The organism is Mycobacterium ahvazicum (assembly GCF_900176255.2).
GTDB lineage: Bacteria > Actinomycetota > Actinomycetes > Mycobacteriales > Mycobacteriaceae > Mycobacterium > Mycobacterium ahvazicum.
On record NZ_FXEG02000006.1, the window covers coordinates 171,037 to 227,232 of the forward strand.

Genomic DNA, 56,196 nt, shown 5'->3' on the forward strand with positions numbered 1-56,196 from the left:
GCCGGCACGTCGTTGGCGTCCGACCAGAAAGCTTGGCGGTGATGCGAATGCTAAGTCGGGCAGTCGTTTGCGAGTCGCCAGCATTTCGCGTGCCTGCGTGTCGTCGCCGCAGATCGCGATCGACCACAGCATATCGTCGGGGACGTGGTCGGCCATCGTCTCCGGATGGCCGCTGCGGAAGGCCGATCGGATCCGGGCGACCTCGTCCGTCCAGCCGTGCAGTTCGACGAGTGAGTCGTAGGTCTTCACGGTGACGTAGAAGGCGATCTGCAGCCGCGCGTCCCGGATGGCCCGGGCCGGGTCGTCGTTGTCGATCGCGGTGATCAGCCAGCCCCAGCGGCGTAGCTCGGCCGCGTCACGCCCACTTGATTCGGCGCCGCGGGCCAGTTCGGGCTCGACGAGTTCGGTCCACCAGCGATCGGTGAACAGGCCGTGCCCCAGCACACCGTCGGCGCTGCGACCTACTGTCTGCAACATGATCTTGTTGAAGGCGCCGATCAAAATGGGCACGTCCAACCGGCCGAGCACGGGTGCCCGGATGTCGGCGTCGATCGTGTAGAACCGGCCCTCGTATCGAACGCGTTCGCCGTTCTCGGCGTTCAGGAACGCCCTGATCGCCTCGATCAATTCGGCCATCCTAGGTGCGGGGTGGGTGGCGTCGACACCGAACCAGTCTTTGTTCATTCGCGAGGTGCCCGATCCAAGTCCCAAGAAGATCCTGCCCGGCGCGAGTGTCCAGAGCTGCCGCACGGCCGCGGCATGCACGAAGGGGGACCGGGCGAATGCATATGCGATTCCCGGGCCAATGTAGGCCTGCGAAGTGCCGAGGGCCATCTCGGTCGCTGTGATGTACGCGTTGAGGTCGGCGAACTCACCGGCACAAAACGCCTGCGCGCCGGCGGTCTCCGCTTGTGTTGCCAGCGCAGGCCCCGGCCAAGGCAGACCCCAGTCCATGCATCCTCACATCCATCCACAGCACATCATTAACCTAGTAAGACTAGTAATTGTACGTCCTGATTGGTCGCCGCGGGAAAATTCGCCGACCGGCACGCTCGTTTAGACAAAAGTGTCAAAAATGAGTAGCCTCGAAATAAATCTGTTCAGGTGTCCCGCGTGGAAAGGGCGTTCGGACAATGCAAACCCTGCCGAGCATGCTGCCCACCGGTTGGTTCCAGGTGGCCTGGAGCGCCGACATCGCCGTCGCCGAGGTCGTCCCACTGCACTACTTCGGCCGAGACCTGGTCGCCTTCCGGCAGCTGGACGGGGTGGTGAAGGTGCTTGACGCGCACTGCCAACATCTTGGCGCGAGCCTGGCCCACGGGGGGTGCGTCGTCGAAGAAGGCATCCAGTGCCCGTTTCACGGCTGGGTGTGGAACGGCGCCGGACGCAATGTCCACATCCCGTACCAGGATCGGCCGAATAAGGCCCGACGAGTACGTTCCTACCCGGTCGCGGAGCTCAACGACTCGATCTTGATCTGGCATGACAGCGCAGGCCGGGAGCCGCTATGGGTTGCGCCGGACGCTTTCGCGGTGCTCGGAGACCATGTCCGCTCGCGGCGGTTCCACCCCTTTGGCGCCGATTGCCGGACGCGGCATGAGCGGGTAAAGGTGCATCCCCAGGTGATCGCCGAGAACGCCGTCGATCCCCACCACTTCCAATTCGTCCATCGCACCCCGATCAGTCCCGTGGTACTGCGTGAAAGCACCGATAGCTCGACCTGGTCGGCCAAGGTCGGCTTTGGCCGGAGGTGGAGCGACGGCCTGGACCGCACCGGCGACACGATGAACACGATCGAAATCTATTGGTCAGGAATCGGGCTCAGCTACAACGGCGAACACGTCCGCGACGGAATCCGAGTCATCTCCATCTGCGCGACACCGGTGGACGACACCAGATCCGACATCTTCGCCGGCTACTGGATCAGCGAGGAACCGTCAGAAGGCCCGGATGATTTTGAGGCGCGTCTGGCCGCAGCGAAACTCGCCCTGCCCGACGACATCCGGATCTGGGAGCACCAGAAGTACCTCGAACCGCCGGGTCTGGCGACCTCGGAGGCCGCAGGCTTTCGCGCGCTGCGTCGGTGGGCGAGCGGGTTTTATCCCGAACCGGAGGCCGCCGCCGAGCCGGTCGCGCATGGTGTCTGAGGGCTCGCCCCCGCGGGTAACACGCAAGTCCGACCGCACCCGAGAGTCAATCCTGGACGCTGCGCGGACCGCGTTTGCGCGCAAGGGTTTTTCGGGCGTCACCATCAAGGACATCACTGACCTCGCGCCGGTCACCCGGGCGAACTTCTACTACTACTTCTCCGACAAGACCGAGCTTTTCATCGAGCTCGGCACCGACACCTACCGCGAAGCGCTGGCGGTTGTCGAGGCTTTCATGGAGCAGGAAAGCCCGCCCAGCCGAAAGGACGTCGAGGCCTGGGTTGCCGGCTACTTCGACTACCTCGACCGCAACGGTGCGTTCGTCATCCGCTCCACCGAGGACATGCCTCCCGATCGCAAATTCCGCGCCGCGGTCGCCCGCTCGCACCGCCGAACCGCCGCCGCGCTCGGTGAGGGCATCGCAAAGATGGCGCCGACACCGCCCGACCTTGACCCCGTGGCTACCGGGCTGGTGATTATGGCGATGCTCGAACGGTCATGGCTGATGGTTCGCCACAACGAGGTCCCGTCGACGACGCGCCAAGCGGTGCTCATGGCGGCCACCGAGATGCTGTGGCGAACGGTCAACGGTCAGACCTGACCGATGTCCATTCGTCGATGAGCTTATCGATTGTGGTCAGCCGACCGAGCACGGCAATAGTGTTGTCCAGCACCTGTTCTGCATAGTCCTTGGGGGTGCCGCCGACGGCGTCGCGCGGGACGACGAGTTCGAAACCCGCCTGCGTAACATGCCCGGCAGTGTGGGTGATCGCCAGGTTCAGCGAAACGCCGGCAAGGACGATGGTGCCCACGCCGAAGCCTTTGAGCACGGGCAGTAGTTCGGAATCGAGCGTTGGGAAAAGGCCGTGGTGGCGCGGTAACACCAGATCGGTGGGTGCCAGTAGCTCGGGAAGCACTGTAGTGGAGGCGGTTCCGGGTGCCCAGTGAGCGGTTGCGGGGCCCAGGGCCCGCCAGATGCGCGCTGTTCCGGTCGGCCGGCCGCCGAGGTTGCCCTCATAGGTCGCGTGCACAACCCGCGCGCCGAACTGGCGGGCGGAATCGAGAAGTCGGCGCACACTGGAGACGAGTTCAGAGCTGTCGGCGGCCAAAGCGGGCAAGACGGACTCGGGGCCCAGCACACCGTTCTGGCATTCCACACAGACAACGGCCGTGGTCTCGGGGTCCCATGGTGTCGGAGCCATCCCTGCACCCTAGTGCATTTTTTGACACCTATGACGAAAAATTCGGTAGATCCCTTACAAAGTATCGAGTTTCGCCTTCTTTACCACGGAAGACTCTAAGGTGAAATCGTGGAGATCCGCGATCACATCTCATCCGGTAAACCTGCCCTGGTACTCGCTCGGACCGGCACGGTGATCGACTTTGCCGAGCTGGAGAAGCGTGCCAATCGTCTGGCTCACTTCTGGTATGCAGCCGGACTTCGCGAGGGCGACACGGTTGCGGCATTACTCGAGAACAATGAACACGTCCATGCCGTGATGTGGGCGGCGCGCCGAAGCGGTCTGTACTACACGTTGATCAACACTCACCTGACGGCCGCCGAGGCCGCCTACATCGTCGACAACAGTTCAGCAAAGGCGCTGATCGGGTCACGCGCGACTCGCGACGTCTGCGAAGGCCTTGCCGAGCATTCCCCCAGGGGGTTACCTGAGCTGCTGCTGATCGCCGACGACGATCTGGACGGATGGTACCGCTACCCGGAATGTGTTGCCGACCAACCCGAGACGCCGATCCCCTACGAAAGCGAAGGCGATCTGCTGCAGTACTCGTCGGGAACCACTGGCAGACCCAAGGGGATCCGCCGTGAGCTTCCGCATCTACCACCAAGCGAAGCACCCAACATCCTGATGCCGTTGATGAATGCCGTCCGAATCACCAGCGAGTCGGTGTATCTGAGCCCGGCGCCGCTTTATCACACCGCGCCGTCGTTCTGGTCGATGGTGGTGCCGGGAGGGCACCACCATCGTGATGGAGAAGTTCGACCCGGAACATGCGCTCGAGTGCATCCAGCGCTACGGCATCACTCATGGCCAATTCGTCCCGGCGATGTTCGTGCGGATGCTCAAACTGCCTGAAGCGGTGCGCATGTCCTACGACGTTTCCAACCTGCTGCGGGTGGTGCCTGCGGCCGCGCCATGCCCGGTGGACATCAAGAAACAGATGATCGCGTGGTGGGGGCCGATCATCGACGAGTACTACGCCGCTTCGGAGGCGGTGGGAGCCTCGTTCATCCGCGCCGAGGACTGGCTGACCCACCCCGGCTCGGTCGGCCGACCCTTAGTTGGGGTCCCACACATCCTCGACGAGAGCGGCCATGAGCTACCGCCTGGTGTGCCCGGCGAGATCTATTACGAGGGAGGGCATTCGTTCCAGTACCTCAAAGACGATGCGAAGACGGCGGCGGCCCACGACGCGCACGGCTGGGTGACCGTCGGTGACATCGGCTATCTCGACGTGGACGGCTACCTCTATCTCACTGATCGCCGTCATCACATGATCATTTCGGGTGGGGTGAACATCTACCCGCAAGAAGCCGAAGACCTGCTGATCACCCATCCCAAGGTGCTCGACGCGGCAGTCTTCGGTATTCCGGATGACGAGATGGGTCAGGCTGTCAAAGGCGTGGTGCAGACGGTAGATCCGGCTGATGCCAACGACGGCTTCGCGGCAGAGTTATTGGAGTGGCTGCGAAACCGGTTGGCGCATTACAAGTGTCCGCGGTCTCTCTCGTTCGAGGCGCAGCTGCCCCGGACCGATGCCGGTAAGTTGTACAAGCAGCAGCTCGTCGGCAAGTATTCGGCGAAGGGATAGGCGATCAGCCCAGTTTCAGAGGCACGCGCTCAAGTGAAAAGGTGCTCGCGGGGAACACAATCTGCGGTTCCTCACCGACTTTCACCGAAAACTCGGGAATGCGCCGGAGCCATTCGGCCACGATCAATTTCAGCTCGAGGCGGGCCAGGTGCGACCCCAGGCAGCGGTGTGGCCCGCCACCGAAGCCCCAGTGCCGGTGCACCTTTCCATCCATCACCACGTCGTTGGTCGAGATCTCGTCGCTGTCGTCGCGATTGATGGCAGCGACACACAACCGCACCATGGTGTCGGCGGGCAGCGTGACGTCCCCGATGGTGACCTCGGTGGTGGTCACGCGGGGCAGCATCGGCGCCGGCGGCTCCAGCCGGACGATCTCCTCGACGAACACATCGATCTGGTCGGGATCGTCGCGGAGGGTGGTCCTCAGCTCCGGGTTGCGGGCGAGCTCCAGCAGTGCGGAACTCATCGCCGCGGTGACGGTGTCCAGCCCGGCCAGGACGAAAAGGAAGCTCAGGCCCATGATTTCGGCGTCGTCGAGTGGCTCCTCGCCATTGAGCAACTGAGACAAGATGTCCGGCCCGGGGTCGGCCCGCCGCGCGTTGATCGCCTCGGTGAGGTACTCGACCAATTCGAGTGCCGGCGTCAGGTCGGCATCCTCCAGTGACGGCGCTTCCGAGATCGCGATGACCGCGGTTTTCCATGCGACGAGCTTGTCGCGATCCTCCAGCGGCAGCCCGAACAAGGTCAGGAATACCTGTGAGGGGTACGGGATCGCCACGTCGGCCACGACTTCGCACTCGCCTTGTGCGGCTACCCGCTCGATGATCTCGATCGCCTGCTGCTGAAGCGAGGGCAGCATCTCTTTCAAGGTGTGCGGACTGAAGAAGGGCTGCAGGATCTTACGGAACCGGGTGTGCTCTGGCGGGTCGAACGAGATGGGCACCAACGGCAGCGGGCTGCCGAGCACGTCAAAAGCCTTCTTCGAGGAGAACAATTCAGGATCGCGCAGCGCGGCCAGCACGTCCTCGCGGTGGGTCAGATAGAAGATTCCGTCGACGGACACCACCCGCCCTGCGTCGCGAAGGACCTTCCACCCCGCCCCGCGGTCTGCCGCCATCGGCAGGCTGGCGAAGGAAAGTTCGGGTGCGCCAAGGGTTTCCACGTATGCTCCCAAAGGTTAGAACGCCGACCGGTGCAAGCCACCGTCGACTTCGATCCAACTACCGGTGAGGTAGCCGGCAGGTTCTGAGCACAGGTAGGCGATGAGCGAGGCGATCTCGCTCGGTTTGCCCATTCGCGCTGCCGGCACCCGAGCTTCGCGCAGCATGAACTCGCGTCGCTCCTGATCGGTGCTCGCGCCGAGGTGCTGCTCCAGGTAGGCCAGTGCGTTCTCAGTCTCAATCCAGCCGGGCGCGACGGTGTTGACCGTGATGCCGTACTGGGCGTACTCGTCGGAGACCGTCTTGAGCAGGCCGATCGTCGACGGCCGACTGGTGTTGGCCACTGCGTGGTGGATGTTGCCCGCCGGCTCCTTGGCGGTCGCCGACCCGATGTGCACGAATCGGCCCCAGCCCGCGGCCCGCATCGCCGGCAGAACCGCTCGCAAGAGCAGGATCTGGCTCATCGTGTGCATTTCGAAGGACTCGCGATAGACATTCACATCGGTGATGTCGGCGAAATCGCCGGGCCGCTGGTATTTAGCTTGGCCGACAACGATTAGCGGCGCCCCGTGCTGGGCCGCAATCTCGCGGACGGCGTCGGTCAGCTGCCCGTCGTCGGCCACGTCGGCAGTGACACCGATGGCAGTGCCCCCTTCGGTGCGGATTGCCTCGACCGCGGCGTCGACATCGGTCTTAGTCCGCGCCAGTATCGCAACCCGCGCACCTTCCGCGGCAAGCAGTTTGGCGACCTCGAAGCCGATTCCCTTGCTGCCGCCTACGACCAGCGCCGATCGGCCGTCGATACGGTAATGCATCCGGTGCGCCGACTAGCCTCGCCGCACGTCCATGCCGGCGTCCACCTTGAGCATGCTTCCGGTGAACGAACGGCCCGCGTCGCTGAGCAAGAAGAGGATCGTGTTGCTGACGTCGCGTGGCTCGATCAGCGGCAAGCCCGGCAGCGCGGTCTGGACCGCATTGACCATGCGAGGGTTGTCCTCAATCACCTTGAACAGAGCCGGGTTGTCAGTGATCATCGGGGTCGCGCAGTTGGTCGGCGCCACGGCATTGACGCGAATGCGGTCGGGGGCAAGCATGGCCGCATACGCGCGGACCAGGCCGACGACGGCGACCTTCGACATCAAGTAGGCATCGCTGCCGCCGCGGCCGTCGGTGAGGTCCAGCAGGGCGATCATCGAACTCGTCGCGATCAGATTGCCACCCTCACCGCGTTCCTTCATGTGGGGGATCGCCACCTGGAAAGCGTTCCACACCCCGATGAGCATGATGTCGAGCCCTAACCTCAGCGCCTCCGACGCGTCGCGCTCATCGGCGTTGGTCAGGACGACCCCGGCATTGGCGAGCACCGTGTCGACGTGGCCGAACTCGGTGACGCCCGCGTCGAATGCCTCCTGTAGCGCAGCCTTGTCGCGGACGTCGGCCTTGCGGGTCAGCATCTTCCTACCGGTCTTCTCCACCAGGCGGGCCGTCTCCTCGAGATCATCTTCGGTGCCAAGTGCATAGGGCACGATGTCGAGGTTCTCGCAGATGTCGACGCCGACGATGTCGGCACCTTGCTCGGCACACATCACCGCGTGCGAACGGCCTTGCCCGCGAGCGGCTCCGGTGATGAAGACAACCCTGCCGTCCAGTGAACCCATATCTGTAAGCCTCCAGTAGCTCGCGCTATCGGCCGCGCCCTGTGGTGGCGAGAGCGCGACGCAGTGACGTGCGCCACGTTACGCCGCGGAATTGGAATCATACAACTATTTGGCTAATTTGGTGGGCGACGGAACACTCCGAGCCTTGGAAGGGATATCACATGTCCGACAGCCCCAATGGCGGTCCACGCCCACCCGACGGTGACTGGTTGGGGAGCCCCTACCTGAGGTTCGAACGTGAAGGTGCGTTTGCTATCTGCACCCTGGACCGCCCCGAGGCGCGGAATGCGATGACGCCCGCAATGTACTTCGGGATCCGCTACGCGGTGAGTCGGGTCAATGCCGACCCCGACCTCGCGGGCCTGCTCATCACGGGCACCGGCGACGTCTTCGCGCCGGGAGGTGACCTGGGTCAGAAAGCAGCAGACAACTGGATGGACTTCGCGTCCACCCTGGGAACCGACGTCACCCCGTTCGACACGCTGCGGCAGTCGGCCAAGCCGGTCGTGTCCGCGGTCAACGGCATCTGTCAGGGTGGTGGCCTGCAGATCGCGATGTGCAGTGACCTCGCCGTGGTAAGTGATCGGGCCGTCTTCCGGGTGCCCGAATTGTTCCGTGGCATCGCCGACACGTACTACAGCCAGGTACTGGCCCGGCTCATCGGACCGGTCCGGACCAAGGACCTGATGTTCACCGGACGGACGCTGAACGCGCAGGAGGCGCTCGACTGGGGCATGGTGAGCAGGGTGGTCCCGCACGACGACCTGATGAGCGTCGCCAAGGAGTTGCTCGCGCAGTGTTGCCGGACCGCTCCGGGAGCGCGCGGGTTGGTCAAGGCGAGCCTGGACAACTACCTCGGGCTCTACGACCGGATCGGCATGACGACCAGTCTTTTCGGTCCCGAGGCAGCCGAAGGTTTCCGGGCGTTCAAGCAGAAGAACTCGCCGGACTGGGTGCACCCGAAACTTCGGGTGGAGGGCCGGTTGTAGCGCGTCGCTACAGCTGGCGCGAGGCCGGCCCGTCCGCCCATTCCGGTTACTTCGGAGTGAAGCGTTGCGCGCCGTCGAGGCGCATCACCTCGCCGTTGACGTAGCCGTTTGTCAGCAGGAACGTCGCCGCGTCGGCGAACTCGTCGGGGGAGCCGAGTCGTTTCGGGAACGGTACGTTGGCGGCGAACTTGGCGATCGCCTCTTCGCCGACCGACTCCATGATCGGCGTCTTCATCGTTCCAGGTGCAATGGTGTTGACTCGGATACCCGCCGAACTCAGGTCACGGGCGGCAGCGATGGTCAGCCCGATGACACCGGCTTTTGCGGCGGCATAGGCAGTCTGCCCGATCTGCCCTTCGTAGCCCGCAATCGAGGCGGTGAGCACCAGCGCGCCCCGCTCGCCGCCATCGCGGGGTTCTGCGGTGGCCACGGCTGCGGCCACGAGTCGGGCCATGTTGTAGGTGCCATTGAGATAGAGATCGATCGTCTTGGTGAAGCCGCCGAAGTCCGCGGGGCTGCCGTCGCGCTGGACGATCCGTTGCGCCACACCGAAACCGCCGTGCGCGACGACCGCGTAGCGCAGCTGGCCGAGCTGGTTGGCCTGCTCGATCGCGCCGAGAACGCTGTCCTCACTCGTCACGTCGGTGCTCACGAACAGCGCCCCACTGCCCAGCTCGTCGGCCAGCGCCTTACCCTTGTCGGCAGCGAGATCGGCGATCACCACGCCGAGTCCGTCGGCATGGAGCCGACGGACCGTCGCCTCGCCCAGGCCGCCCGCACCGCCGCTGACAATCGCCGACGCGCCTTCGAATTTCGCTACAGTCACCAATTCTCCTTAATTACCGTTGTTTTCCAGTTGAGCCGGATCGCCCGTCACCAAACTCCACGGATCGTCCGTCGCCAAGACCAGCCGACCGAGTCGCCGCGCGTAGTTCGCGGTCGTGCCGTAATCCCCGGTCCAGCTCTGAGCGCGCAGGGTGAACAGCCACAGCGGGTGCTCCCTGGTGACACCAATCGCACCGTGCAGCTGATGGGCGACGCTGGTGACCGGGTCGACGGCGCGGCCGACCGCGACCTTCGCGACGGTGACGGCGTAGTCGGTGTGGGGGGAAGCGAAGCCGTGCTCGGCAGCGGCGGCGACAGCCAACTCCGCAGCAGCACGGGCTCTTTCGATTTCCCCGGCCATCCCGGCCAGTGACTGTTGCACGGACTGGAAGGCGCTGAGCGGACGACCGAACTGGACGCGCTGGCGGGTGTGCTGCACCGACAGCGCTGCGGCCGCGTCCAGCACCCCGATGGTCTGCACACAGCGTGACCATGCGCCGCGCCGAGCCAGCTCGGCGCCGAGCGCCGGGTCCACGTCATGCAACTGGTCGGCCGGCACGTCGAACACGAGCGAATCGCGGGGTTCGCCCGCTAGGTTGTGACCTTCCCGCAGTTGGCCGGGGATCACGTCGATGACACCGATCCGCAGGCCGGCGGGTGTGGTGACGGCCAGCAGGGCGGCGGCGCACGCTCGCGCCCACGGCACCGCGTCCGCGGTGCCGGTGATCCGGTCGCCGTCGACTTCGCCATCGGCGACCGCAACGGTCAGCGGGCCGCTGGGTAGCTCGATTCCGACCTGCTGGCCGAGCCAGCCGGCAAGCGCGTCGGTTTCTGCCAACGGCACCGCACCAGCGTGGCGGGCCAGGCCGTAGAGCGCAATGGCCAGCTCGTGCGGGCCGGCTCCCATGTCCGGCGTGCTGGTCAGCCTGGCCAGCCCGGTTTCCTCGAGGTTGCGCCAGAGCTCGGTGTCGAACTGGTCGGGGATGCCGCGATGGCCCAGACCGGCGTCGTAGGAGCGCCGCCCAAGGTCGTCGACCAGCTGACGCAGCTGCGTGTCGTCGTCCTTAGACCCTGTCACGGCGAAAACCCCGCCAGCGAGCGCGCTCATCGCAGCCCCATTCCGCGGGCGATCACGCCGCGCAACACCTCGTTGGTACCGCCGCGCAGGGTGAACATGGGCTTGTGCAGCCACGCGGTGCTCAGCATCGTCTCCAGCTCGGAATTCGGTGGCACTGCCTCGAGCAGATCGGCGATCAATCCCACGGATTCGGCTTCGAAGCGGGTGCCGAGGTCCTTCACCAGCGCGGCCTGATTCGCCGCATCGCCGCCGTCGGTGAGCGTGCGGGCCACCGACAACGAGAGCTGCCGCAGCGAGATCAACCGCGCCATCAGGTCGCCGATGTCGGCCGCGGTGCGGTCATCGGGCACCGGCCCACGACCGAGTGCGCGAATGGCGGCGAACAGTAGAGGGCCGGTGGAGAGGATCCGCTCGGGCCCGCTGCGTTCGAACGACAGCTCGGAGGTGACCTGGTGCCAGCCGTTGCCGACCTCGCCGAGCACATCGGCATCGGCTACGAAGACCTGATCGAACAGCACCTCGTTGAAGTGATGTGCGCCCGACATCAAGATGATGGGTTCGATTCGGACGCCCTCGGCATCGCACGGCACCAGGAACTGGCTGAAACCGGCGTGGCGATGTTCGGGATCCGGCGGGCTGGTGCGGGCCAGCACGACGACCTGGTGCGCATGGTGGGCGCCGCTGGTCCACACCTTGCTGCCAGAGAGTAACCAGCCGCCGTCGGCGCGGATGGCTTTGGTTTGCACGGCGGCAAGGTCGGACCCGGCACCGTGCTCGCTCATGCCGATCGACGAATAGAGCTTGCCGGCAACAATTTTGGGCAACAACCGTTCGCGCTGCTCCTCATTGCCGTAGGTCAACAGACCCGGTGCGACCTGGCGATCGGCGGTCCAGTGCGCCGCCACGGGCGCACCCGCCGCGATCAGCTCCTCGGTCACCACATAGCGGTGCAAATACCCGAGACCGTGGCCGCCGTATTGCTTCGGGATGGTCAGGCCGACGAATCCGGCGGCGCCCAGCCGCGCTGAGAACTCCTGGTCCCACCCGGCCAGCCACGAGTCGACGCCGGGCTGCCACCCGAATTCAGCGCGGTCGGACTCCAAGAAGTCGCGCACGGCATGCCGCAGCTTGACCAACTCGGGCACACGGGCGCTCAACGCGTCGAACGAATTCACCACAGCCGCTTCCTAAACCGTAGGGGCCGGGGCCGACAGCAGGTAGAAGTTGGGCTTCAGGTCATCCTCGCTCGCGGCCAGTAGGTACTCCGAGAGGTCGGCGCGGCCCTCTTCGCGAAGGATGTCCTCGTCGGTGTAGAAGTGGCCGCTGCACGCCGCGGCGGGACGGGTGACCAGCGCGTGCACCGCCTCGGCCATGATCTGCGGGCTGCGGGCCTGCGCCCGCACCGCCTCCTCTCCCAACGCGACCATCATCCCCGTACTGGCGATCGTGGTGGCCGGCCACACCGAATTCACCGCGATCGGCACCGAGGCGAACTCTGCGGCCCACCCCAAGGTCAGCAGGCTCTGGGCGTACTTGCCCACCGTGTGCCCGACATGGGCGCCAACCCACCTGGGGTCCAGGTTCAGCGGGGGAGCGACGTTGACCACGTGCGCGTTGTCGGACCGGCGCAAGTGCGGAAGTGCGGCCTGCACAATCGCGAACGGCCCTTCGACATTGACCTCCAGCAGCCGGCGCAGGCTCTTGGGCGGTAGCTGCGCGGTCGGCCGCAGATCCAGGGCTCCGGCATTGTTGATGACGACGTCGATGCCGCCGAACGCGTCAGCTACCGCGTTGACGGCTGACGCGACCGCAACCGGGTCGCGCACATCGCAGGTCAGCGGGAGCGCCCGGCCGCCCGCGCGGTGCACGGCGTCCGCGGTCTCGCCAAGGGTGCCCGCGATCTTGGGATTCGGCGTGTCAGTCTTGGCCAGCAAAGCCACGGCGGCACCGTCTTCGGCGATCCGCTCGGCGATGGCGGCGCCGATGCCGCGGCTGGCACCTGTTACCAGCACGACGCGACCCTTCAGACTGCGAGGATGGTGATTGCCCACGTTTGGTTGACCTTCCGTCCGTCGCTAGGCCGTGCCGTCGAATGGTATAACTATATAGCTAGTTAGTTGCGCGATGTAACGGGCGCTCATCCACAAAAGCGGGGATCTATGACTCGGGTCTTTTCGGTCGGCACCTATTCGCCACCCTGGACTGTGCGCGACCGCCGGGTCAAGGGACCCGACGAGGACGCGCTGACCATGGCCGTCGCCGCCGGTCGCGCCGCCGATCCCGGCGCCACGGCGCAACGCGTGGTGCTGGTGTCACGTGACTTTCCGCTGCTGGAAGGCGGCAACGGCGCGGTGCTATTGGCCGCGTTGTCCCTACCGGCCGACACCCCCGTCGCCGAGGTCCTCGGCGGTGCGCCCGCGGTGCTGGACCAAATCAGCGGCGCCGGCGACAGCACCCTGGTGATCGCCGCCGACGACAACGACCTCGCGGCGGGGGCCGGCGCTGTCCTCACGGGCGACGGCGGCACCACGCTGACCCCGGCGGCGCGCCAGACGCGAAGTCTGCCGCTGACGGCCCGAGGGGAGGACGGCGCGCGCCATGCCTACGTCGACCCCCGGCTGCAACGCGAGGTGGGGGTGCGTGCCACCCTGACCCGACTGGGCCTGACCGGAACCCCGGCGCTCGCCGCCGTGGCAGGCGTGCCGCTGGCGCAAATCGCGAGCGACTTCGACACATCGCGGGCAGTTGCCGAGCCCACCGTCTCCGCCGCGGCGATCATCCGACTGCTGGCCGACGCGATCGAGGCCGGCACCTCGGGCCTGTTGCTCGCCGTCGAGCAGTCCAGCATCAGCGCGGCCGACCTCGCGGTAGCGGGCACCAACACCCGGATCGCCCGCGATGAGTTCCCGGCGCGGGAGCTACCCAAGACGCGGGTTGCCGACGGCATCGGCATCCCAATCTCGATGCCCGCGTACGCGCGGGCCTTCGAGCCGAAAATTCGCTGGGAGGCAGCGGTTTTCGACGAGAGCCCAGGAATCGATGCCGCGCCGCAGTTCCCACCCCGGTTGCGAGTCGACAATGCCGGACGGTTGGCGGCCGAATATCGGCTCGAGTCGCTGCCGCGCACCGGCACCGTCTACACCCACACCACGGTGCGGATTCCGGTACCCGACCTGCCCAGCCCGTACTCCCTGGCCGTCGTTCAGCTCGACGACAGCCCGGTGCGGGTGCTGCTGAAAGTCACCGGCGTGCCCGCGGGCGAGGCGACGATCGGTCAGCCGGGCTCCGTAGTGTTGCGCAGGATCGCCATTCGCGCGGGTATTCCCGATTACGGTTACGCATTCTGGCCCGGACGGACGCTGCAAGGAGCGGTTGCATGAGAAATGTCGCCATCGTCGGCGCGGGGATGACGCCCTTCGCCGAACACTTCGAGCTCGGCGTCAAGGATCTCATTCCGATGGCCTACGCCGAGGCGGTTGCCAAGGTTGACAAGGGTGTTCAGAAGTCGGAGATCCAGGCCGCGTGGTTCGGCGAGCTAGCGACCACCGACGGGTTCCCGTCCGGCATTTTGGCCGACACCTTGGACTTGACGGACATTCCAGTGACGCGCGTCGAAAATGCCTGTGCCACCGGTAATGATGCGATTCGCAACGGAACGTTGGCCATCGCCTCCGGCCTCTACGATGTGGTCCTAGTGGTCGGGGCCGACAAGGTTCGCGAAACCTCCTCGAACACCACGTTCTGGGACTGGGCCGCGATGACCCGCGACAACGCATGGGACTACCCGCTGGGGCTGGTTGCGCCGGCCAACTTCGCGCTGCACGTGATGCGATATCTGCACGAGTCGCCGGCGACCAAAGAGCACATGGCGATGGTGGCGGTGAAGAACCACTTCCACGCCGTCAAGAACCCGAAAGCTCAACTGCGCTACGAGATCACCGTCGAGCAGGCGCTGGCCGCGCCGATCGTGGTCGAACCCTTCGGGCTCTACGACTGCACCCCGCAGAGCGACGGCGCCGCCGCAGTGATCTTGGCCGCCGAGGACGTCGTCGACCACTACACCGACCGTCCCGTCTGGGTTCGCGGCGTCGGGCTGGGTATGGACCGGGTGATGCACCAGCACAAGACGGACATGACCACGTTTCCGCCGACGGTGCGTGCCGCCAAGGCCGCGATGGCGATGGCCGGTGTGACGCCGCGCGACATCGACGTCGCCGAGGTCCACGACTGCTTCACCGGCGTCGAGCTCATCAGCTACGAAGATCTGGGGTTCGCCAACCGCTTCGAGGCCTACAAGCTGGTGGAAGGCCGCGAACACTATGTGGGCGGATCGATTCCGATCAACCCAAGCGGCGGGCTGAAGGCCAAGGGGCATCCGCCGGGAGCTACCGGCGTGGCGCAGTGCTACGAACTGTTCAACCAGCTTCGCGGAGAAGCCGAGAATCAAGTCGACGGCGCACGAATCGCGTTAGCGCACAACATCGGCGGGCCGACCGCGGTCTCCGCGGTCACCGTCCTTTCCAACCAGAAGAACTGATAGGACCATCAGATGACCACTTCCGAGATCGCCACCCTACCCGGTTACGAAGAGTTTGCGCCGTGGCTGCTGGTGGAGAAGACCGGCAACGTGCACGTGATCAGCATCAACCGGCCGGAGGCGTTCAACGCCGTCAACGAGGAGGTGCACCACGCATTCGCGACGATCTGGCGGGTATTGGCCGCCGACGACGACGTGCGCGCGGTGGTGACAACCGGTGTCGGAAAAGCATTTTCGGCGGGCGGCGACATGGTGATGTTCGGGCGCCTCATCGAGGACCCGGTGGCACGTCAGTTTCAGATCACCGAGGCCCGCACGGTGTTTCTCGAGGTGATCAATTTCCCCAAGCCGCTGGTGTCGGCCGTCAACGGCCCGGCTGTGGGGCTTGGCTGCTCGATCGCTTTGTTGAGCGACTTCCTGGTGATGGGGGAGAACAGCTACCTGGCCGACCCGCATGTCGCGGTCGGCTTGGTTGCCGGCGACGGCGGTGCCGCGATGCTGCCGCTGCTGATCGGCCTGATGAAAGCCAAAGAGTATGTGCTGCTGGGGGATCGGATCACCCCGGCCATCGCGGACAAGCTGAACCTCGTCACCAAGGTGGCCACCGACGACACCGTGCTCGACGAGGCGCTCGCGATCGGCGAGCGACTCGCCGGTCTGCCGCCCCAGGCGCTGCGCGCCAGCAAGGTCGCGATGAACATGCACCTGTCGCGGGCCGCGCTCGGCGTGCTGGAGTACGCGCTGGCCGAGGAATACACGTCGTTCACAACTCCGGAGTTCCAGGAGCGGGTGGCCGCGTTTCGGGCGCGCTCGAAGAAGTAGCTTCCAGGGGCCGGCGCGGGAGCGGTCAGCGGTAGGCGGTCACTCGCGCGGTGATCGCCACCTTGCCGTCGTCGCCGATGGCCTGCGCATCGCTCACACCGGTGTTGCGGCCTATCCGCATCGCCGTGCCCTCATAGCGGGATTCGGCGCCGGCGAAAAACGGGCGAAGAAAGTTCACTCGCAGCGAGCCGGTCTGCAGCAGACCGTCGGCGGGGTCCCGGTTTAGCGCCGCCGATGCCGCGAGCTCCAGGCCGGCGGCGGCGACGCCCCCGTGCACGATGTCGATGTCGTTGTTCAGGTTGCGGTCCACACGCTGCGCCAGCACCGTCGCCGGACCATCCTGCGCAACGTGCACCGCCATCAAGTCGGCGAAAGTGGTCTCGCCCGACCGGCGCAGCGTCTCCGGCCGTTGCTGGGGGACGACGTCGCCGGCGTGGATGAAGAACGATCGCACGATGCCGGTGCCGATAACCGTGCCGCGATAGGTCAGTGTGCAGATTCCCAGCGACGTGGCACCCAGTGGACCCGGCGAGTGCGCGCTGGCCAGCACTGTGCCGTCGAGGTCACCGACATCGGGGCTGAGGTCCATCGACAGCTCGCTTGACACCGTCCACTGGCCTGGCCGTCTGCGGTAATGGTTGACGATCCCGGCGGCGGCGTCGACGAGGATCGCCAAGGGGCCCACAGTGGGAGCGCCGGTGTACGGATTGCGGAATCGGTGCATCGGCATCGACAGCACGGCGATGGCCTTGGCCGGGTGTGATTCGACGTATTCGATACCGAACCGGACCTGTATCGAGTCCGGTGTCTCGAGATCGTGCTGGTTTACCTGTTCGTCGACGCCGGTCATTCGAGAAGGTCTACGACAGTGGACAATTCGGCCCCGGTCAGGACGAACTCCTCTGCCTTTTGCAGATGGCGCTTCCAGAGCTCGCCGGCCTTCTCGGCGTCGCCGTCCTTGATCATGTCCAGCACCATCCGGTGAGTCTTGGCCGAGCGGCGGACCGCCTGCTCGGCTCGCGTCCCCTTGGTGGGCTGCAGCGACCGGTTGGCCTTCTCGATGATGTGATGCAGCATGTCGCTGACGATTTGCAGGGTGCTGTTGCCCGACAACCGCGCGATCGCGGCGTGGAAGTCGGTGAGCTGATCAACGGCTTCGCTGCCGGGATTCAGCTGCGATTCGCGTTCGACGATCTGCTCGAGTTCGGCGATCACCTTGGGATTGCGGTCCTTGGCCAACTGCTCGACCATCGGAACCTCGAGCGTCACTCGTGCGTCGTAGACGTCCTTCACCGTGACGCCTTCGTATTCGAGGATCAAGCCGGCGTAGCGGGCGAGCGTTTCGCGCCGGGGGCGCGTGACGCGGGCCCCACCGCGTACCCCACGCTGAACCTGAATCAGCGACTCCGATTCGAGCACGCGGAACGCTTCTCGCAGCGTTGGCCGGGACACGCCGAAACGCTCCATCAGCTCCGATTCCGGCGGCAACATGGTGCCTTCGGTGATCTCGCCGCGGATGAACATCCGCCGCAGCACCGTGGCCACCCGATCGGCCATCTTCGGTTCTCGAAGACTGGTGACCTCCATTGCAACCTCCGCCGCTGCGAATATGCGAATTAACTAACCATTTAGCAGGTTAGCCGAAATAGCCGGTTGAGCCGCCAATTCGCGACCGTCAGTTAGCAACGTCACCCTTAATACCCCATCGCCCGTCCCATGAGGTCCTTCATGATCTCGGTGGTGCCCGCGTAGAGCCGCTGCACCCGCGAGTCCCGCCAGAGCCTGGCCACTTCATACTCGTTGATATAGCCGTAGCCGCCGTGCAGCTGCAGGCATCGGTCGATGATCTCCCACTGAACTTCGGAGGTCCACCATTTCAAGCCTGCGGCATCTTGATCGGTCAGCGTGCCGTCGTTGACCGAGAGCACGCATTGATCGAGATACGTTTGTGCGGCGTCGAGTTTGGTCTGCATTTCGGCGAGGAAGTGCCTATTGACCTGAAACTTGCCGATCGGTTGCCCGAACGCGGTGCGCTCCGATGCGTAGGCCTTGGTCAGGTCGAGCGCACGGCGGGCGGCCGGCAACGCGTAGCAGGCCACGCCGACCCGCTCGCTCGGCAGGTTGGAGACCAGATGATAGAAGCCGCGGTTGAGCTCTCCCACAAGGTTCTCCTTGGGCACCTTGACATCCTCGAAGAACAATTCGGCAGTGTCGGCGGAGTACTGGCCGATTTTGTCGAGCTTGCGGCCACGGGTGAAACCCTCCATCCCGTCCTCGATCATCAGCAGGCTGATGCCCTTGTGCCGGGCGGAAGGATCGGTCTTCACAGCCGTCAGCACCAGCTTGGACAGCAGCCCGTTGCTGATGAACGTCTTCTGGCCGTTGACCACCCAGTGGTCGCCCTCGTCGCGGGCGGTGGTCTTGATGCCGGCCAGGTCGGATCCGGCCGCGGGCTCGGACATCGCGATGGAACCGATGTACTCGCCCGCGACGAACTTGGGCAGCCAGCGTTCCTTCTGCTCCTCGGTGGTCAGATCGTTGAGATACGGCACCAGGATGTCGTTCTGCACGCCCAGGCCGATGCCGACCGAGCCGGTCAGGAACATTTCCTCGGAGATGATCTGGTTGAACCGGAAGTCCTTGACTCCGAGCCCGCCGTACTTCTCGTCGAACTCCCAACCGATCAATCCGTGTTCGCCCGCTTCCAGCCAGGCCTCGCGGCTCACCTTGCCGTCGCGTTCCCACTTCTCGACGTTCGGCACGCATTCGCGTTCGAAAAAGCTCCTTGCGGTGGCGCGGAACTCGTCGTGAATCTCGTCGAAAATGTTGCGGCGCATACGCTTCCTTCTACTCGGCCCACGTGACGACGGCCGGCAGGGCGCGGCCGGGTGCCCAGTCCTCGCCGGAGTCCTCGAAGAGTCGCTCGGCGAGCAGCCCTTCGAGCTGATCGTGCGACCCACAGAGCGCGTCGACCTGGAATCCGCGAGTGACATAGCGGTGCAGGTCGTGCTCGGCGGTCAGTCCGATTGCCCCGCACACCTGCAGTGCCACGTCGCTGGCGGCGCGGTGTGCCCGGCCCGCGGCGGCCTTGGCGGCCAGGGCCACCAGCCCGCCGCCGTCTCGCCACGATTCGCCCAGCAACGCCCGCGCGCCCTCGAGCACCGCCGAGGCATCGGCCAGTGCATGACGCGGCGATTGAAATGACCCGATCGGTGAGCCGAACTGGACGCGCACGCTGACGTGCTCGACCGCGATGCGCAGCGCCTGCGCGGCCAGTTCGACCAGTTCGGTGGCCAGACCACGATGGGCCGCGGCGACGGCGTTCTTCCATTCGGTGGAGGCCTCGACCAGCGGGACGTCAAGTGATCCGCTCACCCGCGTCCAGTGCGTCGACACATCAAAGGTGTCCAGCCGCTGGCCGTCGAGCCGCGTTGCGTCGACCACGCCCGCCGACACCGCGCCCGTCGACCCGGACACCGGCACCACGATTCGACCCTCCAACGGCCCCAGGACGATGCCCGAGACCCGGTCAGTATCGGAAGCCACCACACCACCGGTGGACAGGTCGGGCAGCAGCACGTGATCCGCGGGACCGTCGAGCACTGCGGCCAGTTCGGCCAACATGATGCGGTCCAAGCAGTCCGTCAGGGCCAGCGATCTGCCTTGCGCGCGGAACAACAGGGCGGCCGCCTCGACGGGGTACTCGGCCTCGATCTCCGACCAGCCCAACTCGGCCAGCCGCCCACCGATTGCCAGGTGCTCACCGGCGTTCTTGCCCGCCAGCTCCTCGAAGAGGCGAAACACCGCCTCTTCGACCATCTGCCACGACTCGTCGGCCGCCGGCGCATTCCTCATCGTTTCTCCTTGGGCAGCCCGAGCAGGTGGTCGGCGATGATGCCACGCTGCACTTCGGCGGTGCCACCCATCACTGTGGCGGCGCGCGAGTACCACCACTCGGCCCGCGCGGTGTCCAGTTCCGCGCCGCCGCGGCCCGTACCGCCAATCAGGTGCGCCCGCTCGATTTCCAGGATGAGGTCGTTGACCTCCTTCTCGGCGCGGCCGAACAGCAGCTTGTCGATGCTGCTATCGGCGCCGACCGCCTCGCCCGCGGCCAATCGGCGCACGGTGGTGGCAGTGCGCGCCTGGGCGGCCGACACGTCGACGTACACCCTGGCAAAGCGCCGGCGCTGCGCGTCGGTAGCGCCGGCGGTCACCATGTGCTCACGCAATCGACCCAATTCGGTGAGCACCTTGTTCAGCACCGCGTAGCCGTACATGCCGCGTTCGTACTGCATGAGGTGCATCGCCACGGCCCAGCCGCCGTCGACGTCGCCAACGACGCGCTCACCCTCGACTCGGACGTCGTCGAAGAACACCTCGGCGAGTTCGCGGCGCCCGCTGGCCAGCGCGATGGGGCGAATGGTGACGCCCGGTGCGTCGGCGTCGACCATGATCATCGTCAGCCCGCGGTGCCGGCTCTCGGGGGTTCCGGTGCGGACCAACGCCAACAGGCGCGTGGCGGTGGGCCCTTGGCTGGTCCAGATCTTCTGGCCGTTGACGACGAATCCTCCGGCCCCGTCGTCGACCGCGCGGGTGCGCAGGCTGGCCAGGTCGCTGCCCGACTCGGGTTCGGAGAAACTCTGGCCCCACCACTCGGCGCCGCTGAGGTATCCCGGCAGGTACGCCGCGGCAAGGTCGGGGGCGAACTTCAACAGTGCGGGGCCGAGGGTCTCCAGCGTCCAGTGCTGGGCCGGAATGGGCAGCATCGCGTGGCCGAGTTCCTCGAAGTACACCGCACGGTGAATCTCGTTGCCGCCCAATCCGCCTGCGGCCTCCGGCCAGCCGTACCGGTTCCAGCCGTCGGCGTGCAGCCTGGCCATCACCTGTGCGTCGTGCGCAAGCCCATCCTCGGCACTGGTGAACGCGGCCGCGCGCCAGCCCTCGGCCGCCTCCACATCACGCAGGTAGCGCCGGAAGTCCTCGCGGTACGTTGCGACGCTGGACAGGTATTCGGGGTGGCGACCGCTATGTAGGGCACTATCGACAGGGGCGGACAACTGTTGCCCTTTCGTTGGTTCTCGCGTCTCGCCAGCCGGAGCTGAATCCGCTAAACAGTTATCTATAACAAGGTACACTAGCCCACGCCGACAATTCTGCGAGAGGGAGCGCCAATGACGGCTTCACCGGTCGCCGCAACAACTGTCCATTTCAATCCCGAGGCCAGGCTTTTCATCGACGGCCGGCTGCGGGATTCGTCGACCGGCAAGACCGTCGACAACATCAATCCGGCTAACGAGGAAGTGCTGGGGCTCGCCACCGACGCCAGCGCCGAAGACATGGAAGAGGCCATCGCCGCTGCCCGGCGCGCCTTCGACACCACCGACTGGTCGACCAACCACGAGTTCCGTCAACGCTGCCTGATGCAGTTGCACGACGCGCTACAGGAGGAAGCCGAAGATATCCGCGCCGAGCTGATCGCGGAGGTCGGCGCGACGGTGGGGATGACCCACATTGCGCAGCTGGGATGGCCGCTGGCCGACGCCATCCGGTGGCCGGCGCAGTACATCTCGGAGTTCACCTGGGAGCGGATGCTCGACCAGGACGCCAAGATGGGTGTGCCGTACAACCGCGTCGTGGTCAAGGAGCCGATGGGCGTCGTTGGCGCCATCACGCCGTGGAACTTTCCGTTCGAGATCATCAGCAACAAGGTGGGCCAGATCCTGGCCACCGGGAACACGATGGTGCTCAAGCCGGCCATCGAGACACCCTGGACTGCCCTGCGGTGGGGTCGGATCATCGCCGAGAAGACCGACATCCCGGCCGGCGTGGTCAACATCGTTCCGGCGTCGGACAACGACATCGCCCAGGTGCTGGCCACCGACCCGCGGATCGACATGGTCTCCTTCACCGGATCGACGGCGGTCGGCAAACTCATCCAGCGGCTCTCGGCCGACACCATGAAACGCAACATGCTCGAGCTCGGCGGCAAATCGGCGTACCTCGTGCTCGACGACGCCGACATGGCCACGGCGCTGCCCGGCTGTATCGGCGCCCTGATGCACTCGGGGCAGGGGTGCGCGCTGGCCACCCGGATGCTGGTGCCGCGCTCGCATTACGACCAGGCCGTCGAGGTCGCCTCCGCGACATTCGGCTCACTGGCCGTCGGTGACCCCGCGGACCCGAATACCTTCTGCGGACCGCTGATCTCGGCCAAGCAACAGGCCCGGGTGCTGAACTACATCGAGATTGCCAAGCGTGACGGAGGCCGCGTCACCACCGGCGGCGGGGTCCCCGACGGCCTGGACCGCGGATACTTCGTGGCACCGACCGTCGTTGCCGACGTCGCCCCGGACCACACGATCTTCCAGGAGGAAGTGTTCGGGCCGGTGCTGTCCATCACGCCGTACGACGGTGGTGACGACGGAGCCGTCGAGCTGGCTAACAACTCCAGCTACGGCCTGGCCGGCGGCATCATGGGCTCCAACGAGCGCGCCATGGCCGTCGCCCGCCGCATCCGCACCGGCTCGCTGATGATCAACAGCGGCATGTACTACGGCGCCGACGCCCCCTTCGGGGGCTACAAGATGAGCGGTATCGGCAGGCAGAACGGCATCGAGGGCTTCGAACAGCATCTGCAGACCAAGACGATCGGATACCCCCTATGAGCGACATCCTCAGCGGAATACGCGTCGTTGAGCTGGCGGCGTGGACGTTCGTTCCGGCCGCCGGCGCCGTGCTCGCCGACTGGGGCGCCGACGTCATCAAGATCGAACACCCCGAGACCGGCGACCCGCAGCGCGGCCTGATCAGCTCCGGGGTCGTCACCGGTGCAGGGGGAGTGAACCACTTCATCGAGCAGCCCAACCGCGGCAAGCGCAGCATTGGGCTGGACACCTCCACCCCGGAGGGGCTCGAGCTGCTGATGAAGCTGCTTGAAACCGCCGACGTCTTCGTCACGAATCTGCTGCCGGATTCGCGTCAGCGGATGGGGATCGACGTCGACCAGGTGCGGGCGCGCAACCCCAAGATCATCTATGCCCGCGGCCACGGCTACGGCACCCGTGGGGACCTCGCCTCGCAGGGCGGCTTCGACCTGGCGGCCTACTGGGCGCGCGGCGGCATCGGCGATGCCTATTCGGCCGGTGACGGCTCCTACCCGCCCATTCAGCGGCCGGCGTTCGGCGACTCCTACGGCGGGCTGGCGATCGCGGGCGGAATCGCCGCGGCCCTGGTGAAGCGCGAGCGCACGGGCGAGCCGTCGGTCGTCGACGTGTCGCTGCTCAACGCCGCGATCTGGCAGTTGGGTCCTGACATCGTCGGATCAGGTGTCACCGGTCAGGACATCCCGAAGTTCAACCTGGACGAGATGCCCAACCCGGTGGCCAGCATCTACAAGACCCGCGACAACCGGTTCATCGCCTTCGTGCTGCTGCAAGCCGACCGATTCTGGGCGGACTTCTGCACCCGGCTGGGCCGCACCGACCTGATCGAAGATGAGAGGTTCGCCACCGCGGCCGTGCGGTTCGGCAACCGGCAGGAGTGCATTCGCGAGTTGCGCAGCGCCTTTGAGTCCCAAGACCTTTCACACTGGGAGAAGGCATTCGCCGGTTTCGACGGGGTGTGGGACGTCATGCACACCGCGCACGAGGTGCACAGCGATCCACAGGTGATCGCCAATGGATATTTGCCCAAAGTCACCGATGCGAACGACAACAAGTTCGCGCTGGCGGCCAGTCCCGTGCAATTCGATGAGACACCCCTGGACCTCACATGTGCGCCGGGCCACGGTGAGCACACCGACGCGCTACTCGCCGAACTCGGGTTCAGCGAGGACGAAATCATCGAGTTCAAAATCAATTCGGTTGTGCTGTAGTGGGTTCCGAGGAACTTGCGCGGCGCTTCCTGCACGTCAACCTCAATTGTTCCTCGCTGGACGCCACCGAGGGCCTCTATGTCGGGCGGCTGGGGCTCTCGGCGCGAATGCGCACCGATCCCAAAGTTCCGACCGACGGCAGCATCCTCGGCATCGACGGCGACCAAACCTTCTGTGAGACCTCGTTTCTCTACGACTCACGAGGCGCCCGCGCCGGCTGTGCTTTGGAGGCCATCGAGTTTCACAGCCCGGCGCTAAAACCCGACCCGAACAGCGACCCGACCCGTCCCGGCATCCGGTCGACGCTGCTGACCGTGGCCGATCTTGATGCAACCGTCACAGCGTTGCGCGCGGCCGGCATCACCGTGAGCGAGCCGGTCGACGGCCTGATTTCGGGCGCCAAGTCGGTTCTCGCACTCGACCCCGACGGCGCGGTCATCGAGCTCGCCCAAGCCCCAAGCGACAAGCCGGGGGCGGTGTTCGCCGGAATCCGCGTCGCCGCCATCGACGCGGTGGCCACCGGAGAATTCCTCACCGCGATCGGTTTTATTCAGGTCCAAACGCCGGCGCACGTCGAGGTCGCCGGCGATCAACTCGCGCCGGGCGGGTCACCCACTCCCGTCAAGTGCGCGGTGTCTCGCTATGCACTCGCCGAGGACGCGCATCAGTTCACCCTGACCGTTGTGGAACATCCCGACACCCGTAACGCGGATCCGGTGCCGTGGGGCGGAAATCGCCAGGGGTTGTACCGGTGCGCGCTGCGGGTGGAAAACACCGAAGCCGCAATGTCTTTGGTTCCGGATTCCGTTGAGGTGATGGGTGATCCGGTGTGGTGTCCGTTGCCGGGGACGAAGATCGACGGGCTCTACATCTCGTTCCTGCGCTCACCCGACGGAGTGGTATTCGAATTCGTCGAGCGGCCGCTGAGCTTCTTTACACGATGAGTGGGTGACCGATGGATCTGCAGATGACGGGGAAGGGCTACGTCGTCGTCGGCGGCACAGCCGGCATGGGCCTGGCCGCAGCGCGCGCGCTGGCCCGCGAGGGCGCGGCCGTCGTGCTGGTCGGGCGCGACGCCGACCGCGGCAAGAACGCCGCCCAAGAAGTCGCCGCCGCGGGTGCGGAGTCGGCACACGGACTGTCGTTCGATGTCAGCCAGCCCGGAGCGGCGGCAGCCGCCGTCGACGAAGCGGCCCGGATACTCGGCAGGCTCGACGGCATCGCCATCACGATGGGGACCGCCGGGATGATGCCCATCGACGCCGACGACGACGCCTGGGACACCGCGTTTCACGACGTTCTACTGGCGACCACCCGCAGTGTGCAGGCCGCGCTGCCGCACCTCGCCGTCAACGGGGGCGCGATCGTGACCACGGCCGCGTACTCGGCACGCTCGCCTCACGAGCCGCGGCTGCCGTATGCGAGCCTCAAGGCGGCCGTTGCGACGTTCACCCGCGGCATCGCACGTACGCACGGGAAATCGGGTATCCGCGCGAACAGCGTCGCCCCCGGTGCAGTGGAAACCGATGCGCTGCATGCCATTCGCGGATACGTTGCCGAAAGCAAAGGCTATCCCTACGACGAGGCCCTCGAGCGGGCGCTGGTGGAGGACTTCGGGTTCGACGCCGCGCTCGGTCGCCCCGGCCAGCCGGACGAGATCGGCGCGCTGATCGCCTTCTTGCTCTCGGATATCTGCGCTTTCGTCACGGGACAGACTATCTACGCCGATGGCGGGGCGCCGTAATCAGGCCGTCGGGAGCGGGCCGGCCAGTCCGCGGGGTGAGGTCCCGTAGAGCCAGCTGACGGCCTGCCCGATCTCCGAAAAGACTAGACCTGCACCGTCTTTGGCGTGGTAGGCGGCCGGCGCTTCGGTGAAGCCCTCGATGCGGGTCAGCTTGTCGCCGTTGATGCGCAGGATCTGCCCGGTCAGCCAGGACGACTGCGCGGACTGCAGCCAGGCCACCACGGCGGAGCTGCGGGCGGGATCCAGCGCGGGGTCGTCGGCGCGGCCACCGAACACCTCGGCCGTCATCCGCGACCTCGCCAGCGGGGAAATCGCGTTGACCGCAACACCGTAACGCTGCGCCTCCATCGCGGTAACGACCGTCAGGTTGGCGATCGCGGCCTTGGCCGCGCCATAGGCACTCTGCCCGACATTGCCCCACAACCCCGCGCCGGAAACCGTGTTGACGATGTGGGCATCGATCGGGTTGCCTGCTTTAAACTGCGCACGCCAGTACTCGCAGGCATGTCGGGTGACCGCGAAGGTGCCTTTCAGATGTACCGCGATGACGGCGTCCCAATCGGCCTCGCTGGAGGCGGCGACCATGGAATCACGCAGGATGCCGGCATTGTTCACTACGCCGGTGAGGGTACCGAAGGTGTCGACGGCGGTGGAGATCATGTGGGCGACGTCATCCCACGCCGACACCGAACCCGTATGTGCGACGGCCTTGCCGCCGGCCGCCTCGATTTCGGCGACAACGTCGGCCGCGGGGCCTTCCCCGTTGCCGCTTGAGCCATCCCTGCCGACGCCTGGATCGTTCACAACGACGGCTGCGCCCTGCTTGGCCAACTCGAGGCAGTGGGCTCGGCCGATTCCCCGGCCGCCGCCCGTCACCAAAACGACCTTGCCGGTCAGCGGACCTTCAGGCATTGCTCGTTATCCCCTTCACTTCGAGAACAATTCGGTGATGAGTTGCCGGCGTTGCGACCAGTCTGCTGCGCGCAGGTCGACGTATCCGGACTCGGTGACGATCACGTCCACGTCGTGGGCGGGCGTGGAGGCGGGACGGCTGAGCTGCTCGACGAGCGGTGAGCGCCCGTTGTTCCTCGTAGGAACGGCAATGATCGACAGTCCGCCGCTGCTCATTCGGGCGGCCGCGCAATAGTCGGGATGCCCACCGATGCCACCGAACACCTTGTCGCCCAAGCCCTCGACGTTGATCTGCCCGTACGGGTCGATCTCGATGGCGGTGTTCACTGCGACCAGCGGTGACCCGCGGGACAGCCGGGTGAGGTCGTGGGTGTAGTCGAGCCCGCGCAGGATCCGGCGCCCGTCGGCCCAGTCGTAGAGCGCGTCGCTGCCCAGGAGATACGTCGCCGACGGTGTACCCACCAGCAGGCCGCGGTTGTCGAGGTCGACGACGGCGTCGGTGAGTAACCCGGTGTCGATGTGCAACGGCACCTGTGTCCGGCGCAGCAGCGCGGTGCCGAGCTGGCCTGGGCCGTACTGGATCCGGGCATCTTCGGGGAGCAACTGCAGTACCGCGTCGGCGAGCGCGTCGTGCATCGGCTCGGGGTCGCGGTGCGGTACTCGCAGCGGTCCGGCCGCGACCGTGCCGAGCACCTCGACGCTCGACGGATCGAGTGCAGGCCCGGCATCCGCTGCCGGGGCCGCGAAGTCGACCATCGCCAACGTCGTGGTGCCACGGTCAACCAGCGCCCGCTGCCAGGACACTTCGGTGCCGAACTGCAACGAACCATCGCGACGTACCAGCCGGGTCAGCAGCACATCGGGTTGCAGGACGTCGGTCAGCAGCGCGGGTATCGCGGCCAGCCGCGTCGGTGTGAATCGCCCCTTCGAGCTGCGCAATAGGTCGCGCACGCCCCAACCGGGCATCAACGCAACGACTTCGGCGAACGCGTCCGCGTCGAGGCCGTCGATCGGGGCGGGCAGCCAGCCCAGTATCAGGCGCACCGAGCCCACCTCGCCAGCGGCGGCGCTCAGCGCCGCCCCGACCGACCCGCCGTCGTCGAGGCAGCGCAGCGCGCCCACCCCGTCGCCGAGGGCCACTGTCATTCCGGGGCGCAGCGCGGCGCGCAGCGCTGCGGCGAACTCAGTTGTGGTTAAAGCTGTTGTCATCGAGGCTCTTTGGGAAGCCCGAGCACCCGCTCACCGAGGATGTTGCGCTGAATCTCGCTGGTGCCGCCCAGGATCGTCTGCGCCCGCCCGACCAGCATGTGATGCACCAGCCCGTCGTCCGCGGGGTCGGTGCACGCGTCGGTGCCCAGCACTTCGGTGGCCATGTCCCCGAGGTCCTGGTCGGTTTCCGAGGTCATCAACTTCAGCACCGAGAAGGCCGGCGACGTGAGGTCGCCGGAGTCGATGGCGCGCTGCCAGGTGTAGCGCAGCAGCCACATTCGGGCCCACAGCCGGGTCATCGACCTGGACACCACGGGGTCGAGCAAGTCGCGGTCGCGGGCGGCGTCGACCATGCGTTCGTGTAGGCGGAACATGGAGACCGCTTGCGAACCCAATGTCAGGCGCTCACGCCCCAGCGTCACCATCGCCACGGTCCAGCCCTGACCGACGTCACCGATCAGGGCGTCGTCGTCGAGCTCGGCGCCGTCGAAGAAGACTTCGTTGAACTTGCTCTCGCCGTCCATCTGGGTCAGCGGGCGGACCGTGACACCCGAGGTATCCATGGGTACGACGAACATCGACAAGTCACGGTGCTTTTCTGGACCCGTGCGGGCGAGCAGCAGCCCGAATCGGGCCGAGGCGGCCGCCGAACTCCACACCTTCTGGCCATCGATCCGCCAACCGGTCGTGGTGCGTTCGGCCCGGGTGCGAACGCCGGCGAGGTCTGATCCGGCGCCCGGTTCGGAGAACAACTGACACCAGACGTCGTCGCCCAACCGGATCGGCTCCAGGTAGCGGTCTTTCTGTTCCTGGCTGCCGAACTTGATCAGCACCGGACCGACCAGGTCGGCGCCGGTGATGTTGAGCTGGCGGGGCACGTCGGCGCGTGCGCACTCCTCGGCGAACACCGCCTGGTACGCCACCGTCGCTGCGGCACCGCCGAACTCGCGCGGCCAGTGCAGGCACGCGTAGCCGTGGTCGGCCAGGTAGCGGTGCCAGATTCGGCCGGGCCCGACATCATCCGCGGTGGGCGTGGGCCCGTAGTTCCGCAAACCGGCCGGCCTCGGTGCGCTGTGCAGAAACGAGCGGATCTCCGCGCGTAAGGCGTCGACGTCGTTGGGTTCTTTCGTCACTTGTGGCGAAGCCGGCAGCTGAGTCGACGGCTCCAGCGTCGATAACCTGTCCCAGTGCTGGGCCGGGGTGCCGAGTATCACCTCGTCCGTGCGGGCGCGCCGGAAGTACAGGTGTGCGGAATCCTCCCAGGTAAAGCCGATGCCGCCGTGAATCTGGACGTTTGCCTTGGTCGCGTTGCGCAGCGCCTCTGAGCAGACCGCCTTGGCCATGCTCGCCCGCCAGCCCGCTTCGGCGGCGGCAGCGGAGTCCGGATCGTCGAGAGCCTCCAGGGCCGCCTGTGATGCCGAGCGCGCCCACTCGAGATCGACGAGCATGTCGGCGCACTTGTGCTTGATGGCCTGAAAGCTGCCGATCTGCCGTCCGAACTGCTCACGCGTGCGGGCATAGTCGGTGGCGATCTCGAGCACCCGCTCGCAGGCGCCGATCTGTTCGGCCGACAGCACCGCCAGCGCGATGTCGACGTTGCGCTCGACGACGTCGCCCAGGGGTGCGTCGCCGGATAGCCGCAGTGCCGGCGCCGAGCTGAGCGTGATGGTGGCCATCGGCCTGGTGTGGTCAAGCACGCGTTCGGCCTTCGCGACGACGCTGTCGATAGTCGGGTCGAGCAGGAACACCGCCGGCTCGCCATCTTCGTCGATGGCGACCACGACGAGGTCGTCTGCAACGGAACCGCCCAGCACGTGGCGCACCGTGCCGTCGAGGTTCCAATCATCCCCGGCGCGCGTAGCGCTCAGCGTCACCGCGGACGGTCGCCACAACCCGCCGTCGCCGGTAAGGGCGGCGGCAGCGGTGCGGCGACCTTCGATGAGCCCGGTGAGTCGCTTATCGGCATCCGGGTCGCGCTCGGTCAAGTCGAGCAGCAGGCCGGTGGCCAGCACCGTGGAGCTGACGAATGGCACCGGGGCCAGCGCGCGACCGAGTTCGTGGGCGACCACGCCCAGCGCGGACGCGCCGTAACCGGCGCCGCCCAGGTGTTCAGGCAGCGCGATGGCGGCTATCCCCACCTGGTTGCACAGCACGTCCCACAGCACCGTGTCGAAGCCGGAACGTCCGGCTACGCCGCCCCGGTCGACCTCGCCGTATGCAACCGCGCGCACTCGTTCCTCGGATGCCAGTCGCTCACAGGCGGAACGCACCGACTGCGCGAGTTCCTGACGTTCGTCAGCGGACAACGTCGTCATCGGGTTCCTCCTGCGATCTGCCGGGCCAGCTCGGACTTGGCGACCTTGCCGAGCCCCGTCAGCGGGAACTCGTCGACGAGGACGAGCCGCTCGGGCCACTTCTGCTTCATCAGCCCGCGTTCGTCGAGGAACGTGCAGAGTTCGTCGAGGGTGACGTCGCGATGGCGTGGCGAACGACGCACGACCGCGCACACCAGCTCACCGCGCAGTTCGTCGGGCTGGCCGAGGACGGCGATTTCGTCGACCAGGGGGTGGGCCAGCAGTTCGTTCTCGATCTCGTCGGGGGCGACGTTCTCGCCCTTGCGAATGATCAAATCCTTGGTGCGACCGGTGACCACGATGCGGCCGTCCGGGCGAAGGTGGCCCCGGTCGCCGCTGCGGAACCACCCGTCCGCGGTGATCGCGTCGGCCCACTGGTCGTGCTGCAGATATCCCGGTGTCAGGTTGTCGCCGCGCAGCTCGATCTCGCCGTTCGCTGCGATCCGCACCTGCGATCCGGGGATGGGCCGACCCGCGCTGTTGGCCAGTTGTTCGTCGGTGTCGGTGGCCTCGCTGACGCAGATCATCGGCGCCTCGGTCATTCCGTAGGCATGCACGACCGGAACGCGTAGGTGTTCACGCACCTGTCTGTGCACCTCGGGCGGACACGCGGCACCCCCGCCGATCAGCATCCGCAGCGACGGCATCAACAATTCCGTTGTGGGCGCAGCCATTTGGGCGGCCAGCAGCATCTGGTAGAAGGCGGTGCTCGCTCCGGTCACCGTCACCTGGCGTTCCGCGAGCACCCGGGGCAGGTCGGCTGCGGAAACCTTGGGGATGAGCACCACCGGAAAGTCGCCGAACAAAGCGGTGGCGAGGTAGACCATGCCGCCGATGTGGGCGATGGGGAACGCGATGGTGCCGACTTCCCGCGGATGACTGCCCACACCGAGATGAGCGACATAACCGCGGGCCGCGCTGAGCAACGTGCCGTCGGTGTGGCGCACGGCTTTCGGGCGCCCGGTGGTACCCGACGTGAAGTACACCCAGCGCGGCTCCGCTGCGCCGTGGGGCGCTTCATACGCGGCGCTCGCGGCCGGCGACGTCTGGAGCCGGCGGACAAGGTCGGCAGGGACCGTGATTGTCGGTAGCCCGGGCGCCGCATTGGCGGCCGTCGACTCGTCGACCAGCAGGATGTCCGCGCGCGCGACGTCGACCGCCGCGCACACCTCGCGGCACCGGTATAGGTGCAATACCGGGGCCTGCGTAACGGGCATGCGGGCAAGGGCCAGCATCACCACCGCGGCGTTGACGTGTGAGGGCAGCTGCCAGGCGACCGTCATGCCGGGGCGCACACCGGCATCTGCCAACCATCCCGCGGCGGCCGACGCGAGCCCGGCTACCTGCGAGATGGTGAGTGTCTCGCCTTCGACGTCGCGCAGCAGCGGACGATCCGGTCGGCTGGCGGCGCACTCATCCAGCAGCCCGGCGATGGTGCCAGCCGTCACCGTGTTCTCCCGTCCCGGCCGGCCGTCAACCCACCCGCGGTCCGGGCGTGAAACGGACCGGCAGTTCGCGCACGGCGTACACCTCGCCCGCGTCCTCGAACAGTTTCGGATTACCGGCCAACTCGAAGTCGGGTAGCCGCTTGAGTACCTGGGTGATCATCACGTCGAACATCAGCTTGGCATAGTGCGAACCCAGGCAGCGGTGCATGCCCACACCGAAAGCCATGTGCTTCTTGGCATTTGGGCGATCGAGGTCGAGCTCGTCAGGGTTCTCGAACATTGCGGGGTCTCGGTTGGCCGCAGCCCACATCAGGATCGCCCGGTCGCCCTGGCATAGCCGTTGGCCGTGAAAGTCGGCGTCGCGCGAGACAGTGCGCGCCAAACCGAGCGTCGGCGTGTACAGGCGCAGCAGCTCATCGGTGGACTTCTTCACCAGGCTCGGATCGGCGGTGAACTTGGCCCGCAGCTCGGCGTCCTTGCACAGCCGCAACAGCACATTGCCGGTGAAGCCACTGGTGGTGTCCATGCCACCGAGCATCATCAGCACCGTGTACATGGTGACCTGACCGTCGTCCAGCGGTTCGCCGTTCAGCGTTCCGCGCAGGATGTCACTGAACAGGTCATCGCCGAGCCCTTCGGCGCGCCGCTGCTCCATGTGCTTGACGATCTCGCCGAACATCTCCATCCCCGCGATTCCGGCCTTCTCCGGGTCGTGAGCACGGTCGTGCACGGTGGTGTGCACCCAGCCGACCCAGTCCATGAACCGCGACTCGTCAAAGTTCAACAGCCGCAGGATCAACCGCGCCGGCAGCGGCGTCGTCAGCTCACCGACCAGGTCGCACTCACCGCGCTCGATGAAGGCATCGATCGCCTCATTGGTCATCTCGATGGCGGACTCACGGAATCGCTCCGCCGAACCCGGGGAGAATCGCTTGAGGGTGACCTCGCGCAACTCCTGCGTCTCGGGAGGATCCGACTCGATCGGCAGGATCGGCAATGGCAGCTCACTGGCCGGCACCCCCACCGACGGATAGGAGTTGAACAGGTCGTCGTCGCGGGCCGCTTCGAAGACCGATGCGTAGTCGACCAACGCCCAGAAGCCTTCGTAGTGATCGGAATATGCTACCGGACAGCCCGATTCGCGCATCTCACGGAACCGGCCATACGGGTCCTCGCGGAACTCGGGTGAGTGGTGGTCGAGGTCGACCTCGGCCCGCGGGCGCGACTCCGCCTGGGTGTCGGTCATCGGCAGTACTCCCTTCGGGATGGCGGCTACTTGGACAAGATGGCGACGGCTGCGGTTCCGGGGGCCCCATACAACTGGGCCAGCCCGACCTGCGGATCGTTCGGCACCTGACGGTCGCCCGCGGTACCGCGCAACTGCTGGACGAGCTCGTAGACCTGGCGAAGGCCGGACGCGCCGACCGGTTCGCCGTTCGCCAGCAGGCCACCGTCGGTGTTGATAGACAGCCGGCCACCGATCTTGGTGGCGCCGTCAGCGAGCAGCGCCTCCTGTTCGCCGTCCTTGCACAACCCCGTCTCGGCCATGTGGATGATCTCGGAACCCGAGTCGGTGTCCTGCAATTGCGCGACGTCGACGTCCTCAGGGCCTATCCCGGCCAACTCGTAGGCGGCGCGGGCGGCCTCCGCGGTGGTGCCGGGCACGATCGGCAGCTCGATCGAGGTACGCAGCAGTTCGTAGGCGCCTTCGCGGCGGCTGCGCAGCGCGGTCGAGCGCAGGTAGATCGGGGTATCGGTGTACTGCTTGGCTTTATCGGCCCGGCACACCACGACGGCGGCAGCGCCTTCGTTCGGGTTGCAGTACATGTATTGACGCAGCGGTGCGTTCACGACCGGAGAGCTCAGGATCGCGTCGACGCTCATCGGCTTGCGGCGCCATGCGTGCGGCGCCAGCGCTCCGTTGTCGAAGTTCTTGGCGGCAACGCGGGCCAGGGTCTCCTCGGTGATGCCGTGATCGTGCATGTAGCGCATGATCTTGGTGCCGAAGTAATGCGTGGTCAGGAACATGCCCTGATCGCCGTACCACTGCGGCAACCCCGATATCGACGGGTCGGCGCCGAAGGCGCCGCGCGGGTGCTTGTCCAGCCCGACGCCGACCGCAATGTCGGCTTCGCCGAGTTGGACGTCTCGCGCGGCCAGGGTCAACAGCGAGTTACCGGTCGCGCAGCCGCTCAACGTGGCCCGCGCCGGCAGGCCGGTCATCCCGGCCAACCCCGTCACCGCCTCGGGATTGGCCACCTCGAGGCTGCCCGCATACAGGCTGCCCACGTCGGACCACGCCACCCCGGCATCGCGCAGTGCCCTGCTGATCGCCACGGCGCCCATCTCCAGCGCCGACCGGTCCTCGTACCGCCCGAACGGGTGAAGTCCAACGCCGATGATGGCGATGTCGGGCGTGCTGCTCATCGTGTTCCTTCCAGCAGGCGTCACTGTCGAACCAGCCGTCGACGGGAGCGCGCGTTGACTCAGATACCACTAAGCCTATAACTATATATCTGATTAGTCGGTGCGGGTCTACAATCGGATCGCTGCGCACTGACGGCGTTAGGGCATCAACTCGCAGATGAGGGCTGAGGGCGTTGAGTATTTCTTTGTTGCTGGAGATGGCGGCGTCGGGTGATCCCGACCGGGTTGCCGTGGTGGACGGCGACATTCGGCTGACCACCGCCGACCTCAGCGAGCTCGCCGACGGCGGTGCAGGCGTTATCGTCGCATCCGGGGCATCCCATGTCGCTTACGTCGGCACCGGCGGAGTACTTCTCCCGCTGTTGTTATTCTCTTCGGCGCGCGCGAACACGGCGTTCACGCCACTGAATTATCGGCTGAGTCCAGAGGGGCTGCGCGAACTCATCGATCGGCTGCCCTCACCGTTGGTCGTGGTTGACGCCGAGTACCGCGAGATCGTGGCCGGTTTCGGCCAGCAGATGATGACGTCCGACGAGTTCATCGAGGCCGCGCGATCCACCGAGCCCGTCTCGGTCTTCGCCGACCCCGACGACGTGGCGGTCGTGTTGTTCACCTCGGGTACCACGTCGCGGCCCAAAGCCGTTGAGCTGACTCACAACAACCTGACCAGTTATGTCACCGGCACTGTCGAATTCGGTTCCGCCGATCCCGCCGATGCTGGGCTGGTGTGCGTCCCGCCATATCACATCGCGGGGGTCGGGGCCGCATTGTCAAACCTGTATGCCGGACGGGCAATCGTGTACCTGCGCCGGTTCGATCCGCACGAATGGGTTCGACTGGTCCGCGACGAGCGGGTGACCACCGCAACGGTGGTGCCGACCATGCTGTCCCGCATTGTGGCGGTCCTCGAGGAGCGGTCTGCCGAGCTTCCGACGCTGCGCAACTTCGCGTACGGCGGATCGAAGGTGGCGCGACCCCTGGTCCGAAGGGCGCTCGACCTGCTACCGCAGGTCGGCTTCGTCAACGCCTACGGGCTGACCGAGACCAGTTCGACCATTGCGGTGCTCACACCCGACGACCATCGCCTGGCCCACGAGGCGCGAGACGACGCCATCGCCCGTCGACTGACTTCGGTCGGTCGACCGGTCCCCGGCATCGAGGTGCAGATTCGCGCGGAGGACGGCACCGTGCTAGCGCCGGGCGAGACGGGTGAGCTGTTCGTTCGCGGCCCCCAGGTGTCGGGCCGTTACACCGAGATCGGTTCGGTGCTCGATGCGCAGGGCTGGTTCCCGACCAGGGACGTCGCGATGCTGGATGAGGATGGCTACCTGTTCATCGGAGGGCGGTCCGACGACACCATCATCCGGGGCGGCGAGAATATCGCCCCGTCGGAGGTCGAGGACGTGCTCATCGAGCACCCCGACGTCCGCGAGGTCGTCGTCGTCGGGCTGGATGACGCCGAGTGGGGGCAGGCAATCGTAGCGGTGATCGTGCCCGAGGCGGGGGGCGCGCCGGCACCCGCGCAGGTGCGCGGGTTCGCCCGCACCAAGCTGCGCGGGTCCCGCCCGCCGGACCGCATCGTGTTCCGGGATGAGCTGCCGACCACGCCGACCGGCAAGGTGCTGCGCCGGGAGATCCTCGAAGGCCTCAAACCGGCGGCAGCCGAGCACTGAATCCGTCTCCCAGACAACGACAAGGAGTCCGACATGATCAAGAACGGCACGCGCCTGCAGAGCCAGGTGTGTGATACCCAGGTGATCGTCGTCAAAGCCGCTGAGAGCCTCGACGATCTGCGTTGCGGGGGCCGGCCGATGCTGCCACTGGACGCCGAGCGGCCCGCCGACGCCACGCTCGACCCGGCCTTCGCCGACGGCACCACGATGGGCAAGCGCTACGTCGACGACGGCGACGCCGAGGTGCTGGTCACCAAGGCGGGCGCCGGTTCACTCAGCATCGGGGGAAAGCCGTTGGCGCTCAAGGAAGCCAAGCCGCTGCCGGCCAGTGACTGACAGCGAGTGGGGAGTGGCCGCCGTCTCGAGGCCGGGCCGTTTAGCATATCGGGCGGGTCGGTGGGGTCAGCGCAGCCGGCCTTCGACGAACACGCTTTCCGGGACGGCGGCATCGAGGCCCGCCAGGACGGCTCGGTTGCTTGCGGCCATCAGATCCTCTGCGCTAGTCGCAGCGGTGACAGTCCAGCCGTGCGCTTGCAGCCAGTCGACGACCTCGGTTCGCTCTTCTTCATAGAGCAGGTTGCCAGACTCGGTGATGTCTTTGCCGCCCAGCTTGATTGCGGCCTGTCGGTAGCGTTCCATTTGCTCCTCGCGACGCGCGAAACTCTCTGGGCTGAAGAACTCGTTGGTGAACGCTTCGACCGCGACACGGCTCCCGGGAGCGCTGAGCGACTGGATTCGATCGAACAACAGGTCCTGGGCATCGGCTGTTAGATAAGGCAACAGCCCTTCCGCCGACCACGCCGTCGGGGCCGACGCGTCAAACCCGGCCTGCACCAGTGCCTTCGGCCAATCCAGACGGAGGTCGATGCCGACGCTGACATGAGAAGCGATCGAGTCGACCGCATGCGATTTCAAGGTGCCGGTCTTGAATTCCAGCACCTTCGGCTGATCGATCTCGTAGACCACACATCCTGCGGGCCAGGCGAGTCGCCAGGCGCGTGAGTCCAGACCGGCCGCCAGGATCACGATCTGCCGGATGCCTTCGCCGGCCGCCGCCAGAAAGTAGTCGTCGAAGAACTTCGTCCGGCACGCCGTATAGCCCAGCATCGCCTGCATCCGGTCCTCGAATTGTGGATCGGCACCGACCAATTCGGCCGGTAACTCATCGTCCAGATAAACCCGCCAGATGCCGTCGCCGGCAGCTTCGAGGAACAGTTTTGCGTAGGGATCGCTGATCAGCGGATCGGCGCTGTTGGTCTCCGCGGCCCGCCCGCCGGCAACCCCCAAGGCGGTGGCGCCGACGCTCTCGTTGATGTCCCACGTGTCATTGTCGGTTCTGGCCATCACGGTCCCTTTCGTGGCTCTCGGCGAAACGAGCTATTCCGAGCCTACCCGAAAAGTTAGGCGTGCTTACTAAATGGCTGTTAGCGCTGCGTGTGGCCTCCTGCGCTGTTGGCTGCTGCGGACTGTCGGTGACTCAGGCGTTCGCCATTTGCGGGGGCTTGACGGCGTCTGGGTCGGGGTTGGCGATCGGCAGCCCCATGAAGCGACGGGCGTTGTCACCCATGAAGTCATAGGTGCGACGCTCGTCCATACCCTCGGCGTACTGCCAATAGCGCTTTGGCTCCGCCAAGCCCTCGGGATGCGGCCAATCCGAGCCGAACATCACCTTGTCCCATCCGACGGTCTGTACGACGTCGGCCACGGAACCCTCCCAGAACGGGCTGACCCAGATGTTGCGTCGGAACACGTCGTGCGGATGCTCGGGGAAGTTCTGCGGCATCTTGCCGTATGTCGACTGCAGGTCGTCGAACAGCGGCTTGATCCATGCGCTGCCGTTCTCGACGCTGGCGATCCGCAACTTCGGGAATCGGGTCAACGTGCCGTGGCAGATCAGGCTGGTCAACATGTCGGCGATCTCTCGGTGGCCCAGCGCGGTCCACTTGAACGCCGACATCTCGAACGCGCTGCTGGTCGACGGCGGCTCCCACTTGTCGATGTACTCCTGCAGCGGAGGTTGGCTGGCGTGCAACACAATCGGTAGGCCTGCGTCCTCGACGTCGCGCCAGAACGGATCGAACTCGGGCAGCGCGGGGGACCGCCAGCCCTTATATCCATTGACTGGTGCCGGCTTGATGAGCGCGACCTTGGCGCCGTTGTCCAGGATGTACTCGAGCTCGCGTCGCGCTGCGTCGACCAGGCCGAGGTTGAGCACCGGCGTCGAGTACACCCGGTTGGCGTGGTTGAACCCCCAATGCTCCAGCATCCATTGGTTCAGCGCATGGATGATCGCCACGGTCAGGTCGGGATCCTCAGCCGATGAGTGCTCGACGAGGTTGGCCAGCGTCGGGTAGTTCAGGCACGCGTCGACGCCCTGGCGGTCGAGCTCGGCGATCCGGTCCTCGGGGTTGCGCGCGCCCGGCGGGGTGTCGATGCCACGACCGGACATCTCTCGCATCGACAGGCCCTCGGGGTTTTGGCCCGAGTAGAACTTCTCGTGCGCGCCGGGGGCTGCGACCCGTTCGAACGTCGGGTTCGGCATGTAGTCGGTGATCTTGTTCAGGATCGCGATGCGGGTGTGCCTGCCGATCTGGACGAACTGCACCTTGGACTGGAACTCCTTCGGCAGATATTTCGTCAGCGCGTCGGGGGTCTCATACATGTGCTGATCGGCATCGAAGATCGGTGCGTCGGTGAACTGCGTCATCGTGGTGCCTCTCGCTACTCGACTATGGGCTTGGCTATGAGCTTCGCCGAACTTGACACTTGTGTCAAGTTCGGATGATTCCGTGCCATGATTTGTCGAATAGGTGTATTGATTGCAGTTGACGACACTGTCATATAAGGTCGCCGCATGACGGTGACCTCGGCTTCGGCCACCGAACGGGAATCGGACCCCACCCGCGGTGAGCGCACCCGCGCGGCGATCCTGAACGCCAGTCGCCGTCTGTTTCTGGAACGCGGCTACGCGGGCACGCCGATCAATGCGATCACTGAGGCGTGTGGCATCTCTCGGGCCGGCTTCTACACCTACTTCAAAGACAAGCGCGAGATCTTCAACGTCCTCGGCAAAAACGCCTACCGCGAAGCCCTGGCCGTCATCGCGGAATGGGCCGAGGCCGACGCAGCGTTCGGCCCAGCCGACATCCGGGCCTGGGTCGGTCATTACTTCGACTACATGGATCACCACGGCGCATTCGTACTCGCTTCGGCGCAGTCGGCGCCCGACGACGACGATTTCCGAAACTCCCGCAACCGCATGGTGACTCGGGCGTCATGGAAACTTGGCCAGGCGATTGCCGGAAACGGCACACACTCGCCAGACGTCGTCGGCGTCGCGGTGATGGGGCTGCTAGACCGCGCCTGGCACACGGTGCACCGGCAGACCGTGGCCGTCGACCGCGACGAGATGATCGCGGTGGTCGCGGAGATGATCGTCGCGATGGCAGCGCCTCTCGCGTCGTGACTCCGCTGTCGCTCGACGCGCCGGACGTCATCGAGCTCATCCGTGCCCACCACCGCGTGTTTCTCTTCTGCCGCGACGGCGCCGGACGTCCGATCGGCTACGCCATGCGATCGGTCGCCTATCGCTCCGCCACCCGCTGTCTCTACTTCGCCACCTACGCCAAGAGCGCCAAGGTCCAACACCTGCGCTCGGCTCCCGAGGTCGCCTGCTTAGTCGGCGACGACGAGGGTTGGGTCTCTGTTTGTGGTCATGCGTCCGTCTACCAACCGTCCGCAGCCGAGGTCGACGAGCTCATCGGCGAAAGCTCACCGGATCAACGCGTGCCGGAGGCGGTCGTGACGAACGTCCGCGACCGCCTCCTCAGCGGCAAGCGGTGCTTCATCGTCCTGACGCTCAACCAGATCCGCGCCGCCGATCTCCCCGATCGACGTGCCTAATCCGTGCAGCTCCGGTCCGATTGAGATGGCCGAGGACGAACTAGCCGAGTTCTTGGCGCAAGGGCCGTCCGGCGCGATCTGTGTCGTCGACACCGACGGCCAGTTGCTGGCCCTACCGGCGCGGGTGGTCGACTTCGATTCCGCCACAATCGCCGTCGTCGTTGATGGTGTGAAGGGTGACGCCGCACAACGCGCTGAAATCCAGGCGTGTGTGGTGGCTGACACCTTCACCGCCTATCGGGACATTCGCGGTGTGATCTCGCAGGGAACAGTGATCTGGCCACCCGCAACGAATCACGTGACCACGCTGACGGTTAGCCGCACACGGACGTTCTCGTTCGCCAACGCTTAGAGGATTGAACGCCGGGATTCTGGCTATTCAGTAGCCATGTCAGGATTCGATACCAGCCAACCGATTACCGACGAGGCGTCCCTCGAGGACATCGACGAGACTGACGGCGCGACCAAGCCGAAGTCCGCCACACCTCCCGCTCAACCCGACGAGCTGGGCGACGCGACGCCCGGCCCGCGCTGACGCGCTCAGGCTTCCGTCACGAGGTGTATCAACGCCTCGGCGTCGGCGATGCTACGCAGCAGGTCGTTGAGATGGGTGCATGTGCTGGTGCCCTGTAATTCGCGGCGCACACGAAAGTGAAGTTCCTGCAACGTCATTCCGGTGATTCGCGCAGCACTGGCGACGGCTCCCGGGCATTCCTGCCACGGCAGCACTCGCGGTGTGGCCCGCGAATCGACGATGACGCCGGTCTGGGCGTCCACGACGGCGTCCAGGGTGTACTCATGGATGATCGTCTCCACCCCGTCGCTTCGCACGTAGGTGTCGCGGAACATCGCATCGATGCCGACTCGCCCGGTGCGTTCTTCGTAGACGTCGATGCGCCGCCTGCGGCGCATGGCGTGGCGCGGCAGCGCCCCCACTTCGTGCCAGGCCCAGGGGTCCCCAGGATCTGGGCCGTGGTCGAGGTCGGGAGCCTTTGGGCCGGTGACGATCACGGGATCGCCCGCCTCGAACGAAGTCATTAGCAGACCCCCGGTCGCGAAGCGGGCACACTGGTCTGCGACCGGCAGGTAGTATCCGGACTTCGCGACATCGCCGAGCAGGTTGGACGCCGACAGCGCGTGGCCGGAGATCAGCGTGGCGACGGGAACGTCATCGAGCAGGGTGTAGCGCAGGTCGCGGGCGTGCCGCAGCTCGGGAGCCACCACGTCGGCCGCGGCGCGGAACCCGCTCATCGCGGGTGCGCCCGCCAGTCGAGACATCGCGACGACGGCTGGCGTCACCTCGACGTGACGCACGACGCGGGCGACCAGCTCGATGGTGGCCGAGAGTGTCGCGGAGGCGAGTTCGGTCACCGTTTCGTCGCCGGCTGTCCACAGATCGCGCGCCCGCCCACTCAGATACACCGGGTCCAGCGAGCCCTCGTCGCGGGTCATGTCGATCGACGTGGTCTGGCGCGCGGATCGCGGCCGGCGCGGCGGATTGCCGGTCGTGGGGTCGTGCACGCCGTGCAGGGGATGAAGCCCGAATTGCGGAGAGCCCAGGTCCGTCACTGGATGGACTCTAACTCTCCTCGGCCGGTCGGAACGCGAACGTCACCAGCGACTGACCGTCGGCGGTCTCCAGGGTCGTGGTGGTCGAGACCAGGCGCTGACCGATCCGCAGTTCGTCGGCGGTCGCGTCGACGATCAGCGTCTCCACCAGAACGCCCTCGGCCAGCTCGACGAAGCCCACCACATACGGCTGGAACACCTTCAAATCCCGATTGCCCTTGTAGGGCAGCGGTGGCGGGAACTCCTGCGTCGTATAGGTGTACAACGTTCCGGCGGTGGACAATTCGATCGACTCGATGTCCTGCTGAATTTCAGGGTCACCGTCGAACAGCTCGGGCCGCTCTGCAGGGAACTTCACCGCACCCGACGAACGCCTGCGCGACGCGAACAGCACCGCACGGCCGCCGTCGACCCGGAACAGTCCCTCAGTGATCAGTGCGGTCATCTCAGGCCACCTCAATGACCATCGCGGCACCCATACCACCGCCGGCGCACATCGAGAGCACGCCGATACCCCCACCGCGCCTGCGCAATTCGTAGATCGCCGAGGTGACCATGCGGGCGCCGGTTGCGGCGATCGGGTGGCCCAGGCTGATGCCCGAGCCGTAGACGTTGACGATCTCCTCGTCGAGACCGAGTTCGCGCGCACACGCCACCGCCTGAGCGGCGAACGCCTCGTTGATTTCGAATAGTGCGACATCCTCGAGCTTGCGGCCCGCCAACTCGAGCGCCTTCGGGATAGCTTTGATCGGCCCGCTGCCGGTCCGCGTCGGGTCCAGTCCGACCTGCGTCCAGGAAAGCACGCTTGCCAGCACCTCCCGCTGGGTGTCCGGGCTGGCCAGCGCGACCGCTGCCGCTGCGTCGTTGATCCCGGAGGAGTTTCCTGCCGTCACGGTGAAGCCTTCGATCTCAGGATGCAGCACCTTCAGCCCGGCAAGCGACTCCATCGAACTCCCGCGCCGTGGATGCTCGTCCTCGGCGAAGGTAATCACGCTGCCGCCGGCCTGGGGCACCTGGAGCGGGATGATCTCGTCGGTGAACGCCCCAGCGTCGATGGCCTTGATCGCACGCTGGTGGCTGCGCAGCGCCCACTTGTCCTGGTCCTCGCGGGTGATCCCGTACTGAAGGTTGCAGTTGTGCGCGACGGTGATGGACATGTCCATAGCGGGCGCTTCCGCAGTCGGCGGATGCGACTCGGGGAACCACTGCGCATAGTCCTCGGGCGACTTGCCTGTGGTGAAGAGCTTGCGCTTCTGCATGATTGGGCCGGTCGACAGCGACTCCATACCGCCGGCCAGGATGGCGCGGCTCATCCCGGACGCGATCTGCCCGGCGCCCACGGCGATGGCCGAAAGACTCGATGCGCACTGGCGGTTCACGGCGAGCCCGGGAATGTCGAGCATGCCGAGGGCCACCGCGATGTAGCGGGCACTGTCGCCGCCGCCCTGCATGCTCTCGGCCAGCACCAGGTCGTCGAAGTCCGCCGCGTCCAGTCCGGAGCGTTCGACGACGGCCTGCACGACGGGTTTGGCGAGCTCGATCGCGGGCATGTTGGCCAGCGTGCCCTTGCGCGCCGTTCCGATCGGTGTGCGGGCAGCGGCCACGATCGCTGCGCGGGACGTGGTGGTGGCCATGTGTCTCCCAAGTCGTCAGAGTTGACGGGCTGCTTGCCCGACGAGCGAGGCCAGTCTATACCGTTAAATAGATATCGGTATATCGGCGCAGGCGACGTTGGGAGCAGCGATGAAGTTGATCAGGTCCGTGGACGATGCACTCGCGACGATCGGTGAGGAACTGGGCGTCAGCCGGTGGGTGGAAATCGACCAGAGCCGGATCGACGCCTTCGCCGACGTCACGATGGATCATCAGTGGATCCACGTCGACGTCGAGAAGGCCAAGGCCGAAAGTCCTTACGGCGCAACGATCGCGCACGGCTTTCTCACGCTCTCGCTCATCCCCGGTGTGAGCAAGGACAACTACCGCGTCGAGAACGCCAAGATGGGTATCAACTACGGCCTGAACAAGGTGCGATTCCTGTCCGCGGTCACCGCCGGTAGCCGCATCCGAGTCCGGTCCGAGCTCGCCGACGCCACCAAGGTCGCCGACGACACCGTGAACCTGACCGTGCGACACACCGTCGAGATCGACGGAGTCGACAAACCGGCCGCCGTGGCCGAACTGATCGCTAGGTTCGTCTGGTGACCAGTGGCCCGTTCGACGGCAAAGCCGTCCTGACCGGAGCGGGTAAGTCGCAGGTCGGCCGCAGGCTGGGCCGGACGGGATTGGACCTCACCCTCGAGGCGGTGCTGCGGGCGATCGCCGACGCCGGGCTGAGCGTCGACGACGTAGACGGGATCGCCAGCTACCCGGGACCGGGTGTGCCGGACGCGGGATTCTCCGGTGCCACCGTCCAGGAGGTCCGCAACGCACTCGGACTGCGCTCCCGCTGGTACGTCTCGGCGATGGAGACAGCGGGGCAGATCGGGCCGGCAATCGAGGCCTGTATGGCGGTCACGCTCGGGCTGGCCAACCATGTCGTGGTGTATCGGTCGGTGTGGGAGTCCACCGCCGCGCAGCAGGCCGGCGGCGGCCGCGCCTCGGTGCTGTTCGGCGGCGGGGAATTGCCCCCGCACCTTGAGTGGATGGCGCCCTTTGGCGCACTGTCGGCGGCGAACTGGCTGGCGATGCCCGCTCAGCGCTATATGCACGACTTCGGTCTGACCCGCGAGCACCTCGGCCGCATCGCGATCAACGCCCGCACCAACGCCGGACTCAATCCCGATGCGATCTATCGCGAGCCGATGACGATGGACGACTACCTTGAAGCGCGGATGATCTCCGAGCCGCTGTGCCTCTACGACTGCGATGTGCCCTGCGACGGCGCCACCGCCGTGATCGTGTCGCGCCGTGACGCCGCCAATGGCCTGCCGCGACACCCGCTGACGGTGGAGTCCGTCGGGTCCGGGATGTTCGAGCGGGCGACCTGGGATCAGCGCTGCGACATCACCACGATGGCCGCGCACGATTCGGCGGCCACGCTGTGGGAGCACACCACCCTGACCCCCGCCGATGTCGACATGGCCCAGCTCTACGACGGCTTCTCCTTCCTGACCGTGATGTGGCTGGAAGCGATGGGCTTCTGCGAGCACGGCAAGGTCGGCGAGTTCGTCGGCGACGGTTCGGCTATCGCACTGGACGGTTCGCTGCCGATCAACACCAGTGGCGGGCAACTCTCCGGCGGTCGCCTGCACGGAATGGGCTTCCTGTGTGAGGCGTGTGTCCAGCTGTGGGGCGAGGGCGGCGACCGGCAGGCGCCCCGCACCCCCGAGGTGGTGGCCGTCGGTGTGGGCGGCGGGCCGGTGGCCGGATCGATGCTGCTGAGTAGCCGGTAACTCATGTCGAGGGCCGAAGTCGACGACATGACGCTCGGTGACATCGTGACCGACAACGCGGTCCGCTTCCCCGACGTCGTCGCCTACCGGTACGGCCAGCGCTCCGTGACCCACGCACAATTACGGGACCGGGCAGTCCGATTGGTGTCGGCCATGGCCGCGAACAGGGTAAAGCGCCAGGACCGCATCGCGGTGTTGAGCCGCAACAGCATCGAGTTCGGCGAACTGAACGCGGCCGCCCAACTTGGCGGAATCATCATGGCCACCATCAACTTTCGGCTTTCGCCACCCGAGATGGATGATGCGCTGCGGCGCGTCGCCCCGTCGATCGTGTTCTGCGCCGCCGAGTTCGTGCCGGTGATCGGCGATCTCATCGCGGGTGTGCCGTCGCCACCGATGTTGGTGGTCATCGGCGGACAGGCTCCGCCGGGGATCACGGGTTACGAACGATTTGTGGAGGAAGGCCGCAGTGGAGAGCCCGACTTCGTAGCCCGGCCGGACGACACCGCGTATCTGCTGTTCACCAGCGGCACGACCGGCGCATCCAAGTGCTGCATCCTCGGGCAGCGAGAGATGCGCCGGGTCGCATTCACCATGAACAACGAGATGCGTTGCGGCAGCGCCGATCGCGGGCTAATCAACATGCCAATGTTCCACTTCGGTGCGCTCGGGATTATCGGTGGACTGCATGCTCGCGGCGGAACCGTGGTGCTGCAGCAACAGTTCGACGCGGCCGATGCGGTGAGGCTGATCGCCGACGAGCGGATCACGGTGCTGCATCTGGCGCCGGTCATGCTCAGGGCGCTCCTTGATGAGGTGAGTGATCGCTTGGCGGTGGAATCGGTTCGCACGGTGGTCTATTCGGCTGCGCCGATGACCGCGGCCATTCTGCGGCGGGCACTCGCCGTGCTGCCGGACGCGGGCTTCCTCAACCTTTACGGACAGACGGAAGCCATTGTCTCTGGACTGCCCCGCGAACTGCACATCCTCGACGACCCCAACGCTGCCGAGCGGCTGAGCTCGGTTGGCTTCCCATTTCCCGACACCCGGGTACGTGTGGTCGATGCGGACGGTGGCGTCCTGCCCGTGGGGCAGGCAGGTGAGATCGTCGTGCGGTCCGACTCGATGTTCCGCGGCTACTGGCAGGACGAGGCGGCAACGCAGGCGACGCTGCGGGACGGGTGGTGTCGCACCGGCGACATGGGTCGACTGGACGGGCGCGGTCTGCTCTATCTGATGGACCGCAAGAAGGACGTGATCATCAGCGGCGGCGAGAACATTTATTCGCCCGAGGTCGAGGATGCGGTCAGTGCGGTTGTCGGAGTAGTCGCCTGCGCTGTCGTCGGGGTGCCCGACGACAAGTGGGGCGAGGCGGTCTGCGCGGTCGTGGTGCCGCGCAGCGGTGCGTCGCCGACGCTGGAAATGGTGCAAGAGGGGGTCCGGCAACGACTGGCGCGCTACAAGGTGCCTCGTCGACTGGTGCTGGTCGCCGAACTGCCTGTACTGGCCAGCGGCAAGGTGGACAAGAAGCGACTGCGCGCCGAGCTGAAGGCCGCCGCCGGCTGAGCTCCTATGCTCACGCTTCGCGCAAGAGCGAACGGCGCAACAGCTTGACCATCAACTCAGCGGCCTGCTCGTCGCTGTCCGGTCCGCTAGCCCCCGTCGGCTCGGACATCCGGCCCAGGACCGCCGCGAAGACCGCGCCTGCGACGTCGGCGTCGATCCCGGGCGGCAGGTCGACGGTGGACAACAACGCGGCAACCGCCTGGAAAATCGCGCCAATACCGTGGTCCACATCGGCGTTGGAGAGCTGTTCTGCGACCGTGCCGTCGAACCACGCCCGGATCACGCCGCGGTAGGTGCGATGGAATTGGACGTAGCCAAGCATCCATTCGGTCAGAGAATCCGCGGCCATGGCAGGCAGGGCGGCGGCGTGCTTCTCGATCTCGGCGACCGCTCGGCGGGTCAGCTCGGCCAGGATCTTGTCCTTGGTGCTGAAGTACCGGTACAAGGTCGCGCGGCTGACGTCGGCGGCGGCCGCGATCTCCGCCATGCCGATGGCGTAGTAGCCGCGTTCGGCGAACAACGTCGAACTGACCGACAGCACATCCTGCGGAATCGGCGATGCCGACGCCTCGACAGCCGCAGGTGTCGCCGCGGCATAGCCGAGGGCGCGGGGCGTGGTTCGTGCGCATCCGTCTCTTGCCGGTGCTAGCACCTGCAACATGTCGGCTGGGGTCTCGGGGAACAGCATCAGCTGCAATGCACCGGTCAACGACCACGTCACGGTCGCGCGAGCGGGCAAAGGGAACATGTTTCGGTACCTGTAGAGGTGAACCATGTGGGGGATCCGCCCGAGTGCTGCGGCCGCGTCGTCGGCTTCCAGATCCCGCAGGGGTGTCCGCCGCAGCCGATCGGTGACGGTCTGATGAAACTGGGCGGCGGCCGAACTGGCGTCGACGACGGCCAACCCGGTGGCCGTGCCGATGCCCGGAAACTCGGCGAACACCGCAGCGTGGGCGTCGTAGATATCCGCCCATTCGACGAGCCAGCGGTGCAGCGCGTTAATCCCGTCGGCCGTCGGGCCGAGTCCACCGAGGTGTTCGCCGTGTGCCAGCACATCACGCCCGGCCAGCGCGCTCAGTTCACCGAAGATCTCCTCCTTGCCGGCGAAGTATTGATAAACGGTGGCGCGGGAGGCGCGGGCCGCCTTGGCGATGGCGTCAAGCGAGGTGGCATGAAATCCATTGGCCAGGAAGACCTTCGCGGCGCACCCGAGTATCCGGTCGCGGGTGTGCAGACCACGGCGCCCCACGCCGGCATTGGTGGCGGGGGCGTAGCCGGGGCGCCGTAGCTTGTCGGGAGTGCGGGCCATGGGAGAAGTATTCCGCGCCGGCGCGGTCGTCATGGTGCCGACGGCGCTCCGGGCAGGTTGCGCTTGGCTTTGCCGGGATAGCCGAAGAACTTCTCGAAGTTGGCGTCGTTGATGGGTTGCGCGCTGTTGCGAGCAGCAGCAGACCGCAGCGCATCCAGGCGGGCCTGAGCCTTCTCGAGTGCTTCGACCGGGCCGGATTGTTGTAGGTCCTGGACGTTTCGCGCCGCCGCGGCGATCTCGATGCGCAGCCGTTCGCCCGCTTCGCCGAAGGTCAACAGGTCGTGGTCGTCTTCATCGACCTTGTCCCGGCCTGCGTCTTCGGCGGGTCGGTCCGTGGTTTCCATGTCGGCCCTCTCAACTGCTGGACGAATGTGGCGTGTGTCATATAGTCTGTGAGACGAACCGTCAGAAAACAAGACGATATGTCAGAAAAATATGGCCGATCGTCAGATGCGAAGGAGCATCATGCCGCTTCAGGATGACCACCAGATCGTGTCCGTTGATGACCACTTGGTCGAGCACCCACGCGTGTGGCAGGACCGGTTGCCGCAGAAATACCTCGAACAGGGCCCGCGCATCGTCGAGGACAACGGCATGCATCTGTGGCACTACGACGGGCAGGTCTTCCCGACCATCGGCCTGAACGCTGTGGCCGGTAAACCGCCCGAGGAGTGGGGCATGGACCCCGTCCGCTACGAGGACATGATTCCGGGCTGCTATGACCCGGTCGCCCGGGTCGCCGACATGGATCTCGACGGTGTGCAGTCAGCGTTGTGCTTCCCGTCGTTCCCCGGATTCGGCGGCGGCACGTTCCAGCGCGCGGACGACAAAGAGCTAGCCCTGCTGTGCGTCAAGGCGTGGAACGACTTCTACATCGACGAGTGGTGTGCGACCGCACCTGATCGCTACATCCCGCTGGCGATTCTGCCGACCTGGGACATCGATGCCTGCATCGCGGAGGCCGAGCGGGTGGCTGCCAAGGGCGCCAGGACCATTTCGTTCCCCGATAGTCCTGTGCCCCTTGGTCTCCCGTCGTTCCACTCAGACCACTGGGACGGACTGTGGCGGGTCTGCTCCGAGGCCAAGATGCCGGTCTCGCTGCACTTCGGCTCCGGCTCCTACGTGCCGGGCTTCTCGTTCTCGTCGGTCAAGCCGATCGCGGGTCAGATCACCGTGCCGGACGCCCCCTTTGCCGTGGCGACGGCGCTGTTCTCGACCAACCTGATGTGGAGCACCGTCGATCTGCTGTTCTCTGGCAAGCTCCAACAATTCCCCGAGCTGCAGATCTCGCTGGCCGAAGGCGGCATCGGTTGGGTGCCCTACATCCTGGAGCGCACCGACTATGTGTGGGAGCGGCACCGCTACTACCAGAAGATCGACTTCGACACCCGTCCGTCGGAGTTGTTCCGCAAGCACTTCTGGGGCTGCTTCATCGACGACGAGCACGGCCTGAAGAACCGGCACAGCATCGGCATCGACCGCATCATGCTCGAGATCGACTTCCCGCACAGCGACTCCAACTGGCCGAACTCGCGCAAGCGGGCCGCCGAGGTGCTCGCGGAGGTGCCCGACGACGAGTGCAAGCTGATCGTCGAGGAGAACGCCCGCCGGATGCTCAACTTCCCGCGGGTGAAAGCGGACGATCGGCAACTCGCCGGCGTCTAAAGTTTGCCTCGCGAGACCAGCTGTGCGGCAATGACATTGCGCTGGATCTCATTGGTGCCTTCGCCGACGATCATCAAAGGTGCGTCGCGGAAGTAGCGCTCGACGTCGTATTCGGTGGAATAGCCGTAGCCACCGTGGATTCGGACGGCGTTGAGCGCGATTTCCATGGCAGCCTCCGACGCGAAGAGCTTGGCCATCCCGGCCTCCATGTCGCAGCGTTCGCCGCTGTCGTAGCGTTCGGCGGCGTAGCGGGTGAGTTGGCGGGCGGCGGTCAGTTTGGTGGCCATGTCAGCCAGGTAGTTTCCGACTGATTGGTGCTTCCAGATCGGTTGGCCAAAGCTCTCCCGCTCCTGTGCGTATTTCAGCGCGTCCTCGAGTGCTGCGCTTGCCACCCCCAGTGCCCGCGAGGCCACCTGAATACGGCCCGTTTCAAGGCCTTTCATCATCTGGGCGAATCCTTTGCCCGGCTCGTCGCCGAGGACTGCCGAAGTCGGTACCCGGCAGTCGTCGAACGACAATTCGCAACTCTCCACGCCCTTGTAGCCCAGCTTGGGCAGGTCGCGTGAGACGGTCAGACCCTGACCGTGTTCGACCAGGACTATCGAGATGCCCCTATGGCGTGGCTCGGCTTGTGGATCGGTCTTGCACAACAGTGCGATGAGGCCGGACCTACGCGCGTTACTGATCCAGGTCTTCGCGCCGTTGATCACCAGCTCGTTGCCCTCGGCTCGTGCGGTGGTCGTCATCGCCTGCAGGTCGGAGCCGCCACCGGGTTCGGTGAGCGCCATCGTGGCACGCATCTCCCCGCTCGCCATGCGTGGCAAGTACTTCTGTTTCTGCTGCTCGGTGCCGTACAACGAGATCAGCGTCGCGACCACGGTGTGTCCGCCCATCGCGCCGGCCAGGCTCATCCAGCCGCGGGCCAGTTCCTCGGTCACTTGCACATAGCAGGGCATCGACACCGGCGAACCGCCGTATTCCTCTGGCACCGCAAGCCCAAAAATCCCGATGCGTTTCATCTGCTCGATCCACGCTTCCGGGTACTCATTCGCGTGCTCGACTGCGCGGACCGTGGGCCTGACGTCGCGGTCGATAAAGGTTCGTACCGTTTCGACCAGCATGGTCTCTTCCTCAGTGAGCGAAGATGTCATCGCAGTGTCCCTTTGCTGGATACGACCGTCAGAATAGGGGGAACGCGCCGTGATGGATAGTCCTCAATCCGCACGAACCGAGCATATATGCCCGCCCTTATAGATTGACACTACTGTTAGAAGCGGCATCGGGCGTCCGGTCGTTCGAAAATAGTTAAAGCTTTAGTCTTATGCTGACAGCTGGACGAACCGTCCGGCTGAGAACGGTCGAGCAAAGGGAGGTCCTATGAAAGTCCGCCTCGAACAGTCGAAGTGCGTGGGTCATGCCCAGTGCTACGCCGTCGACCCGGAGTTGTTCCCGATCGACGACTCCGGCTACTCCATCCTCCGGGAGCGCGAGGTGCGGCCGGAAGACGAGCAGGCCACAAAGGACGGGGTTGCCGCATGCCCCGAACTCGCACTCATCCTTGAAGACGGCTGATCGGCGTGCTTGCCAATCGGCCACGCTAACCGGCACACTCAGACATAGTTAACCAAGTTCACTTTGTGGAGTGTCATGCATACAGCTGATTGGCGTAGCCGGCTCGAATTGCTTCTCGCCGACTTCCGTCGTCGCCGGGCGGACGCCGCGCGGTCAGGTACCAAGCCTGACCGCATCGAGGTGGCCCGGGCCTGGCACGCCGAACTCGTCGATCACGGGCTGGCCGCCCCGGGGTGGCCGCGCGAGGTCGGTGGGCTGGACCTGCCGCTGGCCGATCAGCTGGATTACTACCGGATGACCACGGAAGCGGGTGCACCGCCGCATCCGTGTCCGCTGTCATTCATCCTGGCCCCGACGCTGATCGCGCACGGCACGCAGCAGCAAAAGGATCGATTCCTGACGCCGTTGCTTCGCGCGGATGAGTTCTGGTGCCAAGGGTTTTCCGAGCCCGGAGCCGGCAGTGACCTGTCGTCACTGTCCACCCGGGCGGTCCGCGACGGCGATGTGTATCGGGTGACGGGCCAGAAGGTCTGGACCACGATGGCCGACCGCGCCGACTGGATGTTCGCCCTGGTGCGGACGGGTTCGGGGGACAAGCCCTCCGACGGCATCACCTATCTGCTGATCCCGATGAACAGCCCGGGGATTACGGTGCGTCCGCTGCGCGACATCAGCGGCGCCGCGCACTTCGCCGAGGTCTTCTTCGACGACGTGGCGGTGCCGGTCGAGAACGTCGTCGGCGAGGAGGGTGCCGGCTGGTCGATCATGCGAACGTCGCTGGGCCACGAGCGGGCGACTGCGTTTCTGGCCGACGAGTTCAAGTACCGCCGCACGGTCGACCGGGTGATCGATCTCGTTGTCTCCCAAGGGCTCGACACCAACCCAATGGTTCGCCAGGACGTCGCGCGGCTGGAATCTGGGGTTCGCACCATCGCCGCCAACAGCGCCCGCGCATTGGCCGCGGTGCTGCGCGGCGAGGATCCGGGCGGTGTGGCTTCGGTGAACCGGTTGGTGAAATCGGAGTTCGAGCAGCATATGCACGCGCTCGCCCTGCGCGCAGCGGGTCCTTATGCAGCGCTGGGCAGCCGGGCATCCGACGCCGTCGATAACGGGCGCTGGACGTTCGGCTACCTGATGAGCCGGGCGACCACGATCGGCGCGGGTACCGCCGAGATTCAGCGCAATACCATCGCCGAGGGTGTCCTCGGGCTGCCGTCGCACCGAGGCGAGGGCAGCCGCGCAGCCGCCATTGCGCCTGGCGCACCACTGGCCACGCCCGAGGAGGATGAACGCGAGCTTCGCGAGGTGTTGGCGGCCGCACTGCAGGCCACGGTGGACGAAGCGGCATTGCTCGACCGCAAGCGTCCCATCGATACAGCAGAGCCCGAAGTGTGGTCGGCGCTCACCGAATTCGGTCTACCAGGTCTCTCAGTCGAGGAATCCCTTGGCGGAGCGGGCGCCCGACCACGTCTGCTGTACGCCGCCATCGAGGAGGCCGCGAGGGCGTTGGCACCTGCGCCGCTCGTTCCGACGGTCATCGCACTCGGCGTCGCGTTCCAGTGTGGCGCAAAGGCTTTGGTGCAGCGAATCACCGCCGGCGCGGCGGCGGCATTCGCCGTGCCCGTCGACGACAGTGGCTGGGTGACCAGCGGTCCCGTTTTACCCGAGTGGGATGGGTCGGGTCTTTCCGGTGTGATCCCGATCGTGGCAGGGGCGCCGAACGTCGAGGTTCTGGTGGTGCTGGCTCGCGTCGCCGACGGCGTCGGTGAGCTTCTCGTGGCGGTCGACGCCACGGCAGAAGGCGTCGACGTGACGGCTCAGCAACCGCTCGATATGACCGCGACCATCGGCTCGGTGACCTTCACCGCGGCCGCGGGTGAGGTGGTCGCCGACGGAAACGACGTGGCTCGAGTGCTGAGCACGGCTCGCCGTCAGGCGGTGTTAGCCGTGGCGGCGGATTCCATTGGTGTTGCTTCGCGCGCGCTAGCGATGGCCGTTCAGTGGGCAGGCGAACGGCAACAGTTCGGCCGCGCCATCGGCAGCTTTCAGGCGGTGTCGCACCGATGCGCGGACATGTTGGTCGCCCTCGAAGGCGCCCGCAGCCAAGTGCTCGCGGCCGCCGAAGTTGACCTCGAGAAGTCGGGGTACATCGCGGATTTGGCCGCCGCGGCCGCGCTCGACGCCGGGGTGATGGCCACCGAGGGTGCGTTGCAGATCCACGGCGGCATCGGGTTCACCTGGGAGCATCCCAGTCATCTGCTGCTACGCCGCGCCAAGGCTAACGCCGTGTTGGTCGGCCGTGCCGACGCGCTGCGAGACCACGCCGCCGGCGAACTGCTGGCGCTGAGCCGCTAATACGTCACATCGAACAGGAAGACGGCAACGTGGAATACGGAATGGGTGCCGAAATGGAGGCCTTCCGCGCCGAAGTACGGGCGTTCATTGCCGAGCATGCACCGCCCATCCCACCACGAGCGGGCGTGCGGAGCGCCGAGAATAAAGCTGAACTCAAGGCACTTCAAGAATGGACGGCGCGCCTGTTCGAAGCCGGTTACGTCGGCGCGGACTGGCCGGTCGAGTTCGGTGGTCGCGACGATCGCTCCGCTGAACACGCCATCGTGGTGAGCGAGGAATTGGCCCGGGCCGCGGTGCCGGGCGTGCCGAGCGGCAACGCGCTGGCATCGCATGCGCTGATCCACTACGGCACCGATGAGCAGCGGCGCAGGCACTTGCCCGAGATTCGCGCGGGTCGACAGCTGTGGTGTCAGTTGTTCAGCGAACCGGGCGCGGGAAGCGACCTGGCGTCGTTGCGCACCCGGGCGGTGCTCGACGGTGATACCTACACCGTCAACGGGCAGAAGGTGTGGACCACCGACGGGCACTGGGCCGATTACGGATATCTGTTGGCGCGCACCGATTCCGACGCCCCCAAGCACAAAGGCATCAGTGCGTTCATCCTCGACATGTCGAGCCCCGGCGTCACGGTTCGGCCATTGCGCGAGTTGACCGGCACTTCTGACTTCAACGAAGTCTTCTTCGATTCCGTCGAGGTACCTGCCGAGGCGATGATCGGAGAACCAGGACAGGGCTGGGCCATCGCGAACGCCACGTTGGGGCACGAACGCACCAGCGTCGGCGCCGCGGTCGTCAAATTGAGGTTGGCGATCGACAGACTTGTCACACTCGCCTCGCAGGTCAACCTCGACGGTCGTCCAGCGATCGATAGCGATCGGGTACGTGATCGCATCGGCGAGTTCAGCGCTGAGGTGGAGGCGCTGTCGGCGCTGACGTACGCCAACCTCACGCGGTGGCTGCGTGGCACCGAACGCATGCACGACGGCGCGATGGCCAAGTTGATGTTCAGCGAGCTGAATCTCGAGATGGCCAGCTTCGCAGTCGAACTCGGCGGTGAGGCAGGCATGTTGGTGGAGGGCGACCCGGGCGCGCTCGACGGCGGCCGTTGGCAGGACGAGTGGCTGTACGCCCGGGCTTACACGATCGCAGGCGGCAGTTCGGAGATCATGCGCAACCTGATCGCCGAGCGGGGCTTGGCACTGCCGCGGGATCGGCGCTGAATGTCAGGCGCCGAGCAGTGCCGCGCGGTGTTCTGCGACGCTCCCGTTGAAGGCCTCGTCGACCTTGATCCGGCGCAGGAAGAGATGCAGATCGTGTTCCCAGGTGAATCCGATGCCGCCGTGCACTTGCAGCGCCGTTCCGGCCACCTTCGCGGCAGCGGACTTGGTGTATGCCGCCGCCGCGGACGCGGCCCGGGACCGCGCAGCGACGGGTGCGGTGTCCAGCGCGAGAGCCCCGGCCCACAAGGTGGCCCGGCCGGCCTCCACCGCGACGGCCATGTCGGCGCAGTGATGCTTGACGGCCTGGAACGAGCCGATCGGCGCGCCGAACTGTTCCCGCTGGCCGGCGTAAGACACCGTCATATCGAGCAGCCGGGCTGCCGCGCCCAACGCGTCGAACGCCCGGTGCACCGCGAGAGCGTCGCGCAGCAAGGCCAGCGTGCCGGGTGGCAGCGGCTTCCATTCCGCGATCGTCGCGTCGAGGTCCAGCCGCGCCCACGAACGGCTCAGGTCGAGGGTCGACATCACCGACAACGTCGGGGCACTGAGGACCGTCACGTATTCGCCATCGCCCACCTGCCCTGCCACCGCGATGGAGTCCATGTCGGCGGCCATCGGCACCGGACGGGTGACGCCTGTCAGCCGCAGCGCATCGCCATCGAGAGCGGCGTCAGGACCGAGCGCCACTCCTGTCAGCTCGCAGTCTTCGGTGGGGCAGTCGACGCAGTCGAGCAGCCACGCCGCAATGTTCAGATCCGCGACCGGCAGCGAGCTCCCCGCGTATCCATGCTGCTCCGTCACGACGGCGAGATCTACATGCGTGCCGCCTATTTCGTGAGTGAGCAGCTCCAGAAGACCCGATTCTGCCGCGTGCGCGACGACCGCGGAATCTACCGTGACCGCAGCCGAGTCCAGCGTTTCGCGGACCCTGGCGATGGGGTCGTGCTTGGTAAGCCAGGCGCGCTCCGCCGCGGCGAGTTGGTCCTGTTCGTCGGTCAAGCCGAAGTCCATCGATGGCCCTTCTACTAAGTTGACCTAGTAAACCATGTCCTCTAGGTTCAGATGACGGGCTTTCGCCGCGAGGGCCGATTTGGAAAGTGACGATGACGAGCATCGACAACGCGCTGGGACGGCTTTGGGACGCCAACGACCACGACCGCATGCTGGAGTGCGACGGACGCTGGACGTCGTGGGGTTCCGTTAGGTCGCTCACCGAGCGGATCGACCAGGAACTGACTGCCGCGGGATGTCAAGCCGGCGGGCGGGTAGCCGTCGTGCTCTCCAATCGGATGGAGTCCGTCGCGGCGCTCATCGCGATCTTCCGCGGGAGACGCACGCTGGTGACCATCAGTCCGCTGCAGCCGCCGGACCGGCTGAGTGACGATCTTGCGGCGTCCGGCGTCGCGTATGTCCTTGCGCCGGCCGCATTATGGTCCGAAGACGTCTTCAGCCGTGCCGTCACCGATCTGGGGGCGACCGGTTGGCGTCTCGACGACGGCGAACTGGCTCTCCAGGTAAAGGGCACGACGCAGGCCGTCAGCGGCGACGCGGCGATCGCAATCGAGATGCTGACCTCGGGCACGACGGGCGCTCCCAAGCGCATCCCCCTGACCCGTGCGCAACTGGAGGCCTCGATCGCGTCGGCGCTGCAGCACAACGACCGCGCCGATGCCAAGCCCAAACCTCCGCTGTCGGGCACCGTGGGCCTGGTGACGTTGCCCATCGTGCACATCGGCGGGCTGTGGTCGTTGTTGCAGTCGCTGGTCGCGGCACGCCCGATCGCGATGCTCGATCGATTCACGGTGCCGGGCTGGCACGCCGTGGTGAAGCAGTATCGGCCCGCGGTGGCAGGACTGCCCCCGGCGGCCATGCGATCGGTGCTCGACTCCGACATCCCCCGCCAAGATTTGGCGAGCATCCGCGCCATCAATGCGGGGACAGCCGCCGTCGACCCGGC

53 protein-coding genes and 2 pseudogenes (2 of these 55 cut by a window edge) are annotated in these 56,196 nt (G+C 66.0%); 25 read left to right on the forward strand and 30 right to left on the reverse strand.

Annotated elements, in window-relative coordinates:
• Positions 1–954: the 5' portion of an LLM class flavin-dependent oxidoreductase gene (locus MAAFP003_RS27900; RefSeq protein WP_036473664.1), read on the reverse strand. The gene continues 42 nt to the left of window position 1, outside the view; only the first 954 of its 996 coding nucleotides appear in the window; it begins with the start codon at positions 952–954; the stop codon falls past the left edge of the window.
• Positions 955–1,133: 179 nt separating this feature from the next.
• On the opposite strand from MAAFP003_RS27900, the gene MAAFP003_RS27905 reads away from it, so the two are divergent.
• Both MAAFP003_RS27905 and MAAFP003_RS27910 read left to right on the forward strand, forming a co-directional pair.
• On the forward strand, positions 1,134–2,147 hold the full coding sequence (locus tag MAAFP003_RS27905) for a Rieske 2Fe-2S domain-containing protein (RefSeq protein ID WP_036473666.1): 1,014 nt from the start codon (positions 1,134–1,136) through the stop codon (positions 2,145–2,147).
• Complete coding sequence (locus tag MAAFP003_RS27910) at positions 2,137–2,748, forward strand: TetR/AcrR family transcriptional regulator (protein WP_036473667.1); 612 nt, start codon at positions 2,137–2,139, stop codon at positions 2,746–2,748. The genes MAAFP003_RS27905 and MAAFP003_RS27910 overlap by 11 nt, the downstream gene beginning before the upstream one ends.
• Here the strand turns inward: MAAFP003_RS27910 and MAAFP003_RS27915 are convergent.
• Positions 2,732–3,349, reverse strand: coding sequence for an isochorismatase family protein (locus MAAFP003_RS27915; protein ID WP_036473669.1), 618 nt, complete (start codon positions 3,347–3,349; stop codon positions 2,732–2,734). The two genes, MAAFP003_RS27910 and MAAFP003_RS27915, sit on opposite strands and share 17 nt — an antisense overlap.
• Before the next feature lie 108 nt (positions 3,350–3,457).
• Between MAAFP003_RS27915 and fadD4 the strand changes: the two are divergent.
• A pseudogene (gene fadD4 / locus MAAFP003_RS27920) lies at positions 3,458–4,979 on the forward strand (fatty-acid--CoA ligase FadD4).
• 4 nt (positions 4,980–4,983) lie between these two features.
• Here the strand turns inward: fadD4 and MAAFP003_RS27925 are convergent.
• Genes MAAFP003_RS27925 through MAAFP003_RS27935 form a run of 3 tightly spaced genes read right to left on the reverse strand, consistent with a single transcriptional unit; the run spans position 4,984 to position 7,797 of the window.
• Complete coding sequence (locus MAAFP003_RS27925; RefSeq protein ID WP_232232266.1) at positions 4,984–6,096, reverse strand: cytochrome P450; 1,113 nt, start codon at positions 6,094–6,096, stop codon at positions 4,984–4,986.
• 60 nt (positions 6,097–6,156) lie between these two features.
• Entirely contained in the window at positions 6,157–6,954 is a 798-nt protein-coding gene (locus MAAFP003_RS27930; RefSeq protein ID WP_036473673.1) for an SDR family oxidoreductase, read from the reverse strand.
• A gap of 12 nt (positions 6,955–6,966) precedes the next feature.
• Positions 6,967–7,797, reverse strand: coding sequence for a mycofactocin-coupled SDR family oxidoreductase (locus MAAFP003_RS27935; RefSeq protein ID WP_036473675.1), 831 nt, complete (start codon positions 7,795–7,797; stop codon positions 6,967–6,969).
• Positions 7,798–7,958: 161 nt separating this feature from the next.
• Between MAAFP003_RS27935 and MAAFP003_RS27940 the strand changes: the two genes are divergently transcribed.
• The gene (locus tag MAAFP003_RS27940) at positions 7,959–8,786 is read left to right on the forward strand and encodes an enoyl-CoA hydratase/isomerase family protein (protein ID WP_036473677.1); all 828 of its coding nucleotides are present in this window, start codon (positions 7,959–7,961) and stop codon (positions 8,784–8,786) included.
• A gap of 46 nt (positions 8,787–8,832) precedes the next feature.
• Here MAAFP003_RS27940 and MAAFP003_RS27945 read toward each other — a convergent pair whose 3' ends face one another.
• Genes MAAFP003_RS27945 through MAAFP003_RS27960 form a run of 4 tightly spaced genes read right to left on the reverse strand, consistent with a single transcriptional unit; the run spans position 8,833 to position 12,740 of the window.
• Positions 8,833–9,612 carry an SDR family oxidoreductase gene (locus MAAFP003_RS27945; protein WP_036473679.1) on the reverse strand — a complete coding sequence of 260 codons (780 nt, stop codon included), beginning with the start codon at positions 9,610–9,612 and terminating at the stop codon, positions 8,833–8,835.
• A 9-nt stretch (positions 9,613–9,621) separates the two neighbouring features.
• Entirely contained in the window at positions 9,622–10,719 is a 1,098-nt protein-coding gene (locus tag MAAFP003_RS27950; RefSeq protein WP_096290765.1) for an acyl-CoA dehydrogenase family protein, read from the reverse strand.
• Positions 10,716–11,867: an acyl-CoA dehydrogenase family protein gene (locus MAAFP003_RS27955; protein WP_084163671.1), complete on the reverse strand. Its 1,152-nt coding sequence runs from the start codon at positions 11,865–11,867 to the stop codon at positions 10,716–10,718. Before MAAFP003_RS27955 ends, MAAFP003_RS27950 begins: the two co-directional genes overlap by 4 nt.
• Positions 11,868–11,876: 9 nt before the next feature.
• Complete coding sequence (locus tag MAAFP003_RS27960; protein WP_096290766.1) at positions 11,877–12,740, reverse strand: SDR family oxidoreductase; 864 nt, start codon at positions 12,738–12,740, stop codon at positions 11,877–11,879.
• A gap of 108 nt (positions 12,741–12,848) precedes the next feature.
• Between MAAFP003_RS27960 and MAAFP003_RS27965 the strand changes: the two genes are divergently transcribed.
• Genes MAAFP003_RS27965 through MAAFP003_RS27975 form a run of 3 tightly spaced genes read left to right on the forward strand, consistent with a single transcriptional unit; the run spans position 12,849 to position 16,048 of the window.
• Positions 12,849–14,069, forward strand: a complete 1,221-nt coding sequence (locus MAAFP003_RS27965; protein ID WP_036473683.1) for a Zn-ribbon domain-containing OB-fold protein — start codon at positions 12,849–12,851, stop codon at positions 14,067–14,069.
• Positions 14,066–15,226 carry a thiolase C-terminal domain-containing protein gene (locus MAAFP003_RS27970; protein WP_036473685.1) on the forward strand — a complete coding sequence of 387 codons (1,161 nt, stop codon included), beginning with the start codon at positions 14,066–14,068 and terminating at the stop codon, positions 15,224–15,226. The genes MAAFP003_RS27965 and MAAFP003_RS27970 overlap by 4 nt, the downstream gene beginning before the upstream one ends.
• A 12-nt stretch (positions 15,227–15,238) precedes the next feature.
• Positions 15,239–16,048, forward strand: a complete 810-nt coding sequence (locus tag MAAFP003_RS27975) for an enoyl-CoA hydratase/isomerase family protein (protein ID WP_036473687.1) — start codon at positions 15,239–15,241, stop codon at positions 16,046–16,048.
• A gap of 25 nt (positions 16,049–16,073) precedes the next feature.
• On the opposite strand, the gene MAAFP003_RS27980 is transcribed toward MAAFP003_RS27975, so the two are convergent.
• The 5 genes from MAAFP003_RS27980 to MAAFP003_RS28000 all read right to left on the reverse strand — a co-directional run bounded on the left by MAAFP003_RS27980 (position 16,074) and on the right by MAAFP003_RS28000 (position 21,105).
• Entirely contained in the window at positions 16,074–16,898 is an 825-nt protein-coding gene (locus MAAFP003_RS27980) for a PaaI family thioesterase (protein ID WP_036473690.1), read from the reverse strand.
• On the reverse strand, positions 16,895–17,635 hold the full coding sequence (locus MAAFP003_RS27985; RefSeq protein ID WP_036473692.1) for a FadR/GntR family transcriptional regulator: 741 nt from the start codon (positions 17,633–17,635) through the stop codon (positions 16,895–16,897). Before MAAFP003_RS27985 ends, MAAFP003_RS27980 begins: the two co-directional genes overlap by 4 nt.
• 107 nt (positions 17,636–17,742) lie before the next feature.
• Positions 17,743–18,885 carry an acyl-CoA dehydrogenase family protein gene (locus MAAFP003_RS27990; protein ID WP_036473695.1) on the reverse strand — a complete coding sequence of 381 codons (1,143 nt, stop codon included), beginning with the start codon at positions 18,883–18,885 and terminating at the stop codon, positions 17,743–17,745.
• A gap of 10 nt (positions 18,886–18,895) precedes the next feature.
• Positions 18,896–19,903, reverse strand: coding sequence for an acyl-CoA dehydrogenase family protein (locus MAAFP003_RS27995; protein ID WP_096290767.1), 1,008 nt, complete (start codon positions 19,901–19,903; stop codon positions 18,896–18,898).
• Positions 19,900–21,105 (reverse strand): acyl-CoA dehydrogenase family protein, encoded by a 1,206-nt coding sequence (locus tag MAAFP003_RS28000; protein WP_036473699.1) that lies wholly within the window; start codon positions 21,103–21,105, stop codon positions 19,900–19,902. Before MAAFP003_RS28000 ends, MAAFP003_RS27995 begins: the two co-directional genes overlap by 4 nt.
• A 114-nt stretch (positions 21,106–21,219) precedes the next feature.
• Here MAAFP003_RS28000 and MAAFP003_RS28005 point away from each other — a divergent pair, with 114 nt between their 5' ends.
• Genes MAAFP003_RS28005 through MAAFP003_RS28020 form a run of 4 tightly spaced genes read left to right on the forward strand, consistent with a single transcriptional unit; the run spans position 21,220 to position 25,665 of the window.
• Complete coding sequence (locus MAAFP003_RS28005; RefSeq protein WP_036473701.1) at positions 21,220–22,713, forward strand: aldehyde dehydrogenase family protein; 1,494 nt, start codon at positions 21,220–21,222, stop codon at positions 22,711–22,713.
• A complete protein-coding gene (locus tag MAAFP003_RS28010; RefSeq protein ID WP_036473703.1) occupies positions 22,710–23,921 on the forward strand; it encodes a CaiB/BaiF CoA transferase family protein in 1,212 nt (403 codons plus the stop codon). Before MAAFP003_RS28005 ends, MAAFP003_RS28010 begins: the two co-directional genes overlap by 4 nt.
• On the forward strand, positions 23,921–24,865 hold the full coding sequence (locus tag MAAFP003_RS28015) for a VOC family protein (RefSeq protein WP_036473705.1): 945 nt from the start codon (positions 23,921–23,923) through the stop codon (positions 24,863–24,865). The genes MAAFP003_RS28010 and MAAFP003_RS28015 overlap by 1 nt, the downstream gene beginning before the upstream one ends.
• Before the next feature lie 23 nt (positions 24,866–24,888).
• On the forward strand, positions 24,889–25,665 hold the full coding sequence (locus MAAFP003_RS28020; RefSeq protein WP_036474128.1) for an SDR family NAD(P)-dependent oxidoreductase: 777 nt from the start codon (positions 24,889–24,891) through the stop codon (positions 25,663–25,665).
• Here the strand turns inward: MAAFP003_RS28020 and MAAFP003_RS28025 are convergent, their stop codons facing one another.
• The 7 genes and pseudogenes from MAAFP003_RS28025 to MAAFP003_RS28050 form a co-directional block, all read right to left on the reverse strand.
• Positions 25,666–26,577, reverse strand: a complete 912-nt coding sequence (locus tag MAAFP003_RS28025; protein WP_036473707.1) for an SDR family NAD(P)-dependent oxidoreductase — start codon at positions 26,575–26,577, stop codon at positions 25,666–25,668.
• A gap of 15 nt (positions 26,578–26,592) precedes the next feature.
• Positions 26,593–27,786 (reverse strand): acetyl-CoA hydrolase/transferase C-terminal domain-containing protein, encoded by a 1,194-nt coding sequence (locus MAAFP003_RS28030; protein ID WP_036473709.1) that lies wholly within the window; start codon positions 27,784–27,786, stop codon positions 26,593–26,595.
• A complete protein-coding gene (locus MAAFP003_RS30050) occupies positions 27,783–28,919 on the reverse strand; it encodes an acyl-CoA dehydrogenase family protein (protein ID WP_036474131.1) in 1,137 nt (378 codons plus the stop codon). Before MAAFP003_RS30050 ends, MAAFP003_RS28030 begins: the two co-directional genes overlap by 4 nt.
• A gap of 63 nt (positions 28,920–28,982) precedes the next feature.
• Positions 28,983–30,101, reverse strand: a pseudogene (locus MAAFP003_RS30055) (acyl-CoA dehydrogenase family protein); the annotation flags it as partial.
• A complete protein-coding gene (locus tag MAAFP003_RS28040) occupies positions 30,098–31,588 on the reverse strand; it encodes a class I adenylate-forming enzyme family protein (RefSeq protein ID WP_036473711.1) in 1,491 nt (496 codons plus the stop codon). The pseudogene MAAFP003_RS30055 and the gene MAAFP003_RS28040, both read right to left, overlap by 4 nt.
• Positions 31,589–31,613: 25 nt before the next feature.
• Positions 31,614–32,834 carry a cytochrome P450 gene (locus MAAFP003_RS28045; RefSeq protein WP_036473713.1) on the reverse strand — a complete coding sequence of 407 codons (1,221 nt, stop codon included), beginning with the start codon at positions 32,832–32,834 and terminating at the stop codon, positions 31,614–31,616.
• 26 nt (positions 32,835–32,860) lie between these two features.
• The gene (locus MAAFP003_RS28050; protein WP_036473715.1) at positions 32,861–34,015 is read right to left on the reverse strand and encodes a thiolase family protein; all 1,155 of its coding nucleotides are present in this window, start codon (positions 34,013–34,015) and stop codon (positions 32,861–32,863) included.
• A gap of 173 nt (positions 34,016–34,188) precedes the next feature.
• On the opposite strand from MAAFP003_RS28050, the gene MAAFP003_RS28055 reads away from it, so the two are divergent.
• Positions 34,189–35,688 (forward strand): class I adenylate-forming enzyme family protein, encoded by a 1,500-nt coding sequence (locus MAAFP003_RS28055; protein WP_096290768.1) that lies wholly within the window; start codon positions 34,189–34,191, stop codon positions 35,686–35,688.
• A gap of 33 nt (positions 35,689–35,721) precedes the next feature.
• Positions 35,722–36,024: a hypothetical protein gene (locus MAAFP003_RS28060; protein ID WP_036473719.1), complete on the forward strand. Its 303-nt coding sequence runs from the start codon at positions 35,722–35,724 to the stop codon at positions 36,022–36,024.
• A 66-nt stretch (positions 36,025–36,090) separates the two neighbouring features.
• On the opposite strand, the gene MAAFP003_RS28065 is transcribed toward MAAFP003_RS28060, so the two are convergent.
• The gene (locus MAAFP003_RS28065) at positions 36,091–37,032 is read right to left on the reverse strand and encodes a class I SAM-dependent methyltransferase (protein WP_036473722.1); all 942 of its coding nucleotides are present in this window, start codon (positions 37,030–37,032) and stop codon (positions 36,091–36,093) included.
• A 133-nt stretch (positions 37,033–37,165) separates the two neighbouring features.
• Positions 37,166–38,395, reverse strand: a complete 1,230-nt coding sequence (locus MAAFP003_RS28070; RefSeq protein WP_036473724.1) for an amidohydrolase family protein — start codon at positions 38,393–38,395, stop codon at positions 37,166–37,168.
• A gap of 147 nt (positions 38,396–38,542) precedes the next feature.
• Here MAAFP003_RS28070 and MAAFP003_RS28075 point away from each other — a divergent pair, with 147 nt between their 5' ends.
• The 4 genes from MAAFP003_RS28075 to MAAFP003_RS29330 are packed head-to-tail and all read left to right on the forward strand — an operon-like array spanning position 38,543 to position 40,126.
• On the forward strand, positions 38,543–39,154 hold the full coding sequence (locus MAAFP003_RS28075; protein ID WP_036473726.1) for a TetR/AcrR family transcriptional regulator: 612 nt from the start codon (positions 38,543–38,545) through the stop codon (positions 39,152–39,154).
• Positions 39,151–39,591 carry a pyridoxamine 5'-phosphate oxidase family protein gene (locus MAAFP003_RS28080; RefSeq protein WP_036473728.1) on the forward strand — a complete coding sequence of 147 codons (441 nt, stop codon included), beginning with the start codon at positions 39,151–39,153 and terminating at the stop codon, positions 39,589–39,591. The genes MAAFP003_RS28075 and MAAFP003_RS28080 overlap by 4 nt, the downstream gene beginning before the upstream one ends.
• A 25-nt stretch (positions 39,592–39,616) precedes the next feature.
• On the forward strand, positions 39,617–39,943 hold the full coding sequence (locus MAAFP003_RS28085) for a hypothetical protein (protein WP_036473730.1): 327 nt from the start codon (positions 39,617–39,619) through the stop codon (positions 39,941–39,943).
• A gap of 36 nt (positions 39,944–39,979) precedes the next feature.
• Positions 39,980–40,126: a hypothetical protein gene (locus tag MAAFP003_RS29330; RefSeq protein WP_165796519.1), complete on the forward strand. Its 147-nt coding sequence runs from the start codon at positions 39,980–39,982 to the stop codon at positions 40,124–40,126.
• 5 nt (positions 40,127–40,131) lie between these two features.
• Here MAAFP003_RS29330 and MAAFP003_RS28090 read toward each other — a convergent pair whose 3' ends face one another.
• From MAAFP003_RS28090 to MAAFP003_RS28100, 3 genes are read right to left on the reverse strand one after another with little or no spacing between them, the layout of a single operon-like run.
• Positions 40,132–41,160, reverse strand: coding sequence for a DUF2889 domain-containing protein (locus MAAFP003_RS28090; RefSeq protein WP_084163673.1), 1,029 nt, complete (start codon positions 41,158–41,160; stop codon positions 40,132–40,134).
• 10 nt (positions 41,161–41,170) lie between these two features.
• On the reverse strand, positions 41,171–41,605 hold the full coding sequence (locus MAAFP003_RS28095; protein WP_036473731.1) for a Zn-ribbon domain-containing OB-fold protein: 435 nt from the start codon (positions 41,603–41,605) through the stop codon (positions 41,171–41,173).
• A 1-nt stretch (position 41,606) separates the two neighbouring features.
• The gene (locus tag MAAFP003_RS28100; protein WP_036473734.1) at positions 41,607–42,794 is read right to left on the reverse strand and encodes a thiolase family protein; all 1,188 of its coding nucleotides are present in this window, start codon (positions 42,792–42,794) and stop codon (positions 41,607–41,609) included.
• 109 nt (positions 42,795–42,903) lie between these two features.
• Here MAAFP003_RS28100 and MAAFP003_RS28105 point away from each other — a divergent pair, with 109 nt between their 5' ends.
• Genes MAAFP003_RS28105 through MAAFP003_RS28115 form a run of 3 tightly spaced genes read left to right on the forward strand, consistent with a single transcriptional unit; the run spans position 42,904 to position 46,118 of the window.
• Positions 42,904–43,362, forward strand: coding sequence for a MaoC family dehydratase (locus tag MAAFP003_RS28105; protein ID WP_036473736.1), 459 nt, complete (start codon positions 42,904–42,906; stop codon positions 43,360–43,362).
• Positions 43,359–44,552 carry a thiolase family protein gene (locus tag MAAFP003_RS28110; RefSeq protein ID WP_036473738.1) on the forward strand — a complete coding sequence of 398 codons (1,194 nt, stop codon included), beginning with the start codon at positions 43,359–43,361 and terminating at the stop codon, positions 44,550–44,552. The genes MAAFP003_RS28105 and MAAFP003_RS28110 overlap by 4 nt, the downstream gene beginning before the upstream one ends.
• A 3-nt stretch (positions 44,553–44,555) precedes the next feature.
• The gene (locus MAAFP003_RS28115; RefSeq protein ID WP_036473740.1) at positions 44,556–46,118 is read left to right on the forward strand and encodes a class I adenylate-forming enzyme family protein; all 1,563 of its coding nucleotides are present in this window, start codon (positions 44,556–44,558) and stop codon (positions 46,116–46,118) included.
• A gap of 10 nt (positions 46,119–46,128) precedes the next feature.
• On the opposite strand, the gene MAAFP003_RS28120 is transcribed toward MAAFP003_RS28115, so the two are convergent.
• Together MAAFP003_RS28120 and MAAFP003_RS28125 are read right to left on the reverse strand one after the other, a co-directional pair.
• A complete protein-coding gene (locus tag MAAFP003_RS28120) occupies positions 46,129–47,427 on the reverse strand; it encodes a TetR/AcrR family transcriptional regulator (protein WP_051641701.1) in 1,299 nt (432 codons plus the stop codon).
• A 29-nt stretch (positions 47,428–47,456) separates the two neighbouring features.
• Complete coding sequence (locus MAAFP003_RS28125) at positions 47,457–47,771, reverse strand: hypothetical protein (protein ID WP_036473744.1); 315 nt, start codon at positions 47,769–47,771, stop codon at positions 47,457–47,459.
• 121 nt (positions 47,772–47,892) lie between these two features.
• On the opposite strand from MAAFP003_RS28125, the gene MAAFP003_RS28130 reads away from it, so the two are divergent.
• The gene (locus MAAFP003_RS28130) at positions 47,893–49,092 is read left to right on the forward strand and encodes an amidohydrolase family protein (protein WP_036473746.1); all 1,200 of its coding nucleotides are present in this window, start codon (positions 47,893–47,895) and stop codon (positions 49,090–49,092) included.
• Here the strand turns inward: MAAFP003_RS28130 and MAAFP003_RS28135 are convergent.
• Complete coding sequence (locus tag MAAFP003_RS28135; RefSeq protein ID WP_036473748.1) at positions 49,089–50,243, reverse strand: acyl-CoA dehydrogenase family protein; 1,155 nt, start codon at positions 50,241–50,243, stop codon at positions 49,089–49,091. The two genes, MAAFP003_RS28130 and MAAFP003_RS28135, sit on opposite strands and share 4 nt — an antisense overlap.
• 226 nt (positions 50,244–50,469) lie before the next feature.
• On the opposite strand from MAAFP003_RS28135, the gene MAAFP003_RS28140 reads away from it, so the two are divergent.
• From MAAFP003_RS28140 to MAAFP003_RS28150, 3 genes are all read left to right on the forward strand, one after another.
• Complete coding sequence (locus MAAFP003_RS28140) at positions 50,470–50,664, forward strand: ferredoxin (RefSeq protein WP_036473750.1); 195 nt, start codon at positions 50,470–50,472, stop codon at positions 50,662–50,664.
• Between the two features lie 75 nt (positions 50,665–50,739).
• Entirely contained in the window at positions 50,740–53,019 is a 2,280-nt protein-coding gene (locus tag MAAFP003_RS28145; protein WP_036473752.1) for an acyl-CoA dehydrogenase family protein, read from the forward strand.
• Between the two features lie 29 nt (positions 53,020–53,048).
• Entirely contained in the window at positions 53,049–54,239 is a 1,191-nt protein-coding gene (locus MAAFP003_RS28150) for an acyl-CoA dehydrogenase family protein (RefSeq protein ID WP_036473754.1), read from the forward strand.
• Between the two features lie 3 nt (positions 54,240–54,242).
• Here the strand turns inward: MAAFP003_RS28150 and MAAFP003_RS28155 are convergent, their stop codons facing one another.
• Complete coding sequence (locus MAAFP003_RS28155; RefSeq protein ID WP_036473756.1) at positions 54,243–55,250, reverse strand: acyl-CoA dehydrogenase family protein; 1,008 nt, start codon at positions 55,248–55,250, stop codon at positions 54,243–54,245.
• A 92-nt stretch (positions 55,251–55,342) separates the two neighbouring features.
• Here MAAFP003_RS28155 and MAAFP003_RS28160 point away from each other — a divergent pair, with 92 nt between their 5' ends.
• Positions 55,343–56,196, forward strand: partial view of a class I adenylate-forming enzyme family protein gene (locus MAAFP003_RS28160; protein ID WP_036473758.1) — the 5' portion only. 664 nt of this gene lie beyond the right edge of the window; 854 of the gene's 1,518 nt are visible here — the first part of the coding sequence; it begins with the start codon at positions 55,343–55,345; the stop codon falls past the right edge of the window.

Bases quoted from the DNA above. Each gene is read 5' to 3' on its own strand.
- MAAFP003_RS27905 (WP_036473666.1), top strand. From the start codon at position 1,134: ATGCAAACCCTGCCGAGCATGCTGCCCACCGGTTGGTTCCAGGTGGCC.
- MAAFP003_RS27910 (WP_036473667.1), top strand. From the start codon at position 2,137: ATGGTGTCTGAGGGCTCGCCCCCGCGGGTAACACGCAAGTCCGACCGC.
- MAAFP003_RS27915 (WP_036473669.1), bottom strand. From the start codon at position 3,349: ATGGCTCCGACACCATGGGACCCCGAGACCACGGCCGTTGTCTGTGTG.
- MAAFP003_RS27925 (WP_232232266.1), bottom strand. From the start codon at position 6,096: ATGGCGGCAGACCGCGGGGCGGGGTGGAAGGTCCTTCGCGACGCAGGG.
- MAAFP003_RS27930 (WP_036473673.1), bottom strand. From the start codon at position 6,954: ATGCATTACCGTATCGACGGCCGATCGGCGCTGGTCGTAGGCGGCAGC.
- MAAFP003_RS27935 (WP_036473675.1), bottom strand. From the start codon at position 7,797: ATGGGTTCACTGGACGGCAGGGTTGTCTTCATCACCGGAGCCGCTCGC.
- MAAFP003_RS27940 (WP_036473677.1), top strand. From the start codon at position 7,959: ATGTCCGACAGCCCCAATGGCGGTCCACGCCCACCCGACGGTGACTGG.
- MAAFP003_RS27950 (WP_096290765.1), bottom strand. From the start codon at position 10,719: ATGAGCGCGCTCGCTGGCGGGGTTTTCGCCGTGACAGGGTCTAAGGAC.
- MAAFP003_RS27965 (WP_036473683.1), top strand. From the start codon at position 12,849: ATGACTCGGGTCTTTTCGGTCGGCACCTATTCGCCACCCTGGACTGTG.
- MAAFP003_RS27970 (WP_036473685.1), top strand. From the start codon at position 14,066: ATGAGAAATGTCGCCATCGTCGGCGCGGGGATGACGCCCTTCGCCGAA.
- MAAFP003_RS27975 (WP_036473687.1), top strand. From the start codon at position 15,239: ATGACCACTTCCGAGATCGCCACCCTACCCGGTTACGAAGAGTTTGCG.
- MAAFP003_RS27980 (WP_036473690.1), bottom strand. From the start codon at position 16,898: ATGACCGGCGTCGACGAACAGGTAAACCAGCACGATCTCGAGACACCG.
- MAAFP003_RS27985 (WP_036473692.1), bottom strand. From the start codon at position 17,635: ATGGAGGTCACCAGTCTTCGAGAACCGAAGATGGCCGATCGGGTGGCC.
- MAAFP003_RS27990 (WP_036473695.1), bottom strand. From the start codon at position 18,885: ATGCGCCGCAACATTTTCGACGAGATTCACGACGAGTTCCGCGCCACC.
- MAAFP003_RS27995 (WP_096290767.1), bottom strand. From the start codon at position 19,903: ATGAGGAATGCGCCGGCGGCCGACGAGTCGTGGCAGATGGTCGAAGAG.
- MAAFP003_RS28005 (WP_036473701.1), top strand. From the start codon at position 21,220: ATGACGGCTTCACCGGTCGCCGCAACAACTGTCCATTTCAATCCCGAG.
- MAAFP003_RS28010 (WP_036473703.1), top strand. From the start codon at position 22,710: ATGAGCGACATCCTCAGCGGAATACGCGTCGTTGAGCTGGCGGCGTGG.
- MAAFP003_RS28020 (WP_036474128.1), top strand. From the start codon at position 24,889: ATGACGGGGAAGGGCTACGTCGTCGTCGGCGGCACAGCCGGCATGGGC.
- MAAFP003_RS28025 (WP_036473707.1), bottom strand. From the start codon at position 26,577: ATGCCTGAAGGTCCGCTGACCGGCAAGGTCGTTTTGGTGACGGGCGGC.
- MAAFP003_RS28030 (WP_036473709.1), bottom strand. From the start codon at position 27,786: ATGACAACAGCTTTAACCACAACTGAGTTCGCCGCAGCGCTGCGCGCC.
- MAAFP003_RS28045 (WP_036473713.1), bottom strand. From the start codon at position 32,834: ATGACCGACACCCAGGCGGAGTCGCGCCCGCGGGCCGAGGTCGACCTC.
- MAAFP003_RS28050 (WP_036473715.1), bottom strand. From the start codon at position 34,015: ATGAGCAGCACGCCCGACATCGCCATCATCGGCGTTGGACTTCACCCG.
- MAAFP003_RS28060 (WP_036473719.1), top strand. From the start codon at position 35,722: ATGATCAAGAACGGCACGCGCCTGCAGAGCCAGGTGTGTGATACCCAG.
- MAAFP003_RS28065 (WP_036473722.1), bottom strand. From the start codon at position 37,032: ATGGCCAGAACCGACAATGACACGTGGGACATCAACGAGAGCGTCGGC.
- MAAFP003_RS28070 (WP_036473724.1), bottom strand. From the start codon at position 38,395: ATGACGCAGTTCACCGACGCACCGATCTTCGATGCCGATCAGCACATG.
- MAAFP003_RS28075 (WP_036473726.1), top strand. From the start codon at position 38,543: ATGACGGTGACCTCGGCTTCGGCCACCGAACGGGAATCGGACCCCACC.
- MAAFP003_RS28085 (WP_036473730.1), top strand. From the start codon at position 39,617: ATGGCCGAGGACGAACTAGCCGAGTTCTTGGCGCAAGGGCCGTCCGGC.
- MAAFP003_RS29330 (WP_165796519.1), top strand. From the start codon at position 39,980: ATGTCAGGATTCGATACCAGCCAACCGATTACCGACGAGGCGTCCCTC.
- MAAFP003_RS28095 (WP_036473731.1), bottom strand. From the start codon at position 41,605: ATGACCGCACTGATCACTGAGGGACTGTTCCGGGTCGACGGCGGCCGT.
- MAAFP003_RS28100 (WP_036473734.1), bottom strand. From the start codon at position 42,794: ATGGCCACCACCACGTCCCGCGCAGCGATCGTGGCCGCTGCCCGCACA.
- MAAFP003_RS28105 (WP_036473736.1), top strand. From the start codon at position 42,904: ATGAAGTTGATCAGGTCCGTGGACGATGCACTCGCGACGATCGGTGAG.
- MAAFP003_RS28115 (WP_036473740.1), top strand. From the start codon at position 44,556: ATGTCGAGGGCCGAAGTCGACGACATGACGCTCGGTGACATCGTGACC.
- MAAFP003_RS28120 (WP_051641701.1), bottom strand. From the start codon at position 47,427: ATGGCCCGCACTCCCGACAAGCTACGGCGCCCCGGCTACGCCCCCGCC.
- MAAFP003_RS28125 (WP_036473744.1), bottom strand. From the start codon at position 47,771: ATGGAAACCACGGACCGACCCGCCGAAGACGCAGGCCGGGACAAGGTC.
- MAAFP003_RS28130 (WP_036473746.1), top strand. From the start codon at position 47,893: ATGCCGCTTCAGGATGACCACCAGATCGTGTCCGTTGATGACCACTTG.
- MAAFP003_RS28135 (WP_036473748.1), bottom strand. From the start codon at position 50,243: ATGACATCTTCGCTCACTGAGGAAGAGACCATGCTGGTCGAAACGGTA.
- MAAFP003_RS28140 (WP_036473750.1), top strand. From the start codon at position 50,470: ATGAAAGTCCGCCTCGAACAGTCGAAGTGCGTGGGTCATGCCCAGTGC.
- MAAFP003_RS28145 (WP_036473752.1), top strand. From the start codon at position 50,740: ATGCATACAGCTGATTGGCGTAGCCGGCTCGAATTGCTTCTCGCCGAC.
- MAAFP003_RS28155 (WP_036473756.1), bottom strand. From the start codon at position 55,250: ATGGACTTCGGCTTGACCGACGAACAGGACCAACTCGCCGCGGCGGAG.